Here is a 57,512-nt window from a genome sequence, read left to right on the forward strand (position 1 = left end):
GGCAGCGCGTCCGACAGGATCTGCTCCAGCTGCCCCTCCAGGACCTTCAGGCCGACGTCGGGGTTGCGCAGCGTGCGCTGCAGGTGCAGCAGGTCGCCGTAGCGCGCGGCGGGCACGCCGTAGACCGAGGCGGCGACCTTCGCGCGGAACGCCTGGTCGTCGAGGACGCAGTCGGCGCCGAGCAGTTCGCGCAGCTGCGCCGAACCCAGCGGCACCCGGTCCGCGCCGACCAGGTAGAGGTTGATGCCGACCCGGCGGCTGGTGATGAACCGCCACGAGTCGCTTATCGACTGCGAGGTCTTCGACGCCTTCACGCCGATGCCGCAGGTGAGGAACTCCTCGCCCCCGCCCGGAGTTTCGCGGCGCAGCTCGATCCAGGCGTAGCCGATCCGGTTCGGCCCGCCCGGGTACTCGTCGAGCATCAGGCGCCGGATGCTGACCGTGTCGAAGCCCTTCGAACCCAGCTGGCGGAGGTCGCCGTCCAGGCACAGCGGCAGCAGCAGCTCCAGGGTGCGGGACTTGCCGGAGCCGTTGGTGCCCTGGAAGATCGCCCGGCCGCCGCCCAGGTCGAAGGTCGTCTCGGCGTACTGCCAGATGTTGACGATCCCGCCGCGGTGCAGCCGCCAGCGGTTGGCAGTGGGCACCGATTCCGTGCTGTCCGCGCTCACCGTTGACCGTCCCCTTGCATCTCGTCGAACACCGTCATCTCGTCGAACAGCGACCAGCCCGGTGGCTCCGGGGCCGCCGGTTCCGGCTCCCGGCCCGGGGCCGGGGTGGCGTCCGGCTGCGGCAGCCAGCGGTGCGCCGCCGGGCTGAGCAGCCATCGGCCGTCGAGCTCCTGCAGCAGGCCGAGCCGGCGCAGCAGCGCGACCACCGAGTGCACCAGCGCCTGGTGGTCCTCGGTGGCCTGCCGGGACCAGGCGGCCGGGTAGGAGTCGACCAGTTCCTGGCAGACGTCGACGAAGTCCTGCCAGGTCACCGGGTGCTTGCCGGTCGCGTCCGGCTCCGCGCGGCCCAGCAGGTCCGGCAGCGCCAGCAGCGCGATGCGCGCGACCGTGCCGGGGCCGGGGAAGACCAGGTCGGTGAGGTAGTCCTCCGGGTCGCAGACCACCACGCCCTCCGCGCGGCACTCGCTGACCAGGCCGAAGAACCGCTCCAGCAGGCGGGATTCGCCGGTCGCGTGCTCGCGAAGCCAGGCGGAGTGCTCGGTCGGCAGGTCGGAGTAGAGCACGACCGGGTCCTCGACCAGCCGGCGCCGCACCGCGTGCTCCAGGTTCCGGGGCCCGGCGGTGGAGGCCAGCTCGACCAGTCGCCCGGGACTTTCCGCCTCGGCGAGCGGCCCGGAGATGAGCTGGCCGAGCAGGTCGGTGTCGATGGTGATCAGCGCCTCGGCGGTGGCCTCCGCGGCCACCGAGCCCTCGGTTTCGGTGATCACGCCGAGCGCCACCAGGTGCCGCAGCGCCGCGGTGAGGGCGCGCCGGTCCGCCGGGTCGTCGACCACCTGGATCTCGGCCTCGGCCGCGGCCGCGCGGACATCGCTGACCAGGCGCGACAGCAGCACCTGCCGACCGATGCCGGTCAGCGCCGCCAGCGTCAGCGCCACGTACGCGTAGCCGCGCGGCGACAACGAGGCCTCTCCGCGGGTCGCGTCCACACCCGGCCCGGACTTGTACAGCCGCGCGAAGCGCCGCTCCACCACCAGGCGATAACCCAGCAGCGACGAGAAGATCTCTTGGAGCACCACGCGCTGCCGGTAGATCATCGGCAGCAGGTCGCCGTCCGGTCCACCGGGGCGCAGCAGCGGTCGGCGCAGCAGCACGCGCGCGCAGCGGACCGCGTTCGCCGCGTCGATGTCCGGGAGTTCGTCGAAGGTCTTGATCATCGGGCGGCTCCGGGCAGTGGCTCCGAGGTGTCCGGGATGGCGCCGTCGCCGGAGACTTCGAGCACCGTGTCCCGGAGCGTCAAAGTGCCTGCGGCGCTGGAGATCCGAGTCTCCTGGCCCGTTTCGGGGCGGACCGTGACGCGCAGCCGGTGCACCGGGTCGAGCGCCGTGCCCGCGTCGTCGGAGCCGTCGCGCTGCGCCATCGCCAGCGTCAGCAGTTCGCACAGCACGCCGAGAGCATCGGCCGACAGCCGCTGTTCGTCCAGCCGAGAGCTCGCCGCGGCGAGCTCGGCGACCGCGGCGGAGCGCCGCTCGTCGGCCTGCCGGGCCTGCGCCAGCAGGGTTTCCTCGGTCATCGGGTCGTCGAGCACCCGCGAGGTCCGGCCGCGCGCCCCGCGATCTCCGCGGCTGCGCACGCTCACCGTCACGTCGAGCACCGGGCCGTCGCGCCACGACACCTTGTCGTTGTCGCTGTCGTAGTCCGGCGCGGGCAGCAGGTGCCGCGCCGAGTGCAGGCCGAACGCGGCCGAATACACCTGGTGGGCGGTGGTTTCGTCGGCACCGTCGAACCACTTCGCCAGCTTCAGCAGCTCGCCGCGCCGCCCCGGCACCAGCCCGCCGCCGGAGGTGGCGCGCTTGACGCTGGCCAGCAGCGAGCCGATCGCGCGGGCGGTGGCCTCGCGCAGCGCCGCGACCTGGCTCGGCCGGCCCGGCGAGTCGACGAACCAGTCGGTCAGCTCCTGCCAGTCCGCGGCGGTGCGGCCCCGCGCCCGCTCCACGTCGATGCCCAGCTGGTCGGCCGGGCCCAGCAGCCGGAGCAGCTCGCCGCGGACGCCGACCAGGCCGGCCAGCGAACCCGCGATCGTCCCGGTGTGCCGCAGCACGTCCTCGACGACCATCTGGATGTACTCGACCAGCAGGTTCCGAAACCCGGAGATCTCGTCGGGCGCCAACTGGTGGCGGGTGACGACCTGACCGAGGTAGGCGTAGAAGTCGCGCACCGTGGCGGCGAGCTCGGCGTGCTGCAGGAACACCGTGGTGACCTGCTCGGCGAGCCGTTCCCGTGCCTGCCGCGCGGGTTTGGCCCGCGGATCGCGGCTCTCGGCGGTCAGGGCCGCGGAAAGCGCCTCGCCGATCCCGGACAGGCCGCGGTCGATGGCGGGCAGCAGCTCGCGCGAGACCTCGCGGGCGCCCTCGGGAACCCGCAGCAGCGCGTCGACGTCCCGCTGCACCCGGACCGCGAGCTTGCTGACCTGGTAGCGCACGCTGCCGTGCTGGAACTCGGCGATGCTCGACGCGATCGTCTCGCGGCGGCCCACCACCAGGTTGCCCCACTTGACCAGCTGCTTGAGCCGGTCGATCACGGTGTCCACATCGGACTCACCGGCGGCCACCCGGCCCTCCCGCTCGGCGGCGGCCAGCGCCGCGCCCACCTCGCCGGCGGACAGGTCGGCCAGCAGCGTCGAGGTGAACAGCCGCATGATTGCCAGGTAGGTGCGGTGCTCGGGCGCCTGCAGGTAGGCGAAGAGCTGCAGGCGCTGCCCGCCGTCGCGGGTCTGCTCGGGAGCCTGCGTGGCCGGCGCGTCCGTCGCGGTGGTTCCCGCGACGCCCGCGCGCAGCACATCGGCTTCGTGGTCCGGGGCCGTCACGGTCCGCCACGATATCCCGTCCGGCCGACACGGCTGGTCACCTGGCATGCGGTGACCGGCCCCACCAGCCCCAGCGGTAGCGTTCCGGGGAGCTTTGCGAGGTCGGGGGTGCCCGTGACCGGGCCACTCGCAATGCCGGGAACCCGCGGTGCGCGGGGGCTCGTGAGCGCCTTTGGCCGTCCTGGCGACCAGCCGCGCTCACGGCCGATCACCAGCGCGAACGCCGGGTTTCCGGGCTTGTTGGTGGGCATCGGATCGATTTGGAGGAACGGCACCGGTGAGCGCGGGACGTGCGGTCGGACTGCTACTCGGAGTGGCCGCGGACGCGGCGATCGGCGACCCGAAGCGCGGGCATCCGGTCGCGCTATTCGGCAAGGCCGCCCAGTCCGCCGAGCGGGCGCTGCACCGGGACCAGCGGCTGGCCGGCATCGCCTACACCGGCCTGCTGGTCGGCGGCACGGTCGGCGTCGGGGTCCTGGCGCAGCGGCTGTCCCGGCGCAGCCCCGTGCTGGAGGCCGCCGTCACCGGGCTGGCCACCTGGGTGGTGCTCGGTGGCTCGTCGCTGGCCGATGAGGGCACCGCGATGGCCCGGATGCTCGACGCGGGCGAGATCGACGCGGCCCGGGAGCGGCTGCGCAACCTGTGCGGGCGGGACTCGGCGGTGCTGGACGGGCAGGGCCTGGCCAGGGCCACGGTCGAGTCGGTCGCCGAGAACACCTCCGACGCGGTGGTGGCGCCGCTGGTGTGGGGAGCGATCGCCGGGGTGCCGGGGCTGATCGGCTACCGCGCGGCCAACACGCTCGACGCCATGGTCGGCCACCGCTCGCCGCGCTACCGCAACTTCGGCTGGGCGTCGGCGCGCCTGGACGACGTGCTGAACCTGGTGCCGTCGCGCCTCGCGGCCGTGCTGACCTCGGCGTGCGCGCCGGTGGTCGGCGGCTCGGCGGGCGGCGCGTGGCGGACCTGGCGGCAGGACGCCTCGGCGCACCCGAGCCCGAACGCGGGGCAGGTGGAGGCGGCGTTCGCCGGTGCCCTCCAGATCCGGCTCGGCGGCCGGACGGTGTACGGCCACGTGGTGGAGCAGCGCCCGGTGCTGGGGGAGGGCCGGACGGCGGACGCGGGCGACGTGACGCGCAGCGTCGAGCTCTCGCGGGTGATCGGGACGGTCACGGGAGTCTTGACGGCGGCGTTCGCCCTGACCCGGGGCATCCGCCGGGACCGCCGCAACCGCTGACGTTCCGCCTGGCCACGGGGCCGTGAGTCTTTTGTGTTGCTATAGGGATCCAAAGGACTCACGGCCCCGGACCTGCGGGAACAGGAAGAACCTGACGCTGGACAAGCGCTCGATGAGCGTGGATCGGTCCCCGATTTCAGGCAAAATCGGAAGTCGCTTCTCGCGTCGAGATCTGCCTGATTTTAGGCAAAATTGGGCGCTCTCGGCGGCGCGCTCGTGTCAGGCTTGGTTGGTCTGGTGGGCCGCGTCGTCGGCCGGGGTCGCCGGGGCCTCGGATTCGGCCTTGCGGCGGGCCTCTTCTTCGCGTTCCCGGCGCTCTTCCTCGGCGATCGCCTCGGCCACCGACATCTTCCGGCGGCGGCCGCCCTTCGCGCTGGGCTCCGGCCCGCCGGCGGACGTCTCCTCGGCCGGTGCGTTCCGCCAGGGCGGGCGGGCGTCGGAGCGCAGTTCCGAGTACATCAGGTAGCCGATGGCGATGATCGCCATGATGCCGAAGGCGATCCACTGCAGGGCGTAGGAGAAGTACGGCCCCGATTCCAGGCGCGGCAGCGGCATGGCGCCAAGCACGCCCGGCTGGCCCTCGTTGAGCACCACGTAGCCCGGCCGCAGGGCGAGGCCGGTGCCGTTCGAGATGGTCTCCGCGTTCACCGCGTAGGCCCAGCGGTGCCCGTCGTGCTCGAACAGCGGGCGCTGCTTGCTGTCCTGCTCGTCGGTCCGGACGCGAGCGGTGACCGAGATGTCGCCGGTCGGCGCGGCCGCGTAGTCCGGTGCCCGGGTGCCGTCGACCGGGCGGATGAAGCCCCGGTCGACCAGCACCGTCGTGCCGTCGTCGAGCCGGAACGGGGTCAGCACTTCGAACGCGGGCTCGCCGAGCACCGTGCGCTGCCAGGCCAGCGTTTCGCCCTCCGGCACGTACTGCCCGCGCAGCACGACCTGCGACCACTCGGTCCGCTGGTCCGGCGCCTGCCCGGCGGGCAGCACCTCCGCGAGCGGTTTCGGCGGCGCGTGGAACGACTCGGCGATGGCGTTGTTGCGCGTCTGCGCTTCGTCGCTGCGGCTGAACTGCCAGGGGGCGAGGAGCGTGAAGCACAGCGACGCGAACACCACGACCAGCGCGATCAGGCCGAGCCAACCGGGTCGTAGCAAGAACTTCAGGCGCACTCCTACACGGTAACCGAATCACCCTGACCTGCGGTTTTGGGTTGTGGGAGCGGGATCGTGGCAGGTCAGCGCCCGTTTTGCCCGGGACGCGCGAACGACCGGGTGCCGCCCGGCGCCAGGTTCTGTCGGTGTGACGAAGTCGTCGGTACGACGGGGTATCCGCCGCGCGGACCTCGCGATTGCCGGTCATCGCGGCGGCGATCGATCTCGCCGCTGACCGCCTACCTGGCGCGGAGGGCGGAGCGGGCGGCGGCGACGGCCTGGCCCGCGTAGCTGCCGCCGAAGAGCACCGCGTGCACCAGCAGCGGGAACAGCTGGTGCAGTCCGATCCGGTGCTCCCAGCCCTCGGCCAGCGGGCTGACCTCCTGGTACGCCGCCACGACGCGGTCCAGGTGGGGGCAGCCGAACAGGCGCAGCATGGCGAGGTCGGTCTCGCGGTGCCCGCCGTGCGCGGCCGGATCGATCAGCCACGCCCGCTGCGCACCCCAGTGCACATTGCCGCTCCACAGGTCGCCGTGCAGCCGCGTCGGCGACTCGGCGGGCCCGGCGAGTTCGTCGACCTGAGCGCACACCAGCGAGATCACCGCGCTGCCCTCGGCGCTGAGCGTCCCCGCGTCGACGGCGCGGCGCAGGTACGGCTCGATCCGGTGCCGGGCGTAGAACGCGGGCCACTGCTCGTCCGGTTCGTTGCGCATCCGGGCGAGGCCGATCCACGCGTCCGCCGGGCCACCCGGCGGCGCTGCGCCGAAGGCGGGCGCACCGGCCGCGTGCAGCGCGGCGAGTTCGCGGCCGAGGCGCTCGGCGGCGAGCGCATTCGGCGCCGCCGCCGGGATGTGCTCGGTGACCAGCCAGTTCTCGTCGTGGCCGTGCACCTCGGGGACGGCGATGACGTCTGGCTCCGCGAGCCAGGCCAGCGATGCCGCTTCGGCCGCGATGGCGCCTGGCATCGATGCGGTCTTGGCGAAGACCGTCGTGCCGTCCTCGAGGTGGACCGCGAACGCCGCTGCGGTGTCGCCGCCGCTGAGCCGGCGCACCTCGGCCGGCATCCGCCCGGTGATCTTCGCTACCGCCGCCCGGGCTTGGTCGCGCATCGCCGTCACAGCCGTTCGCGGACCCAGGCCAGCAGGCCCGGCGTCGAGGCCTCGATCATCGCCAGCACGTCGTCGAACCCGTTCGGCCCGCCGTAGTACGGGTCCGGGACCTCGGCGGCGTCGGACGAGTCCGGGTCGAAGGAGCGCAGCAGCCGCACCTCGGTCGAACCGTCGACGAGGCGGCGCACCGCCCGCAGGTGTCCGGCGTCCATCGCGACGAGCAGGTCGGCGTCCAGGTGGTGGTCGTCGACCTGGGCCGCGACGTGCTCGGTGGGGTAGCCGTGGTCGGCGAGCACCTTCGCGGTGCGCGGATCGGCGGGCTCGCCGACGTGCCACGGCCCGGTCCCGGCACTGGTGACCTCGACCTGCCCGTCCAGCCCGGCCCGCCGCAGCTGCTCGCGGAACACCAGGGCGGCCATCGGGGAACGGCAGATGTTGCCGGTACAGATGAAGGAGATGTGCACGTTTCCCGAGGGTACGGATCGCCCGCCGCCCGGTTCCGGCCGTGGGAGCGGGTGGCCTCGGCCACCGGGACGAGCGGGCCGTTCACCTCGGACGTGGCTCGCGCAGCGTTGCCTGATCCGGCAGGCCGCGCCTCGGGTGGGACGGTCGGATCACGAGGGGATCACCGCTGCCTTCGCGGCTCACGGGCCGGATGCGGTCCTGGTTAGACTGCCCGGGATGAACAGCGGGGACGACCGGGATTCGTTGCGCCACCACGGCGACGTCGACGCCGAGCACGGCCTGCTCGACTTCGCGGTGAACGTCCGCCTCGACCGCCCCCCGGCGTGGCTCCGCCACCGCCTCGCGGCGGCGCTGGACCGCCTCGGCCGCTACCCGTCGGCCGCCGACGACCTGGCCGCTCGGTCGGCTGCCGCCGCCCGCCACGGCCGCACCGCCGACGAGGTCCTGCCGCTGGCCGGGGCCGCGGAGGGCTTCGCGCTCCTGCCGTCGCTGCGCCCCCGCCTCGCCGCGCTGGTGCACCCTTCGTTCACCGAGCCCGAGCTGGCGCTGCGCACCGCCGGTGTCGAGGTGGCGCGGGTGCAGCTGGATCCGGCGGACGGCTACCGCCTGGACGCGGCCGCGGTGCCGGAGCAGGCGGATCTCGTGGTGCTGGGCAATCCGACCAACCCGACGTCGGTGCTGCATCCGGCGGCGGAGATCCGGCGGCTGCTGCGGCCGGGCCGGGTGGTGCTCGTCGACGAGGCGTTCGCCGACACCGTGCCGGGCGAGCCGGAGTCGCTCGCGGGCTGCCGGGAGCCGGGGCTGCTGGTGTTCCGCAGCCTGACGAAGATGTGGGGGTTGCCGGGGCTGCGCGCGGGGTATGCGCTGGGCGACCCGGAGCTGCTGCGGCGGCTGTCCCGCTATCGTCCACATTGGCCCGTCAACGCGCTGGTGCTGGAGGCGATGATCGCCTGCTGCGAGCCGGCGGCGCTGGCCGAATCGGGGCAGGCGGCGGCCGAGTTCGAGGAGCACCGCGCCGGGCTGGTCGCCGAGCTCGACGGCATCCCGGGGCTGCGGATCGCGCTGCCCGCCCGCGCCCCGTTCCTGCTGCTGCAGGTGGCCGGCGGGGTGGAGGTGCGGGAAGCGTTGCGGCAGCACGGAATCGCGGTCCGCCGGGGTGACACGTTCCCCGGTCTCGGACCCGATCACCTGCGGGTCGCGGTTCGCGACCCGGCGCAGAACGCTTTGCTGGTGAAGGCATTACGCGACATCTTGGGACGGGGGTGAGCCGGTGGTGGTGCGGCTTCGAGAGGTGATCGGCGCGCTGGAGGAGGCGTATCCGACCGGGCTGGCGGAGAGCTGGGACGCGGTCGGCCTGGCGTGCGGCGACCCGGACGCGGTCGTGCAGCGGGTGCTGTTCTGCGTGGACCCGGTCGAGGCCACTGTGGACGAGGCGGTGGATTTCGGCGCGCAGCTGGTGGTTTCGCACCACCCGCTGCTGCTGCGTGGCGTGCACGGGGTACCCGCGGACGACCCCAAGGGGCGGATCGTGCACCGGCTGATCCGCTCCGGCATCGGCCTGTACTGCGCGCACACCAACGCCGACAGCGCGGTGCAGGGCGTGTCGGACGCGCTGGCCGCGGCGATCGGCCTGACCGTGCGCCGGCCGCTGGTGCCGCACGCGGAGGGCGCCGAGACCGGGCTCGGGCGCATCGGCGAGCTGCCCGAGGCCGAGCCGTTCCGCGACTTCGTGAACCGCGTCGCGCAGAACCTGCCCACCACGGCCTGGGGCGTGCGCGGTGCGGGCGACCCGGAGCGGCCGATCCGCACCGTCGCGGTGTGCGGCGGCGCTGGCGATTCCTACCTGGCGACCGCGGCCGCGGCGGGCGTCGACGCCTACGTGACCGCCGACCTGCGACACCACCCGGCCGGCGAGCACCTGGCCCGGGCCGACGTGCCCGGTGCGGAGGTGCCCGCCCTGGTGGACGTGGCGCACTGGGCGAGCGAGTGGCCGTGGTGCCAACAGGCCGCGGACATCGTCGCCGCCGCGCTGCCGGATACAGTCGAAGTCCTCGTTTCCACCCGCCGCACCGACCCGTGGACCGTCCACGCCGGCGCGGCATCCGACCCAGGGAGGGCGCTCGCGTGAAAGCCGACCCCGCCGTTCAGCGACGGCTGCTCGATCTTGCGGAGGCGGACGCGGAACTCAACCGCGTCGAGCACCGCAGGCGCACGCTGCCGGAGCTGGAGCAGATCGGCCAGGCCGAGGGCGAGGTGCGCGCCAAGCGCGATGAGCTGGTGGTCGCCCAGACCGCGTTCAGCGACCTGGACCGCGAGGTCAAGCGGCTGGAGAACGAGGTCGACCAGGTGCGCGCCCGGGAGCGGCGGGACCGCGACCTGATGGCGGCCGGGGCGTCCGCCAAGCAGCTCGAAGACCTGGAGCACGAGCTGCAGACGCTCGCCCGCCGCCAGGGCATCCTCGAGGACGAGCAGCTCGAGGTCATGGAGCAGCGCGAGGCCCTCGAAACGAACGTGACGAAGTCGCGCGAGGCCGTCGCCGTCGCCGAGGAGCGGCTCGCGGACATCCAGTCGCGCCGCGACGAGGCGCTCGCCGACCTGGAGGTGGCGGAGACGCGCCGCAAGACTGAGCGGGACCTGATCACCAAGGCGATGCCGGCCGACCTCCTCGCGCTCTACGAGCGCATCCGCGCGCAGCGCGGCGTCGCGGCCGGGCTGCTGCAGGGCGCCCGGTGCGGCGCGTGCCGGATCGAGCTCGACCGCTCCGCGCTGACCGAGGTGCGCGAGGCCGCGGCCGACGACGTGGTCCGCTGCGAGGAGTGCGGCGCGATCCTGGTGCGGACCGGGGAGAACCGGTGAGCTCGCGGGTCGTCGTCGAGGCCGACGGCGGATCGCGCGGCAACCCGGGCCCGGCCGGATGCGGCGCGGTGGTTCGCGACGCCGAGTCCGGCGAGGTGCTCGCCGAGCGCTCCATCGGGCTGGGCGTGGCGACCAACAACGTCGCCGAGTACCAGGGCGTGATCGCGGGCCTGCGGGCCGCCGCCGAGCTCGGTGCCGCCGACCTCGAGGTGCGGATGGACTCCAAGCTGGTCATCGAGCAGCTGGCAGGGCGCTGGAAGGTCAAGCACGCCAACCTGCAGCCGCTGGCCGCCGAGGCTCGGCAGCTGATCGCCGGGTTCGGCCGCGTGGACCTGCAGTGGGTGCCGCGCGCCCAGAACGCGCACGCCGACCGGCTGGCCAACGAGGCGATGGACCGGCAGGCCGGCGGTACCGAGCGGTCGAGCGGCACGTCGACGTCGGGTGAGGCGAGCACGAGCTCCGCGCGCATCCGGCCGTCCGGATGGCTCGGCGCCGACGGCACGCCGACGAAGATGCTGCTGCTGCGCCACGGGCAGACACCGATGTCGGTGGACCGGCGCTACTCCGGCCGGGGTGACGTCGCGCTGACCCCGCTGGGGGAGCGGCAGGTGCGCGCGGCGGGCAAGCGCCTGGCCGCGATGGACGGCGTGGTCACGCCCGACGGCATCGCGCCGGTGATCGCCTCGCCGCTGACCAGGACCCGGCAGTCCGCGCAGGCCGTGGTCGACGCGACCGGCGGCGAACTGCACTTCCACGACGGCCTGCTGGAAACCGACTTCGGCGACTGGGAGGGCCTCAGCTTCGCGGAGGCCTCCGAGCAGTTCCCGCAGCTGCACCGGAAGTGGCTCGGCGACCCGAGCATCGTGCCGCCGGGCGGCGAGAGCCTCGACGCGGTCTTCGAGCGGGTCACGGCGGCGCGCGACGACCTCCTGGCCCGGTACGCGGGGCAGACGATCATCGTGGTCAGCCACGTGACGCCGATCAAGGCGCTGCTGCGCCTCGCGCTGGACGTCGGCCCGTCGATGTTCTACCGGCTGCACCTCGACCTGGCGTCGCTGTCGATCGTGGAGTTCTACCCGGACGGCAACGCGTCGGTCCGCCTGGTCAACGACATCTCCCACTGGTCGTAAGACCTCCCGACCGCCGCGCCCCGTGGGTGCCGGTGTTCGTCCCGCAATTTCAATGGAAATCAGAGGTTCGATTTCCATTGAAATTGCGGCGTTCCGGCACCGGCACCGGTGTGGAAGGCGGCCCTCCCGTGTGCATTTTGTGTCGCTGTAGCAACCAAAAGTGCGCACGGGCACTTGACCGGCTCCAGCGTCGCCTCGTGGTGCGGCGCCGAAGGGGTTGCGCTGGGCGGGCGTGCGCTCGCCGCGTGATCACCCGGCGCAGCTGAGTCGTCCCGCAGCGTCCCTGGTTCAGACCATTGACATGTGTGAGGTGGGTTACTAGCGTGCCCTGAAACCGTATAGGAAGTTAACGGATAGGGGTTTCGGTGGCGCGGGAAGCAGGGGCGGCGCGGGACGGGAGCCCGCGGCTGCTGCGGGCGATCAACGATCGGGCCGCGATCGAGGCGATGCTGCGGCGGGGCGCGCTGACCCGGGCCGAGCTCGAAGCCATCATCGGCCTGTCCAAGCCCGCGACCGTCGCGCTGCTCGCCCGGCTGGAGAAGGCCGGCATGGTGCGTCGCGGCAAGCTGCGCGGCGGGAATCGAGGGCCCGCCGCCCAGATGTGGTCGGTGAACGGTGCCCTCGCGCACGTCGCGGGCGTGAGCCTGACCCCTGATGAGGTCGACATCGTGATCGCCGACATCACCGGCGAGATCCGCGTGGAGCACCGCAGCGCGCTGCCGTCCGGCAACGACGCGCCACTGGCGTTCGCCACCGCGATGACCGAGGCCGCCGCCCGCGCCGAGCTGCGCCCCGACCAGCTCGCCAAGGTCGTGATCGGCTCGCCGGGCGCGGTCGACCCGGCCACCGGGCACCTCGGCTTCGCCCCGCACCTGCCCGGCTGGGAGGGCTTCGACCTGCCCGGCCGGCTGCGCGCCGAACTGGGCACCGACGTGATCGTCGACAACGACGTCAACCTGGTCGCGCTCGTCGAGATGACCGCCGGGAGGGCCCAGCAGGTCCGGGACTTCGTGCTGGTCTGGCTCAGCGACGGGCTTGGCGCCGCCGTGGTGATCGACCGCGTGCTGCACCGCGGGGTCACCGGCGGCGCGGGCGAGATCGACTGGATGCGCGCGCCCGACCGGGCCCGGCTGGACACCGGCGTGGACCGCACCGGCTCGCGGCTGGGCGGCCTGCTGAGCTACCGGTCGATCAACAAGCTCGCCCGCGCGCACGGCCTGAAGGCCCGCAACGGCGCGGCGGCCGTGCAAGCAGCGCACGCCGCAGGCGCCGTCGGGCAGGCGTTCCTCGCCGACCTGGCGCGCCGCGTCGCCACCGGCGTCGCCGGTGTCGTCAGCGTCCTCGACCCCGAACTCGTGCTGCTGACCGCCGAGATCGCGCAGGTCGGAGGCCGGCAGTTCGCCGACCTGGTCGCCGCCGAGCTGCACCGCCTCGTCGTGCCGCGCACCCCCGTGGAACCGGCGGAGTGCACCGAGCGCGCGGTGCGTGCGGGCGCCCTGCAAGTAGCCATCGGCCTCGCCCGGGAGCAGGTCTTCGGCCTGCCCGCCACGGCGGTGGGAATCCGATCCGACCCGGAAGTCCAGTTGGAGGAGGCGCGATGAGACGGTCAACGGTCGTGAGCGGCCGTTCCGGTAAGAACCGGAATTATCGCTCACGAGCATTAGCGGCGGCGGGAACGGCGGTGGCGGCGCTGGTCGCCGCGTCCTGCACGGCGGGCTCCACATCGGACGGTCCGCAGCCCGCGCCGGGACCGGACCAGCAGGTCACCATCACGGTGTCCAGCCAGTTCACCGATCGCGAGCTCGACGTGCTCAACCGGGTGCTCGACGGGTTCCACGCCAAGCACCCGAACATCACCATCAACAGCCAGGGAAACCAGGACGACGACAAGATCACCCAGGCCATCCGCGGCGGCAACCCGCCGGACGTGGCGATCTCGGCGGAGACGATCAACCTCGGCCAGTTCTGCTCCAGCGGCGCCTGGCAGGACCTCGGCCCCTACCTGCAGCGCGACCAGGTCGACCTGAACCAGATCCCGAAGGTCGTCCAGGAGTACACGCAGTTCCAGGGCAAGCGCTGCGCGATGCCGCTGCTGGCCGACGTCTACGGCATGTACTACAACGCCGACCTCTTCGCCAAGGCGGGCATCACCGCGCCGCCGAAGACCACGTCCGAGCTGACCGACCTCGCCAAGCGGCTCACCGAGTTCAACCCGGACGGCTCGATCAAGGTCGCCGGCTTCCTGCCGGTGCTGACCTCGCAGGCCAACCACCCGTGGAACTGGGCGCCGCACTTCGGCGCGACGTGGATGGACGCGCAGGGCAAGTCGGTGCTGGGCCAGGACCCGGCCTGGCAGGAGATGTACCGCTGGCAGAAGGAACTCGTCGACTTCTACGGCTGGGACAAGCTGGTGCAGTTCACCGCCGGTCTCGGCCAGCAGTACTCCGCGGACAACGCCTTCCAGCAGGGCAAGATCGCGATGATGATCGACGGCGAGTACCGCACCGGGTTCATCGAGGACGGCGCGCCGAACCTGCGCTTCGGCACCGCGCCGTTCCCCGTCTCGGACAGCAAGCCCGAGCTCTACGGCACCGGCTTCGTGACCGGCACGATCATCGGCATCCCGCGCGGCGCGGAGAACGCCGGCGCGGCCTGGGAACTCGTCCGCTACCTGACCACCGACACGACGGCGCTGGTGGACCTGGCCAACGGCCTGAAGAACGTGCCGACCACCACCGCGGCGCTGCACGATCCCCGGTTGGAGAGCAGCGAGCAGTACAAGACCTTCCTGGACCTGTTCGACAACCCGCAGCTGGTGGCCAGCCCGCCCAGCCCGAACGGCAGCGCCTACATGAAGTCCACGGAGGACTTCTCGGTGAAGTGGCAGAGCGGCCAGGTCACCGATCTCGGCGGGGCGTTGCGGGAACTGGACGCCCAGATCGACGCGGCCAAGGCGCTGGGCGGCGGCTGACGGCATGGTGGCGACGTTGGAACGGACGCGGCCGGGGCGGGCTACCCCGGCCCGCGCCCGCACGGCGCGCAACCGCCTGCGGGTGCTGGGCTTCATGGCTCCGTGGATCATCGGGTTCAGCTGCTTCTTCGCGTATCCGCTGCTGGCCACGGTGTTCTTCTCGTTCACCGGCTACGACCTGCTGACCCCGCCGGAATGGGTCGGGCTGCGCAACTACGCGTACCTGCTCTTCGGTGACCCGGTGGTGCGCATCGCCGCGGTGAACACGATCTGGCTGGTCGTGGTCCTCACGGTGCTGCGCGTGGTGTTCGCGCTCGGCGTCGCCGCCGTGCTCGCCCGGGTGCGCAGCGGCGTCGGGCTGCTGCGCACCCTCTGCTACCTGCCCGCGCTCGCGCCGCCGGTGGCGGCCACGCTGGCCTTCACCTTCCTGTTCAACCCCGGCACCGGGCCGGTGAACGGGTTGCTGGGGCTGCTGGGCATCGATGGACCGCTGTGGTTCAACGACCCGGCGTGGGCCAAGCCCGCCCTGACGCTGCTCACGCTGTGGGGCAGCGGCGAGCTGATGATCATCATGCTGGCCGCGCTGCTGGACGTGCCGCAGGAGCTGCACGAGGCGGCAGCGCTGGACGGCGCGGGCCCGGCCCGCCGGTTCTGGCACATCACGCTGCCGTCGATCGCGCCGGTGCTGCTGTTCGGAGTGGTCAACTCGATCATCTTCGCGCTGCAGTACTTCACCCAGGCAGTGGTCGCCGGTTCGGTGGCCTCCGGGCAGGCGGAGGTGGTGGGCAGCAGCAAGGTCCTGGGCTACCCGGACAACGCGACGCTGACCTTCCCGGCCTGGCTCTACCAGCAGGGATTCCACTACTACAACATGGGTTACGCGGCGGCGATGGCGGTCGTGCTGTTCGTGTTCTCCCTCGGTTTCACCGCGTTGCTCATCCGCCGGATGCGAGGCGGCACCAACGCCGAGGAGGTGAGCTGAATGGTTTTGTCGAAGCGGCGAAGCCGCTTGGCCCGCCTTCGCAACTTGCACCGCCGCGGGTTCTCAGGGGTCTCCTCGGGAGGACAGCCCCAGCGCTGTGTATCGGCATACATGAGTCGGGGATCCCGGACCGAGGGGGCGTCTGAGGTTCCGCTACCCGCACCGCCACGCAAATCGAGCACAAGGAAGGAGGTGGGCTGATGTCGCACGGGCGGTTGTACTGGATTGCGGTGCACAGCATTGGGATCGCGCTCGGGCTGATGTTCTTGCTGCCGCTGGTCTTCGTGTTCCTCACCGCGGCGATGTCCGATCAGCAGGCGCTCACCGCCGACCTGTGGCCGCGGGAGTGGCACTGGGAGAACTTCGGCGAGGTCTTCACCAAGGCACCGATGCTGCAGTACCTGGCCAACAGCCTGCTCTACTCGGTGCTGGCCACGGCTTTCATGCTGATCTCGAGCATCCCGGTGGCCTACGCGCTGGCGAAGCTGCGCTGGCGGGGCCGCAACGCCGCGTTCGTGCTGGTGATCGCGGCCATGATGCTGCCGCCGCAGGTCACCGCGGTGCCGCTGTACATCGTGTGGACCCGCTTCGAGCTCACCGGCACGATCTGGCCGCTGATCATCCCGTACCTGTTCGGCGACGCGTTCAGCATCTTCCTGCTGCGCCAGTTCTTCCTGACCATCCCGCAGTCCTATGTGGACGCCGCGAAGGTGGACGGCTGTTCCGAGTTCACCGCGATGCTGCGGGTCGTGCTGCCGATGGCGCGGCCCGGCATCGCCGCGGCGGCGCTGTTCTGCTTCCTCTACACCTGGAACGACTTCTTCGGCCCGCTGCTCTACGCCGGCGAGAGTCAGCAGTCCTGGACGCTGTCGGTCGGGCTGGCGTCGTTCCGCGGCATGCACCGGGTGGAGTGGAATCTGACGATGGCCGCGACCGTGCTGGTGATGCTGCCGGTCATCGTGCTCTTCCTGTTCGCGCAACGAGCCTTCGTCCGCGGCATCACCTTCACCGGAGTCAAGGGGTAGCCCACGATGAAACTGACCGTGGTGGGCGGCGGTTCCACCTACACGCCCGAACTCATCGACGGTCTCGCGGTCCGGCGGGAGCCGGCCATCGACGAGATCGTGCTGGTCGATCCGGACGCGGAGCGGCTGGAGGTCGTCGCCGCGTTCTGCCGCCGGCTGCTGCAGGAGGCGGGCCACCCGGCGCGGCTGCGCACCACGCCGGACGTCGTGGAAGCCGCCAGCGGGGCGTCGGCCGTGCTGCTGCAGCTGCGCGTCGGCGGCCAGGAGGCGCGCTTCGGCGACGAGACGTTCCCGCTGGACTGCGGCTGCATCGGGCAGGAGACCACCGGGGCCGGCGGCCTCGCGAAGGCGCTGCGGACCGTCCCGGTCGTGCTGGACATCGCCGAGCACGTGCGGGCCGTCGCACCGGACGCCTGGATCGTCAACTTCACCAACCCGGTCGGCATCGTCACCCGCGCGCTGCTGGCGGAGGGGCATCGCGCGGTCGGGCTGTGCAACGTCGCGATCACCTTCAGCCGCTGGATCGCGCAGCTGCTCGACGTCACGCCCGGTGCCGTCCGGCTGGAGCACACCGGCCTGAACCACCTCACCTGGGTGCGCGGGGTCCGCGTCGACGGCCGCGACGTCCTGCCGGAGCTGCTGGCCGAGCACGCCGACGCGCTGGCCGAGCACATCGGCCTGCCGCCCGGCCTGATGCGGCGGCTCGGCATGGTGCCGTCCTACTACCTGAAGTACTTCTACGCCCACGACGAAGTGCTGGCGCAGCAACGCAAATCCGCGCCCCGCGCGGCCGTGGTCGCCGACGTCGAACGCGACCTCCTCAAGCGGTACGCGGACCCGTCGGTGACGCGGAAGCCGGACGAGCTGACGAAGCGCGGCGGGGCCTACTACTCGGAGGCCGCGGTGCAGCTGGTGCACGCCCTGACCGCGGGCGGCCCGGCGGAACACGTGGTGAACGTGCGAAACGACGGCGCGCTTCCGTTCCTGCCGGACGACATGGTCGTCGAAACAAACTCCACTGTGGACGCCACGGGGGCCAGGCCGCTGCCCGTGCGGCCGGTGGAGCCCGCGCTGGCGGGCCTGATCGGCCACGTCGCCGGGTACGAGCAGCTGGCCCTGGACGCCGCGTTGCGCGGCGGCCGCGACCGGGTCGCCGACGCGCTGCTCGCGCACCCGCTGGTCGGTCAGCACGCCATCGCCGACGAGCTGGCGGACGAACTCGTCCGGCGCAACGCCCCGTTCCTGCCGTGGGCCCGATGAGGCCCGCGGTGCTGGCCATCGACGGCGGCAACAGCAAGACCGACGTGCTGCTCGTCGCCGCCGACGGTTCGGTGCTGGCCGCCGTGCGCGGGCCCGGCGCATCGCCTCAGCACGTCGGGGTGCGGCGATGCCTGGACAGCCTCGCGAGCCTGGCGCGGCGGGCCGCCGCCCTGGCCGGGTTGCCGACCGCGGAGCCCTTTGCGGTGCACACCGCGGCGTGCCTGGCCGGGGCCGATCTCCCCCGGGAAGAGGCCGAACTCCGCCGGGCGATCGAAGAACGCGGCTGGTCCGACTCGGCGACGGTGGACAACGACACCTTCGCGCTGCTGCGTGCCGGCACCGACGACGGCGTCGGCGTCGCGGTGGTCTGCGGCGCCGGGATCAACGCCGTCGGGGTCGCGCCCGACGGCCGGACCTCCCGGTTCCCGGCGATCGGCCGGATCTCCGGCGACTGGGGCGGCGGTGCGTTCCTCGGGCAGGAGGCGCTGTGGTGGGCGGTGCGCGCCGAAGACGGTCGCGGCGCACCGACCGAGCTGCTGCCCGCGGTGCTGGCCCACTTCGGAGCGCGCACCGCGGCGGAGGTCGTCGAGGCGCTGCACTTCGACGAACTGCCCGCGACCGCGCTGCACGGGCTGTGCCCGGTGCTGTTCGAGGTCGCCGAAGGCGGCGACGCGATCGCCTGCGAGCTGGTCGACCGGCTCGCCGAGGAGATCGGGCTGCTCGCCACCGTGACGCTGCGCCGCCTCGGGCTGCTCGACGGGCCCGCGGCGGTGGTCCTCGGCGGCGGGGTGCTCGCCGGGGCCGGGCGGCGGCTGCTGCCGGACATCACGCGGCGCTGCGCGAAGGTTTCGCCGGAGGTGGAGGTCCGCGTCGTCGAGGCGCCGCCGGTGATCGGCGCGGGATTGCTCGGCCTAGACCGGATCGGCGCCGACCCGGCCGCCCTGCGCAGGCTGGCCCGGGCCGAGCCCCGGCCCGTCGGCCAGGACGCCTGAGCACCGGTGGGTCCGCAGTTTCAATGAGCCCTTTTCATCCTGGCCGGCCCGCAGCCGCGGCCCGCAAAGCTGCACGTCGATGGGGTGCCGCATGCGCCGCAGGCGCATAGCCCACCTACGGCACCTGCACCGCCGCGGGTTCTCAGCGTTCGCCTGGCGAGGACGGCCCTGACGCCGTGTATTGGCATACATAAGTCAGGGCACCCACAGCCAGGCGGGCGCTGAGGTTCCGCTACCCGCACCGCCACGCAGAACGAGGTTGGAAAAACCTCAATTGAAACTGCGGACCCACCGGATGCCGCGGCAGAAGAGCCCTCGGACGGGCTGTGGCGGATGAGCCGGCCTGTAAGCCGGATTCTGTTCTCGGGAGCCTTGCGGCCGGCCCGGTCGGTGACCATCCATCTGGGCCTGCCGTCGCCGGCAGGCTCGGTGCGGCCTACCCGCGAACATCGGGCGAGCAGCCCTCGAACGTCCGCGCAGACGCCGCGAAGGCGTCCTCTTGACCTTGCTCCGGGTGGGGTTTACCGAGCCACCCCGGTCACCCGGGGTGCTGGTGGTCTCTTACACCACCGTTTCACCCTTACCCGGCGAAAACGCCGGGCGGTCTGTTCTCTGTGGCACTGTCCCGCGGGTCGCCCCGGGTTGCCGTTAGCAACCACCCTGCTCTGTGGAGTCCGGACTTTCCTCGACGAGATCGCTCCCGCCGCGGTCACCCGGCCGACTCATCCGCGCGTACGAGTCTAGAGGGTCCGGAGGGCTTTCCGCGCAGGTGGTCGACGCGGGGCCGGACGCCGCCGCACAAGATCGACCCGGCAATCGGCGGATCCCCCGGGAGGGCTAATCTCTGCGTGCACGCGATGGGCGTTTTGCGAAGTTCCCCAGCGTGTGCGTTCAGTTGCGGAGGGTGACGGCGTTGGGTTCTTGAGGTCGGGGCGATCGGTGCCGGTCGGGCATCGGTTCCTCGGGAGTCCGCAGTCGCCGCGCCGCGCTTCGCGCCGTCAGCCGGCGCCCTCCTTTCTTCTCGCGCGTCGAAATCGGAACGCGCTGATCCACCGTTCGGAGCGAGCATGACGAGATTCGTGGCGCCCAGCGCCGACGAACACGACGAGAAACCGGCCGAGTCACCCGCCGCAGCCGGGACGGCCACCCGACCGACCGGCCGGCCCTTGCGGGACGCCGCGTGGCTCATCGGTGGGCTGTCGTTGCTCGTCACCGTGCTGTTCCTGGTGGTCAACCTGGCCTACAACCAGTGGCACTTCATCCCGCCCATCGACGACGCGTACATCCACCTGCAGTACGCGCGGCAGATCGGCACCGGGCACTTCCTGCAGTACAACACCGGCGACCCGATCAGCACCGGCGCGAGCAGCCTGCTCTACGTGCTGATCCTCGGCGGTGCCTACGCGCTGGGCTTGCCGGGCGAGGCGTTCCTGCCGTTCGCGATGCTGTTCGGCGCGCTGTGCATGGCGCTGACCGCCGCGCTCACCTACCGGCTCGGCACTCGGCTGGCCGGCCGCCAGGTCGGCATCTGGGCCGGGCTGCTCGTCGCGCTGAGCGGCCCGCTCGCCTGGGGCGCCACCAGCGGCATGGAGATCGCGTTCGTCGCCCTCCTGCTCGTCGCGCTGCTGCTGGTGTTCACCGCCGAGCGCGCGACGAACCGATTCCTGTGGACGCCGCTGGTCGCGGTGGTGGCCGCGCTGACCCGGACCGAGGCGCTGCTGTTCGCCGGCGTGCTCGGCCTGGCGATGATCTGGCACGTGATCGCGCACGCCCGCGGCACCCGCGCCGCCTGGCCGCGCGTGATCGGGCGGATCGCCTGGATCGGCCTGCCGGTCTACGCCGCCGCCGGGCTCTACGCGTTCTACTGGGCGGTGACGGGTTCGACGGAGCAGAACGGCGTGCTCGCCAAGTCGCTGCTGCACATGCCCGCGGTGTACCCGCTGGAAGTCGCGGACAAGGTGCTCAGCAACTTCCGCACCTTCCTGACCGCCTTCTCGGGACTGTCCACTCAGGACTACGTCTTCCCGGGTGCGCTGCTGCTCGCGGTGATCGGCGTGATCGGCCTGTTCCGGCGGTCCCCGCAGTGGCGCGGCCTGGCGCTGGCCGCCGGGATCGGCGTAGTGCTGGTGCTGGCCTCGGTGTCGACGCTGGAATTCGCCGACGTCCACCACATGCGCTACGTGCAGCCGCTGATGCCGATCCTGCTGCTGTTCGCCGTCGTCGGCATCCACACCGCGGCCCAGCTGTTCACCGGCGGCGCGCGGCGCTCCGTGCTGGCCGGCGGTGTCGTGCTGGCGCTGCTGTTCACGGTCTCCCAGCTGCCCGCGTGGAGCCTCCGGCAGGCCCAGCAGGCGGCCGGCATCCGGGACCAGCAGGTGAGCATCGCCCACTGGATCAAGGGGCACCTGCCGCGCGGGGCGAACGTCGCGGTCAACGACGTCGGCGCCATCACCTACCTCTCGGACCGCTACGTGGTCGACCTGATCGGGCTGGCCACCACCGGGTTCGCCACCCCGAACCTGCACGGCGCCGGCAGCCTCTACGAGGAACTGCGGTACCTGCCGGAGGACCGGCGGCCGGACTACTTCGCCATCTTCGACGCGTGGGGCGTGCACGGCCTCGGCGACGCCGGCCTGTTTGGCCGCGAGCTGATCACCTTCGAGCTGAAGTCGCCGACGTTCTCGCACACCACGCTCGGCGGGATGTCGGCCTGCCAGGCCGCACGGACCTGCACCAAGGTGACCATCTACCAGGCCGACTGGAACGCGCTGGGCTCCGGCGACCAGCCGCTGCTGTCCGCCGACGGGCAGATCCGCGACCGGCTCAACGTCGCCGACCTGCGCGACGAGGAGCGGCACGACTACCAGGTCGTCCCGGCGCACCAGGGATTCCAGCCGCTCACCCACGTCAAGACGGTCACCGGGCCCGACGGCGGCGACGTCGTCGACAGCGGTCGGCACGTCGTCGGCGGCGAGACCTTCACCTTCCACGACCTGATCCCCGGCCGCGCGGTGACGATCACCGGCCGCGTCGACGCGACCGAGCCGCTCGGGGCCGAACCGACCGGTTCCCGCGCCGTCCAGGTTTCGGTGAACGGGGAGGTCGCGGGCGTCTGGAACTTCGACGCCGACCCGCGCGGCTGGGTCGAGAGCACCTTCGCGATCCCGGCCGAGCTCGTCACCGACTCGACGCTGACCGTCGAACTGGGCCCGTTGCAGGATTTCCTCGGCCCGTACCCGGATTACCAGTCCTACGCCTACTGGGTGAGCCAGTAGCGGACTCGCGGATGCCAACGCCCCGGCCGTCGTGGCCGGGGCGTTTCGGCATTCCGGCCGGTAGAGCGTCCACTGTGCACAATCCCGCCGGTCGCAGCGGCCGCCCTGCCCGCCGGGCGCTGTACCCGAACCGCTACCCTGAGTTGGCGCGTCAAGATCACCTTGTTTCGATCCGGCTCAGCGGCTTCACATTCGCGTGATCCGGTTGGGTGCATCATGACGCGATGTGCGGAAATCCACTGGCTCACCGGAGTCATGCACGGTGTGTTACGAAGGGGCTCGCAAGCGGGTGAACAGCCACACGAATCCAGACCAGAACCGGCCTGGTGGGCGTCTTTTTCCCGGTGATCTGCCGAAAGCGGCCTGCCCGAACGGCCTATTCGCGGCGTGACGACGAGGACTCCGCGACACCGTTTCCGCCACACCGGAACTCGCAACCACTACTTCTGGTGACCATGTCATGTTCTACTCGTACCTGCGTGCCGGGCCGGGCCCGGCGGGCTGAGGTACCGACCCGACGACACTCCGCGCTATCAGGGGTAAAGAGATGACCGCCATGCCGCTGGAAACACTGGCGCAACTGGACGTACTGGCACAGCAGACGCAGGTGGGCACCGGAGGCATTCAGAGCTGGATCCTCGAGAACCTGCTGCCGCTCCTGCTGCTCACCGTCGCGGTCCTGCTGCTTTGGCTGGGCGGCGGCAAGGGCGACAACGCGGGCGTCATGCGCCGCGTCGGCGGGGTGATCGTCGCGCTCGCGATCATCGGCCTGGCGGTGAACGGGGCGGGCGTGAACATCGGCACGTTCATCGCGGGCCTGTTCAGCACCACCGGCGGGTGATCCGGCGTGCGAATACGGACCGACGACGAGATCTACCGGGTCGACGCGGTCTGGCTCGGCCCGCCCAAGGCGACCTTCCCGTGGCGCGCCCGCTACGTCGCCTGGGGCGTGGGCCTCGTGGTGTTCCTGCTCGTGCTCGCCGTGGAACGCCGGATGAACATCGGCTTCGACTTCTTCTCCACCGCGTGGGCCGTGATCATCACGATCGTCGTGACCCGGATCATCTGCTCCCGGATCGGGCACGAACGGCCGCTGGGCGCGGTGCTGGTGATGTGGCTGCGCGAACTCACCGCACCCCGGGAGAAGACGTCCGGCACGGGCGGAGCCGCCAGCGCCGCCCGGGTCAAGGTGCGGACGCAGCGGCCTCGGCCCAAGAAGTCCAAGCGGGGACGCCCGGTGCCGCCGCAGCAGCGGCCCGCCCGGCCCAGGCAGCAGCCGGCCGCCCGCAGCACGGTTCCCAGCAGGCGCACGCGTAGCAAGGAGGTTCGCGGTGTTCGGTCGCCGGCCAGGCCGTGAGCGCAACACGCACCAGGTTCCGGGTCCCCGCGGCTCGAACGGCAAGGTCCGCAGCGCGAAGGGCAAGCCGGGCAAACGCGGCCGCGGGCCCGGCGACGAGCAGTCGATCCCGAACTACACGCCGTCGATCGCCGCGCGGTCCATCGACGGCCACCTGCTGCGCACCGGTCAGGACGTGTTCGCCTGGTACCGGCTCTCCCCGCAGCGCTGGTCCTTCCGCTCCGACTCGCAGCGCCAGGACCTGATCGCGGCGATCGCCGGCCAGTACGCCGAGCTGCAGGGCCGCTGGATGCACCTGCGCGTGACCAACCGGCCGTACCCGATCCGGATGTGGGCCGAGGCGCACGTGCACAACTCGCGCTACCCGCTGCCGGACACGCCCGGCGCGCTGTCCTTCGACGACTACATGGTCGGCGAGCAGCAGCAGCTGATGGGCCGCTCGATGGCGGAGAAAGAGGTCTACCTGGGCGTCCAGGTGCAGACCCGCAACGTGGTGGACCGCGCCGTGGAGCGCGCCGCGCCGCTGCTGCGACGGGTGTTCCCGGAGGCGGTGGACGCCGAACTCGTCGCGCTGGACAGCGAGGTCGAGCACCTCGACCAAGTGATCGGCTCGGCCGGGCTGGACGGGCGCCCGGTGACCGCCGAGGAGATCTCCTGGCTGATGCACCGCTCGTGCTCGCTGGGACTGCCCGCGCCCCGCAACCTGCCCGCGGTGCCCGGCGCGCCGTGGGAACCCGAAGACCTCGCGTCCTTCACCGACGCCTCCGACATGCACCAGGACCCGTACGCGCCGACGGTGACCGTGCGCGGCCGCACCGGCTCGAACGCGGGTGTCACCCGCCACCTCGCGGTGCTCACCGTCGGGCAGACGCACGGCCTGCAGATCCCGGAGATCGACGACCCGTGGGTGCAGCACTCCGACCGGCTGCCCGCGCCGGTCGAGTGGTCCGCGCGGATCTACGTGCGCCGCCCCGAGGACGTCGGGGGCGAGCTGCAGCGGCAGATGAACAAGGTGCGCTCCCAGGTCCGGCACTACACCGAGGAGCACGGCCTGGAGCCGCCGACCTCGTTGGCCCGGCAGGCGGGCCGGGTGCTCGAGGTCGACGACGAGATGACCTCCGGATTCACCGCGCTGGCCACCCGCGTCAAGTCCTGGTGGCGGCTGGCGGTGTCCGGGCCCACCGAGCGGGACGCACTGCGGCTGGCGCAGCAGATCCTCGACCTCTACAAGCCCAAGATCGCCATCGAGCACCCCGAAGCGCAGTACGCGATGGCCCGCGAGTTCATCCCGGGCGAGCCGCTGGCCAACAGCGCCTACCTGCGCCGCGGCTCGGTGGTCTGGGCGGCGTCCGCGGTGCCGCAGGCGACGGCGGAGGTCGGCGACCGGCGCGGCGCGCTGCTCGGCGAGACCTGCACCGCGACCCGGCGTCCGGTCGCCTGGGACCCGTGGATGGCGCAGGAGATCCGCGACGCCTCCGGCCTGACCGCGATGGTCGCCGGGCTCGGTGGCGGGAAGTCCTTCCTGGGCGGCGGAATCGTCTACAAGACGCTGCGCTCGGGCGCGCACTGGACGCTGCTGGACCCGTCCGGCCCGCTCGCGGAGCTGTGCACGCTGCCCGAGCTGCGGCCCTACGCCCGGCCGATCAACCTGCTCAACGCCCAGCCCGGCATCCTCAACCCGTACCGGGTGGTGGCCGAACCGGACCTGGAGCACTTCGTCGACGAGGAGGACCCGGAGCGCAGCTGGCGTCGCGAACGCGCGCTGGCCGCGGCCACCCGGCGCCGCCTGGTGCTCGACGTGCTGACCGGCCTGCTGCCGTACGAGGTGGCAAGGCTGCCGCAGACCCGGATCGTGCTGCTGCGCGCGGTCCGCGCCGTCGGCGGGCGGCCGGACGCCCACCCGGGCATGGTCTTCGAGGCGCTGCGCCGCGACGCGAGCGAGCACCACGAGCACGCGGTGGTGGTGGCCGACTTCCTCGACGAGATCCGGGAACGGATGTCGCTGCTGATCCCCGAGGTCAACGCGGACCCGTACTCGGAGCGGCGCGAGGACCGGCTCACGGTGCTCACCATGGCAGGCCTGACGCTGCCGAAGGACGGCGTCGGCCGGGAGCACTGGACCGACGCGGAGGCGCTCGGCGTCGAGATGCTCAACCTGGCCGCCTGGCTGACGCAGCGGTCGATCTACGAGCGGCCCAAGAACGAGCGCAAGGGCGTGTGGATCGACGAGGCGTTCTTCCTCTCCGAGGTGCCGACCGGCCGCGTGCTGATGAACCGGTTCGCCCGCGACTCCCGTAAGTGGAACGTCCGAGTCCTGCTGTCCAGCCAGATCCCGGCCGACTTCCTGCGCATCCAGGGCTTCGTGTCCCTGCTGGACTCGGTGTTCATCGGCCGGTTGGACGACGAGCAGGCGCAGGCCGACGCGCTGCGGCTGCTCAAGGTGCCGGTCGGCGCCGGGTATGAGCAGGTGGTGGCGGCGCTCGGCCGCCGGCCGGGCCCGGCCCGCAACGCCACCGAGCGCGACCGCTCGCCGCGCCAGTTCATCTTCGGCGACGGCGCCGGCGGCGTGGAGAAGATCCGCATCGACTTCTCCGGCCCTCACCTGGAGCACCTGCGCGACGCGCTGGACACCACACCGGCTGCCGAGGACTACGCCGAGCACCGATCCCTGGCGCCCGCCGCCGACGGGGCGAACTCCGACTCCGGCGTCCCCGCGCTGGGGTCGGGCGACGAGTACCCGGACGACTACGAATCGTTCGACGAGTTCGAGCTCGAAACGGTCGGCATCGGCTACGCCGAGGACGGCAGCGAGCGCTCGACCGGCCGGCCGGGCGAGCGGGGTGGGGAAGACGCGCGGTGAACGGCCAGATCAGCGGCGCTGCGCTCGCGACCGCGCTGTTCGCGCTGGTGGTCGCGGCGCTGTTCCGCCGCCACCGGAAGCGGCGTGAGCGGCTCGCCGCGGGAGCTCCGAAGCGCCGCGCGTTCGCGCTCGTCGCCGGCCTGATCGCCATCCAGGCGCTGATCGGGGCCCCGGCCTGGGGTCAGGGCCTGGACTGCAAGGAAGCGCCGAACCCGGAGCGCCCCGGCTCGGGCATGGTCGGCGCGCTGGACCCCGCGCCGATGGGCGTCGGGAACCCGGGCAGCGCCTACGACGAGGTCGGCTACGCGGGGCTGGTCTGGCACACCTACGACCTGGGCTGCGGCCCGCAGGGCGTGACCAACCCGAACGCGCTGGTCGACACGTGGCTCGGCAACGAGATGTTCAACATCGCCAAGAACCTCGTCGGCGCGACCAACGGCCTGCACTACGCGCTGCTCAACGGCGACCTGATGGACCCGCTGGACGACGTCATCGCCACCGGCACCGTCGCGCTCTACGACAGCGTGTTCACCCCGTGGTTCGGGCTGGTCGCGCTGGTGCTGGCGATAGTGCTGTTCCGCTACATCTGGTCGGGTGACCTGGCCTCCATCGGCAAGCGCGGCATGTGGGCGCTGGCCGGGCTGTGGTTCGCCTCCGCGACCTACCTGACGCCGCTGGTCTACACGCATGCACTGGACGACGTGGTGATCACCGGGACATCGGCGGTGCAGGCCGGGTTCCTGCGGGAGGTCGGCGTCGACGAGAGCAACGCCCTGCCCACGCTGCTGCACGACCAGGTCATCTACCGCAACTGGCTGCGCGGGGAGTTCGGCTCTCCCGATTCGCCGCAGGCAAAGGAGCTCGGCCGGGAACTGCTGCGCGCCCAGTCGTGGACCAAGCAGGAGGTCAACGCCGGGGCCGACGCCGGTTCGCCGGAACCGAAGAAGCAGGCGTTCGAGGACGTCGCCGGGAAGATGGGCAGCTCCTACGGCTACTTCCAGGGCGTCGACGGCAGCCGCGTCGGCGCCGGGGTGCTGGCGCTGGTGCAGGGCTTCTCCTACGCGGCGTTCCAGCTGCTGGCCAAGGCGACCATCCTGCTCGCCCAAGTGCTGCTGCGGGTGCTGATCCTGGCCGGGCCACTGATCGGCCTGGTGGCGCTGATCTACCACCAAGTGCTGCGCACGATCGGCCGGGTGGCCGGCGCGGCGGTGCTCAACGTGGTCATGATCTCGGCGCTGGCCGGCCTGCACACCCTCATCCTGACCTGGGTCTTCGACCCGCTGCGCGGTTTCTCCGCGCTCACCCAGATCCTGCTGGCCGCGCTGGTGACGATCGTGTTCCTGCTGGTCGCCAAGCCCGTTCGGCGGATCGGCCAGATGGTCCAGCTGTCGGTGGGCACCGTCAGCCGCGCCGTTCCGCGCGCCCCGCAGGGCTTGTTCTCGCGGTTCCGCGGGCGCCCCAAGCAGGACGAAGAGGGCGGCAACTTCTGGGACCAGGTCCGCGACATGGATCCCGACGAGGAGTCCGGGACGCCGCAGCGCGGCCGCTGGCGGAGCCGGCCGGAGGCGCAGCACATGTCGGTCGCGACCGCGCAGCGGTTGGACCGCGACGCGCCGCCGGCGGTCGCGTCGGGCGCGAGCGCCGCTCTGCCCATCGGAGGCGCGGTGCGCCGACCGGGTGGTGCGGCGGCGCTGCCGGAGGCGCGGAGCACGAGCCGAGTCGTCGATACCAACCCGGTGGCGGATGCCAAATGGGATGGGATCGACGAAGATCCGGTGCTGATCCCGTCGCGCACGGCGGGCTCCCCGGTGCCCGGCCCAGCGGCGGAGCCGCCGGGACCGCGCAGAGCGGAGATGGAGGTCGTGGCCGGCCGTCCGGTCTACGTGGTCTACCGGCCGTCCCGAGGCCTGGAGGTCGCAGATGGCTGAGGATTTGTCGACGGGCTCGTTTTGCGTGGCGGTGCGGGTGGCGGCCCCCCTGCGGGAATCACGGTCGTCTTCTCGCTGTGGGATCCCCGACATCATGAATGCCAATTCACCACGTCGGGGACTGGCCTCGCCAAGAACCCCTGCGGGGTGGGAACCGCCTGAGAACCCGCGGCGGTGCGAGTGGCGTAGGCGGGCCAAGCGGCTTCGCCGCTTCGAAGGTGGCACCTGGCGCAAGAGGGGGAGCTGATGCCGATCCGGACGCACCGTGGGCGGGCCGCGGTGTACCGCAGGTTGTGGGGCTGGCCGCTGCGCTCTCCGAAGCACTTGGTGGGCGCGGTCATCGTGCTCGCCGTGGTGGCCACGGGCATCGGCTACCTGCTGCCCGAGCCGCCGCCGAGCTCGAACATGGCCGCTTCCCGCACCACGGCCCCCCAGCACTCCGCGGTGGTGCCGCCGCCGACCCGGACGAAGGCGCCGCCGACGATCTCGGTGCCGCAGGCCGCCCCGGTGCCGGTCGCCCCGGATCCCGCCGGGCTGGCCATCGTCGCGCAGTGGGGCAAGGCGTGGGTGGACCACCCCGTCGGCGCCGACCGCCAGCAGTGGCTGGCCAAGCTCCGCCCGTACACCACCGACGAGTTCCTCACCGAGATGTCGTCGGTGGACCCGAGCAACGCGGGCAACGTGATCACCGGCGCGGCCAGCGCGGTCAGCTCCACCTCGGGCTCGATGGTGGTGCGGCTGCCGACCGACATCGGTGCGCTGGCGGTGACCGTGAACAAGACCCCGGCCGGTTGGCGAGTCGCCCAGTACGACAAGGAAGGCTGACATGCGGAAGCTCGTGGTTGCGGTCGTCGTGCTCGCGGGTTTCGCAGGTCTGATCGGCATCGGCGCGGTGACCGCGCTACTAGTCGGCAGCGGCGGTCGCGGCGCAGGCTGGTCGAATTGCAGCGCCGACCTGGGGCCGTGGGGCGACGGCCAGGGACGCGGGGAGCGGGACGCCTCGACGCTCTCCGACGAGTCGGTCGGCATCGCCCAGCGCATCATCGAGATCGGCAAGCAGCGCGGCCTGCCGCCGCGGGCCTGGCAGATCGCCATCCAGGCGGGCAAGACCGAGTCGAACCTGGCGAACCTGTTCCACGGCGACCGGGACTCGCTGGGCATCTTCCAGATGCGGCCGTCCATGGGCTGGGGCACGGTGCAGCAGGTCACCGACGTGGACTACCAGATCAACAAGTTCTACGACGTGCTGCTCGCGGTGCCCGGCTGGGAGGAGATGCGGCCCGGCGAGGCCGCCCAGCGGGTGGAGCGCTCGGCGTTCCCGCTGCGCTACCACAAGTGGGAGCCGATGGCGGCGCACCTGGTGAGCGTGGAGGGCGATGTCGAGGGCATCAGCGCCTGCGAGGACCTGCCCAGCGCGGGCGTGCTCGCCGATCAGGCCATCAAGTACGCCCAGACCCAGCTCGGCAAGCCGTACGTGTGGGGCGCGGCGGGGCCGAACTCCTTCGACTGCTCGGGCCTGACGCAGCAGGCGTGGAAGGCGGCCGGGGTGGAGATCCCGAAGTACTCGCAGACGCAGTACTTCCAGGGCGGCGTGCACGTCCCGCTGTCCCAGGCGCAGCCCGGTGACCTGGTGTTCTGGGGCTACGGCCGGGACCCGAAGGGCATCCACCACGTGGCGCTGTACCTGGGCGACAACGAGGTCCTGCACGCGCCGCAGCCCGGCGAATCAGTCGAGGTGACGAAGCTGTGGGACGGCGGTCAGCTGCTGCCCACGGTGGTGCGCCCGGCAACCGATCCACCGCCGGCGGCCCAGACCGCGCCGCCGTCGACCGCGCCGGTTCCGCCTGCCGACGCGCCTGCACCGCCTGGCGACACGCCGTCGACGGGCGTCCAAGCTCCTGCCGCCGGGGGTGCGCGGTAGGTAAGAATGGCGGCGGCCTGCTGACCTTCGGAAAGGGTTGACCATGTTCACACCAGACCCGATTCCGCGGCCGTCCGGTCCGCCCGCGTCGAGCACTCCGCTCGGGGACTACCTGGCCCGGCCCCTGCCCGGCGTGGACGCCGGGTACGCGGTGCTGCCGCGATCGCTGGCCGAGGCGATGCCCCTGCCGTGGCAGCACCAGATGAGCAACCTGCTGGCGGAGTTCCACCAGGCGTTCGGGCACCTGCAGTGGCCGGTGTACCGGGTGGTCCCGTCCCGCTACGAGCGGCTGGTGGATCTCGACGACGACCAGCTCGCCGAGGTCGGGTGCACCGTCGAGGTCGACGACAACGGCGAGCTGGAGTACCGGGTGCGGGACGGGCGCCGCATCGACAACCCGGAGACGCACCAGGTGCTGGTGTCCTGCCTGGACCCGATCCCGAGGCAGACACCCGGCGGCTCGCAGCCGACCCCGGCGGCGCCGCCACCGCCGGCCTGGTGAGGTTGGGACATCCCGGTCGTGTCGCCGCCTGGCGCGTGACAGGTGCGCGCCGTCGTGCGAGGCTCGATGCATGGGGCGCGGAAGTTGGTACTTCTGTTTGACGCATCGGCAGGTCGAGCCGAAGGCGGGTTGCCGGGCTGCGGAGCGCCTGGGGCCGTACCCGGACCGGGACACAGCGGCTCGCGCGCTCGAGATAGCCGAGGAGCGTACCAAGGCGGCCGACGAGGCCGACCAGCGCTGGAACAGCGAGGACTGAGCTCGTGGCGGCGGCGGGGACCTCACCGGGTGGCACCGGAGTTGCCGCCGCCTTACCGACCGGCCGAAGCAGGCCGGAGCTGGGCTTGGATTTCTCGGCGATCCGCGCCGAGCTGGCGTTGCCCGTCGACTACCCGACCGCCGCGCTGGCCGAGGTCGAGCAGACCGTCGCGCAGCAGGTGCCGACCGGCGCGCGGGTGGACGCCACGGACCTGCCGCTGGTGACCGTCGATCCGCCCGGTGCGAAGGACCTCGACCAGGCGGTGCTGGTCCAGCGGCGGCGCGGCGGCTACCGGATCCACTATGCGATCGCCGACGTTGCCGCGTTCGTGGCGCCCGGCGGCGCGCTGGACGTGGAGGCTCGGCGGCGCGGGCAGACGCTCTACCTGCCGGACGGCAACATTCCGCTGCACCCGACGCGGCTGTCCGAAGACGCCGCGAGCCTGCTGCCGGATCAGGTGCGAGCGGCGGTGCTGTGGACGATCGACCTGGATTCCGACGGTCTGCCGGTGCGCGTGGACGTCCGGCGGGCGCTGGTGCGGTCGGTCGCGCAGCTGGATTACGACGGGGTGCAGCGCTCGCTGCGGCTCGGCGTCCCGCATCCGTCCATCGAGCTGCTGCCGGAGGTCGGGCGGCTGCGCCGGGAGCAGGCGGTGCTGCGCGGCGCGATCGAACTCGGCCTGCCCGAGCAGCAGGTGGAATCCGATGGGGGCGGTGGGTGGCGGCTGGTGTTGCGGCCGCGGCTGGTGGTCGAGGCGTGGAACGCCGAGATCTCGCTGCTCACCGGCATGTGCGCGGCGGAGATGATGCTGTCGGCCGGGATCGGCGTGCTGCGCACGGTGCCCGATCCGGAGCCGGAGACGGTGGCCGGGCTGCGCCGGTCGGCGACCCGGCTCGGCGTGCACTGGCCGGTGGACACGCCGCCCGCGGCCGCGCTCGCCGGGCTCGACCCGATCCGCCCGGAGGCGCTGGCCGTGCACGTGGCGGCGACCCGCCTGCTTCGCGGCGCCGGCTACACCGCCTTCGGTGACGGGGCGCCGGCCAAGGCCAACCACGCGGGCATCGGAGCCTCGTACGCGCACGTCACGGCCCCGCTGCGGCGACTGGTAGATCGCTACAGCGCCGAGGTCTGCCTGGCGGTGGCATCGGACCGGGAAGTACCGGAGTGGGTGCACGAGGCGCTGACCGGGCTGCCTTCGGCGATGGGCAGCTCCGACCGGGTGGCCGGGCAGGTGGAGCGGGCCTGCATCGCGCAGGCGCAGGCCTGGTCGCTGGCGTCGCGGGTCGGCGAGGAGTTCGCCGCGACGGTGCTGCGGGTGCCCAACGGCACGGCCGGCGAGGTGTTCGTGGCCGATCCGCCGGTCATCGCGCGGTGCAGCGGTACCGGCCTCGGCGAGGGCCAGCAGGTCCGGGTGCGGCTCGTGGAGGCCGATCCGGTGCGCCGCGACGTCGCGTTCGAAGTGGCCTGACCCACACCCCGTGGCGAATTGCTCTCCTCGGGTCGATCGTGGATTGCACACGGTCGATGGCGACGAAAGGGGCCGAGGGTGGCTGAGGTGCGGGAGATGACGGTCGGAGTGCTGGGTGGCACCGGTGCGCAGGGCCGAGGGCTGGCGATCCGGTGGGCGAAGGCGGGCCTGAAGGTCGTGATCGGCTCGCGCAACGCCGAGCGCGCCCAGCAGGCGGCGGCCGAGATCGTCGAGATCGCGGGAGGTGACGTCTCCGGCCAGGACAACGCGGGTTGCGCGGCGGCATCGGACATCGTGCTGGCCGCGCTGCCGTGGGAGGGCCACGCGGAGACGCTGAAGTCGTTGCAGGCGGAGCTCGCCGGCAAGATCGTGATCGACTGCGTCAACCCGCTCGGCTTCGACAAGAAGGGGCCGTACGCGCTGCCGGTGCCGGAGGGCAGCGCGGCGCAGCAGGCCGAGCAGCTGCTGCCGGAGTCCCGGGTGACGGCGGCGTTCCACCACGTCTCCGCGGTGACCCTGGCCGATCTCGCGGTCACCCACGTGGACCTGGACGTCCTGGTGCTCGGCGACGACCGCGAGGCCACCGACGTGGTCCGCGAGCTGGCCGACGTGATCCCGGGCGTGCGCGGCATCTACGGCGGGCGCCTGCGCAACGCCCACCAGGTGGAGGCGCTCACGGCGAACCTGATCGCGATCAACCGCCGCTACAAGGCGCACGCGGGCCTCCGCATCACCGACGTCTGATCGGGCGACGCGCCCACCGCGCGTCACCACCATCGGCCTCGATCACCCGGAGCCGGCGCGATTCCTCGGGGAGTCGCACGGGCTCCGGGTGATCGGCGTCTTGCGGCGCGAAATTGTCCCCTGCCGCCGGGCGCGGCACCCTGAGCGGCGGAGGTGGTTCGTGGTGCTGCCGGACGAGGCGAGCAGTTGGAACGACGACGAGCGGGAGCGGGCGGATGCCCTGCTCGACGGGCACACCATCGTGGTCAACGTGCGCAAGGACGGCCCGCACAAGCACCTGGTGCCCTGGCTGGAGGAGCAGGGTCTGCTGACCTACGTGGGGCACGCCGGACCGCGGCACCACTGGCCGGAGTCGGAGTTCGCCAGCCCGTTCCTCAAGGAGGCGAAGATCGATCGCGAGGCGATGGTCCGGCACTACGAGCAGTGGCTGGACGAGCAACCCAACCTGCTCGCGGAGCTCCGCGAGGGCGTGCTGAACGGCCGCGCGCTGGGCTGCTGGTGCGCGCCCAAGCCGTGCCACGCCGACGTGCTCGCCAAGCGCGCGGGCTGACCGCGCGGCACCGCGCGCAGCGGCCTCGGTAGGGCGGCGATTTCGCGCGAAATCGCCGCTGGGCACGCGTGGCAGGTGCTGATTTCGCGCGAAATCGCCGCTGGGCGCACGGCCTCGAATCCAGCGCCGTCGATGAGGCTGATCACATCTCGGCGCGTCGCCCGCCGTCCACCGTCCAGGCCGCGCCGGTGACGTAGGAAGCCTTGGGGGACAACAGGAATGCGGCGACCGCGGCCAGTTCCGCCGGGTCGCCGGACCGGCGCAGCGCCGCCGCCTGCTCGGCCTGCTCCTGGGCCTTCGGGTTCTGCGCGGCCAGCTCGCGGGCTCGTTCGGTCTCGAATCGGCCGGGCAGCAGCGCGTTGACCCGGACCCCGCGCGGCCCTACCTCGTTGGCGAGGTCCTTCACGAAGCCCTGCGTCGCGGGCCGGGCGACGTTCGAGCTGGCCAGCCCGGTCAGCGGCTCCGCGCCGGAGGTGGAGGTCAGGACCACGATCGAACCGCCGTCGCCGAGTTCGGCGGCGACCTCGCGGGCGATCCGGATCGGGGCGATGGTGGCGATCTCCAGGCCGCGGCGCAGCGTGTCGTCGTCGAGCCCGCTGGGCAGCCCGGCGGGCGGGCCGCCGTGGCTGACGAACAGGCCGTCCAGCCGTCCGAACTGCTCCTGGGCGTAGTCGATCAGGTGGCGCGGAGCGGCGGGGTCGGTGAGGTCGGCGGCGAGCCCGCGAGCGCGGTCGCCGAGCGCCTCGACTGCGGCAGCGGTGTTGTCCTCGGACGAGGACGACACGACGACGTCGGCGCCCTCGTCGACGAGCGCGCGGGCGGTGGCGAAGCCGAGCCCCTTGCTGGCGCCGGTGACGAGGAAGCAGCGGCCGGAGAGATCGAGATCCATGCCCGGAACCCTAATCCGCGCCGGCGGAACCCGAAATCTTCCATCATCCGGAACCCCGCCGGGCATGTCCACTTGCTGGGAAACCCGGTTTCAACCCGAATCGTGGTCCTCGCCGGGCCTAAGGTGGGTGCATGGCCGAAGCGCAGTTCGCGGCGGAAACCTCGACTCGGGGCGAGTGGGTGCGGCAGGCGAACCGGTTCACCGAGCGGATCACCGCGGACGGCTCGTCCCGGTGGCCGGTGGAGCCGGGCCGGTACCGGCTGGTGGTGAGCCTGGCGTGCCCGTGGGCGCACCGGTCGGTGATCGTGCGCCGCCTGCTCGGGCTGGAGGACGTGCTGTCGCTGGGGATCGTCGACCCGATCCGCGACGAGCGCGGCTGGCGCTTCACCCTCGATCCGGGGGAGAAGGACCCGGCGACCGGGATCGCCTTCCTCTCCGAGGCGTACCTGACGGCCGATCCCGAGTTCGCCGGCCGCTGCACGGTCCCTGCGGTCCTGGACGTCGCGGAGCGCGAGGTGGTCACCAACGACTACCCGCAGCTGACGCTCGACCTGTCCACGGAATGGACCGCGCACCACCGAGAAGGCGCGCCGCAGCTGTACCCGGAGCACCTGCGCGCGGAGATCGACGAGGTCAACGCGGTGGTCTACGCCGACGTGAACAACGGCGTCTACCGCTGCGGCTTCGCCACCTCGCAGCAGGCTTACGAGCAGGCCTTCGAGCGGCTTTTCGCGCGCCTGGACTGGCTTTCCGAGCGCCTGGCGGATCGCCGCTACCTGGTCGGCGACGCGATCAGCGAGGCCGACGTCCGGCTGTTCACCACGCTGGTGCGCTTCGACGCCGTCTACCACGGGCATTTCAAGTGCAACCGCCAGAAGCTCGCCGAGATGCCGGTCCTGTGGGCGTACGCCCGGGATCTGTTCCAGACGCCGGGCTTCGGCGACACGGTCGACTTCGACCACATCAAGCGCCACTACTACGCGACGCACCACCAGATCAACCCGACCGGCATCGTCCCGGCGGGCCCGGACCTGTCCGGCTGGGACACGCCGCACGGCCGGGAAGCCTTGGGCGGCAAGCCCTTCGGCACCGGCACTCCGCCCGCCTAGAGCCGCAGGCGTGCAGGGGGCTGTGCGCACAGCCCCCCGCACGCGCGGGTCAGAGCAAGGGCCGGAGGTGCGCGTGGGCCCAGGCGGCGAGAGCGGTCGGCGTCGTGGTGAGGATGCTGCGCTCGTCCTCGGGGACGAAGTTCTCGCGCAGCCCGGTCGACATGCCGACGATGCCCTCGACCTGTCCGTTGCTCAAACCGGCCGATCGCAGCGAGGCGCGGAACTCGTCATCGGAGATCCGCTCGGCGCGCACCTCGCGCCCCACTGCGTTGCTCAGGATTTCGGCCACCCGCCGGAAGGTCAGGTTTTCGGGGCCGTGCACGGCCTGCACGTGGCGTCCCGACCAACCGTCCGAGAGGAGTCGCGCGGCCACGACTTCGCCGATGTCGCGGGGATCGACCCAGGACATCGAGAAGTCCAGGGGCCACGGGGTGCGGAGCACGCCCTCGCGCAGGCCATCGAGCTCCATGAGCAGGTTGGTGAAGAAGTACCCGCAGCGCAGGTGCAGCACGTCGGCGCCGGTGGCATCCAGCTGTTCCTCGGTCCGGGCCAGGCCATCGATCTCTCCGGCTCCGTGGCGCTTCTCCGCGCCGACGCTGCTGAGGAACACGGTGCGAGCGATGCCGTTCTCCCGCACCGCGCGCGCCGCGTTGGAGCCCATGCGGGCGTAGCCGGCGGCCGGGTCGTCGTCCGGCGTGGGCGGGTCCACCCAGAAGAGGCGGTCAGCGCCCTCCGTCGCGCGGAGGACGAAGTCGGCATCCCCCTGGTCGCCCTGCACGACGTCGACCCGGTCACGCGTCGCCGCGTCGAGCTTGGCGGGTTCGCGCATCAGCAACGTGGGGCGCACGCCCGCCTGCAGGAGCAGTCGCACGACTCGGGATCCCACGTGTCCGGTGGGTGTGGTGACGACGATCTTCTCGGGTTCATGTGCCATACCCGGGACGCTACGGTCGGTTGTGGTCGAATCCTGGCCACAATTCCGGTTAGGTTCGAGTGCGATGACGGATCCGAGCACACGGCTGTTGGAGTTGCTCTCGCTGCTGCAAAGCGGCCGGAGCTGGCCCGGGGCTGAGCTGGCCGCGAGGCTGGGCGCATCACCGCGCACCCTGCGGCGCGACCTCGACCGCCTGCGCGAGCTCGGCTACCCGGTCTCCTCGACGCGCGGACCGGGCGGGAACTACCAGCTCGTCGCAGGTCGGGCCATGCCGCCGCTGCTGCTCACCGACGACGAGGCGGTAGCCACCGTCGTCGGCTTGCGGATTGCCGCGCTCACCCAGATGGGCGGGGCCGGGGATGCTGCCGAAGGTGCCCTGCGCAAGCTCGAACGCGTCGTGCCGACCCGGCTGCGCGCCCGGATACAGGCGCTCACCTCGGCAACCGAGACGACCTCCCGCGCTACCCAGGCACTGGATCTGCGAACCGTGCAGCTGCTCGCGACCGCAGCGCACATGCACCAGGACGTGCGCTTCGAATACACCAGCCGCAGCGGGAAGCACACCGAACCCCGCGTGGAGCCCTACCGCCAGGTGCTGTTCGACCGCCGCTGGTACCTGCTGGGCTGGGATCGCGACCGCACCGACTGGCGCACCTACCGCATCGACCGGATCGGCGAGCTCAGCGTTCCGGGCACCACCTTCGCGCCCCGCGAGCTGCCCGCCGACGATCCGGTGAGCTTCGTCCAGGACAGCGCCCGGTTCCCCCGCGGCCGGCGCGGCGTGGTGCGCTTCGCGGCGCCGGTCTCGGTGGTCTCCGATCGGCTGATCGCCGAAGCCGGGTCGCTCGAAGCCATCGACGCCACCAGCTGCCGCTACGTCACCAGCGTCGAGTCGTGGGAGTGGTTGTCGGTCACCCTCGCCACGGTCGGCGTGCCCTACACCATCGAGTCCCCGCCCGAGCTCAACGGCTACTCGCGGGAGCTGGCGGATCGCATCGCCCGGGCCGCCGGCGGCTGATCCGGGGTGCGCGACCGACGCCGCGCACCCCGGCGCCACCTCAGTGGAAGGAGTGCTCCGCGGCCGGGAAGGCGTGGCCGCGGACTTCGTCCGCGAAGCGGCTGGCAGCGTCGGCCAGGATGCCGCCCACGTCGGCGTAGCGCTTCACGAACTTCGCCGTGCGGCCGGTGTTCATGCCCGACATGTCCGTCCAGACCAGCACCTGGGCGTCGCAGTCGGGCCCGGCCCCGATGCCGACCGTCGGGATGCGCAGCTCCCCGGTCACCCGCTTCGCCGCGTCCGCCGACACCATCTCCAGCACCACGGAGAACGCGCCGGCATCCTGCACCGCGAGCGCGTCCGCGAGCAGCTCGTCGGCCTTGTCGCCGCGGCCCTGCACCCGGTAGCCGCCGAGGCCGTGCTCGCTCTGCGGCGTGAAGCCGATGTGGGCCATCACCGGGATGCCCGCCGATACCAGCGCCTCGATCTGCGGGGCGTAGCGGCGGCCGCCTTCGAGCTTGACCGCGTGCGCGCGGCCTTCCTTCATGAACCGCGTCGCGGTGGCCAGCGCCTGCTCCGGCGACGCCTGGTAGGAGCCGAACGGCAGGTCTGCCACCACCAGGGCCCGCTCCGCCGACCGGGTCACGGCGCGGACCAGCGGCAGCAGCTCGTCCACGGTCACCGGTAGCGACGACTCGTAGCCGTAGACGTTGTTGGCGGCCGAGTCGCCGACCAGCAGCACCGGGATGCCGGCCTGGTCGAAGATCCGCGCGGTGTACATGTCGTAGGAGGTGAGCATCGGCCAGGGCTCGCCGCGCTCCTTCAGCTGCTGGAGGTGGTGGATGCGCACGCGCCGCTTGGCCGGCGTCGATCCGTACGGCGCCGCTGTCTCACCCTGGTTCTGGGCAGCAGTCATCGTTGACCGTCCTTTTCCTCGAGGCCCGCATCGCGGGTCCCCGGGTAGTTGCGGATGGTTGCGGGGGAAAGCGTCGCACGTGCTCAACCCCGCCGACACATCCCGAGGGCCAACATCACAGTTCAGCCGATCCAGGGCTCCGCGATGCGCGCGTAGGTGCCGTCGCGCAGCGCGAGGTTGAGCCACTGGTCCACGTACTGCTGGAACACGACGTCGCCCTTCGGCAGCAGGTACGCCTTCTCGCTGAAGGTGAACGGCTGGTCGGGGTGCACCGAGCACAGCTCCGGGTGCTGCCTGGCCTGCCACTTGGTCTCGGCGGCGTCGGTCATCATCAGGTCGGCCTTGCCGTCGAGGATCTGCTGGAAGATCGTGTTGTTGTCCGGGTGCTCGACGATGGTGGCCTGCTTGAGGTTCTGCTTGGCGAACTGCTCGTTGGTGCCGCCGGGGTTGACGACGGCGCGGACGCCGGGCTGGTCGATCTGCTGCAGCGTCTGGAACCGCGCGACGTTCTCGCAGCGGGTGATCGGCGTCTTGCCGTCGACCACGTAGGCGGTGCTGAAGAAGGCCTGCTTCGCGCGGTCCAAGGTGATCGACACACCGCCGACGGCGATGTCGCACTGCGCGTTGAAGTCGGCGACCAGCGTCTTCCAGGTGGTGGGCACGATCGTCGCCTTGATGCCGAGCCTGCCCGCGAGGTCGTGCGCCATGTCGATGTCGATGCCGCTCCAGGCGCCCGCGGCGTCCCGGTAGGTAAACGGCCGGTAGTCCCCGGTGCTGCACACCCGCAGCTCACCGCGCTGGACGACGTCGTCCAGCCGGCTCGCCGCGGGCTTCGCCGGCTCGACCGGCGTCGCGGAGCACGCCGTGCTCAGGGCGACGACGGCCGCCGCGGCCAACCCGGAACCGAACTTCTTCCACTGCATGACGCCCGCCTTTCGATCTTCGCGGAACATGCATAACCGCTCGGACCCGGGAAGGCCAGAGCGATGAGTTCCGCGGCACCGCGAGGTCTGCACCTCCAGGAGCGGTTCGCGAGAGGAGCACACGATGGACGAGCAGTTCACCGCGACGCTGCAGAAGAGCCCGAACCGGGGCGGCTGGACCTACGTGGTCTGGCCGCGGTCGGCCGAGTACTTCGGCACCCGCGGCCTCGTGAAGGTCCGGGGCACGATCGACGGCCGGCCGTTCCGGAGCTCGTTCATGGCGCTGGGCGACGGCACGCACAAGCTTCCGGTGAAGGCCGACGTCCGCAAGGCGATCGGCAAGGAGGCCGGCGCCGAGGTGACCGTCCGCCTGCTGGAGCGGATCTTCGACTGAGGCCGGTCGACAAACCGCATCCCGGCTCGCGCGTCACACGGACGTGACCGCAATGGAGCAGAGGGAACCGGTGGAGATCAAGTCGGCCTGGGCGTGGGCGGGGTTCGCGGCGCTCGGGGCGTTGCCGGCGGCGATCGTGACGACCTGGTACGGCCTCCACGCCGTCGGCAGCTTGTGGAAGAAGTGCGACCTCGTGGACGCCAGCGGTGGGGTGGTGATCACCTTCGTGGTGCTGCCGGTGGCGCTACTGCTGCACGTGGCGCTGGGACTGGTGATCCCGGTCGGCGTGGTGATCGGGTTGGCGGCGACGGTGCTCGCACCGGTCGTGGTCATGGGCGTTGCGAAGGCCCAGATCCCGCCCGGCTACCCGACGACCTGCAGCGAACTCGGCAACGGCTGATGGTCCCACTTCCGGCAATAACGGGAAAAACAACGATGCAACCAAACGACCTTCCGGGCGTCTAATGACCGGGAGCGCGTGGGAGCGCGGGAGGGAGGCAACTGGGGGTGCCTCCCTCCCGCCGGCCGAGCTCCTCGAGGGGATACTGCCCCGATGACTGCCTTCTACCACGTGTGCTTCGTCGTGCCCGACGTCGAGAAGGCGATGCGCGACTTCGAGTCGTCCGCGGGCGTCGAGTGGAACGAACCGCAGGCCGCCCGGCTCGGGGACTGGGACTACCGGATCGTCTTCACCAAGGGCGGGGCGCCGTTCATCGAGCTGATCGAGGGCCCGCCGGGCAGCCCGTGGGACGCGTCCGCGGACGCCAGGTTCGACCACCTCGGCTACTGGACGAGTTCGCTGGAGACCGGCGCGCGCCGGCTCGCCGGCCAGGGTCTGCCGGAGGAGTTCTCGGGTTGCCCGTACGGCAGGGCCTTCGCGTACCACCGGATGGACTCGATCGGGGCTCGCATCGAACTCGTAGACGCATCCCGCCAGCCGCAGTTCCTGGAAACCTGGAACCCGGCCGGCGCCCCGATGCCCGCCATCGACGAGCATCCCTGACGAGGTGAAGGCGCCCTTTGCGCCGGGCGCCTGAAGCAACGCGGGCGGCTGTGCTCTGGCCAGCGTGCCGGGACGGTTTCCGGCCCATTGCGAACCGCCCGATGCCTGAGGCGGCTCCGCAGCGGAACAGCACTGCCGGACTGCTGCGGGACATCGGCGAAGGCTTTCGGTTCGTGTTCTCCCACCGATCCTTCGTGCTGTCGCCTGCGACGGATCCAGTGTGGTGCTGTTCCAGTTCGGCCTGATGAGTGCCCGTGAGTGCTTTTGGTTGCTATGGCAGCACAAAGTACTCACGGCTCCCGGCCAGGCCGAACAATGATCCCGGGTGTTCGCCCGGTGTTCGGCGGTCGGTGGGCAGCGGATCTCGGCATGGTCATCTTCCCGTTCCAGGCTGGGTCGCCACCCATCCCGAGGAGCCCGTCATGCGAATCGCCCGTGCAGGCGTGATCGCCGCTTCGCTGGCCGCCTGCGCCGGTCTGCTGGTGTCAGCCGCGAACGCCGCTGGCCCGTCGGGGCGCGAAGACCTGCGGATGAACCAGATCCAGGTCATCGGCACGCACAACAGCTACCACCGCGAGCTCTCCCGCGCCGAACAGCTCCACCAGTCCGCATCCGACAACCTCTGGTACTCCCACGCATCGCTGCCGGTGCAGTTCGAGCGCCAGTCGGTGCGGCACATCGAGCTCGACCTGACGCCCGACAGCGACCGGGGCGGCCTCTACACCGCCCCGATCATCCGCCGCGACGCCGGGCTGGGGCCGCTCACCGACCCCGATCTGGCCGGGCCGGGGATCAAGGTCATGCACTGGGCCGACCACGACTACGCCACGTCCTGCTCGACGCTGGTCAACTGCCTGCGCCAGGCCCGCGGCTGGTCCGAGGCGCATCCCGGGCACGCCCCGATCCCGGTCCTGCTGGAGCTCAAGCAGACCGACCCGGCGATGGAGCAGCTCGGCGGCCCGGATTCCCCGCCGTGGGACGCCAAGCGGTTCGCCGACCTGGACGCGGAGATCCGCTCGGTGATCCCGGCCGACCAGATGATCACCCCGGACGACGTCCGCAAGCCGGGCCTCACGCTGGAGCAGTCGGTGCTGCGCTTCGGCTGGCCGAAGCTCGCCGAGGCCCGCGGCAAGTTCGTCTTCCTGATGGACAACAGCGATCCCCGGCAGCAGGCGCCGTACCTGGAGAACCGGCCCAACCTCGAAGGCCGCGTGCTGTTCACCAATTCCGCGCCAGGCCGGCCAGACGCGGCATTCATCTCGCAGAACGACCCCACCGGCGCGAACGGCGCGCGGATCCGGGACCTGGTGAAGCGCGGGTACCTGGTGCGCACCCGCTCGGACGTGCCGCTGGCCGAAGCCACCACCGGCGATACCGCCCGCCTGGAAGCGGCGCTGGCCAGCGGAGCGCAGATCGTCAGCACGGACTTCCCGGCACCGGGCCTGGCCGCCCGCTACGGCTCCGACTACGTCGCCGAACTCGGCACCCCGGCGCGCTGCAACCCGGTGAACGCGCCCCGATCCTGCCGCTCCGACCAGCTGGAACGGTGACCGAGCGAACGGCCCGTTCACGCCGCCAACCGCGACGAACGGTCCGTTCGCTCCGGGCTCTGATGTGTTCGGGTTGGGGTGAGCGGACTGTTCGCGCCGTCTATCGAGGTGAACGGTCCGTTCGCGCCGGGCTCCGATGTGTTCGGGTTGAGGCGAACGGACCGTCCACGCCGTCTATGGAGGCAAACGGTCCGTTCGCTCCATCCCCGCCATCGCCCGGTAAGCGGGGCGGAGGAGCTCGACGGCGGGCTCGTCCCCGATCTGCACCGGCAGCGGGTCGAGCTCGTCGAGCAGCGCGTCCGGTGCGGTCGGCTCCGTGCCGGGAGTTGCGGGCGCCGCCGGAGATTCCGGCGCGCTCCAGAAGGTTTCCGGGCGTTCCGACAGCGGCGCCGCCTCGTCGGGCTCCTCCGCCGCCGGACCGGACACGCTGCCGCGCAGCGCCCGCAGCCGGTCCAGCAGCTCCTCGCGCCCCCGGCCGCGCCAGGCGAGGATCTGGAACGGGTCCTCGTCGAACGACTCGGCCACCAGGTAGCAGGCCGCCGCCAGGTGCTTGCACGGGATTTCCCAGTCCGGGCAGGAACAATCCATCGTCAGTTCCCGCATCGTCGTCGGGAACAGCTGCAGCCCGAGCTCGTCGAAGACCTGCTCGACGTCCGTCGGCATCTCCCCGGCCAGCAGCTTCGCCGCGTACAGCGCCTGCCCGGCCAGCGCCCGCTCGATCCGCTCCCACTCGTCCGCGGTGAACGCCTTGATCGCGATCCGCGCCCGGTAGGGCTCCGGGCGGGAACCCTGCACCAGCGCGACTACCAAGCTGGTCGACAGCGTCAGGTTCAGCACCTGCCCGGCGCGCGCGTACCGCTTGCCGCGCTGCAGCCGGCCGCCCATGCCGAAGGACTCCAGCACCTCGATGAACCGCCGCGACCACCAGGTCTGCGCGATCTCGCCGCGCTTGCTGCGCGCTTTGATGCCGCCCTCGACGCGGATCGGCTTCGCGGCGGGCGGGAACCGGCGCCACTCATTCACCGACGGCCTCCGCCTCCAGCGCGACCAGGTCGCGCAGCTCGCGGGTGGACAGCTCGGTCAGCCAGTTCTCGCCGGAGCCGACGACCAGCTGCGCCAACGCCTTCTTGTCCTCGATCATCCGGTCGATCTTCTCCTCCAGGGTGCCGATGCAGGTCAGCTTGCGGACCTGCACGTCCCGGCGCTGGCCGATGCGGAACGCCCGGTCGGTGGCCTGGTCCTCGACGGCCGGGTTCCACCACCGGTCCAGGTGGATGACGTGGTTGGCGGCGGTGAGCGTCAGCCCGGTGCCGCCGGCCTTCAGCGACAGCAGGAAGATCGACGGCCCGTCGGATTCCTGGAACCGCCGGACCATCTCGTCGCGGGCCTTCTTCGGCGTGCCGCCGTGCAGGAACAGCACCTCGGTGTCGAACCGCGCCGACAGGTGCGGCACCAGCATCCCGCCGAACCCGGCGAACTGCGTGAAGCACAGCGCCTTGTCGCCGTCGGCCAGCACGGATTCGAGGATTTCCTCCAGCCGCAACAACTTCCCCGACCGGCCGGGCAGCGGTGAGCCGTCGCCGAGCAGCTGCGCCGGGTGGTTGCACACCTGCTTGAGCTTGGACATCGTCGCCAGCACCAGCCCGCGGCGCTCCATGCCATCGCTGTCGTCGATGCGTGCCAGCATGTCGTCGACCACCGCCTGGTACAGCGACGCCTGCTCGGCGGTGAGGTTGCACAGCTGCTTCATCTCGATCTTGTCCGGCAGGTCGCCGATGATCGCCGGGTCGGTCTTCAGCCGCCGCAGCACGAATGGCCCGGTGATACGCCGCAACCGGGCCGCGGCGTCGGTGTCGCCGTCGCGTTCCACCGGCACCGCGAACCGGGCCCGGAACGTGCTCAGCGAGCCCAGCACGCCGGGGTTCGCGAAGTCCATGATGGACCAGAGCTCGGCGAGCCGGTTCTCCACCGGCGTGCCGGTCAGCGCGATCCGCTGCCGGGCCGACAGGCCACGCACCGCCTTGGCCTGCCGGGAGGCGCTGTTCTTGATGTTCTGCGCCTCGTCGAGCACCACCCGCTCCCAGCGGATCTCCCGCAGCACGGCCGAATCCCGCGCGGCCAGCGGATACGTCGTGATGACGAGGTCCTGCCCACCGACTTCTTCCATCAGGTCCTCGCCACCGAGCCGCCCGCCGCCGTGGTGGACGTGCACCTTCAGCGCCGGCGCGAACCTGGCCGCCTCCCGCTGCCAGTTGCCGACCACCGACATGGGGCAGACCAGCAGCGTCGGGCCGCGCGAGCCCTCCGAGCGCGCCAGCGCTTCCAGCGCCAGCAGCTGCACGGTCTTGCCGAGGCCCATGTCGTCGGCGAGGCAGGCGCCCAGGCCCAGCCGGTCCAGGAACGCCAGCCAGGCCAGGCCGCGGCGCTGGTACGGGCGCAGCGTCGCGGTGAAACCCGCCGGCGGCTCAACGGGTTCCAGGTACTGCTCGGCCTGCCCGGACAGCAGGTCCCCGAGCCACCCGTGCCCGCTCACCTCGACCACCGGCATCGGCAGGTCGCCGTCCTCGGAATGCATCCCGGCCTGCAGCAGCACCTCGCCGGCGGTCATCTGACCGGTGCCGGAGCGCTGCAGGAACGCCAGCCCGGCGGCCAGCCGCTTGCGGTCGACCTGGACCCACCTGCCGCGCACCCGCACCAGCGGGACCTTCGCGGCGGCCAGCTCCGCCAGCTCGGACTCGGTCAGCCGCTCGTTGCCCAGCGCGAGGTCCCAGCGGTAGTCGACGACGGCGTCCATGCCGAGCCCGGATTCCTTCGACACGGTCCCGGCGGTGCCGGAACTGGTCGCGGTCAGCTTCAGCCCGAGCTGCTGCGTGCGGCCCCACCAGGACGGCAGCAGCACGCCGAAGCCGGCCTGGTCCAGCAGCGCCGCGCTGGTGAGGAACTCGTACGCCCCGGCGGCGTCCAGGAACAATTCGGTGGGGTGCGGGACGACCAGCGCCGCGTCGAGCCCGGGGAAGACCCGGCTCGCCTTGCCGAGGTCGGCGAGCAGCAACTCCTGCGGCTGCGCGACCCACCGCTGCAGGACCCGGCTTTCCTCCCGCCACACCTCGTTCGCGGACACCAGGACGCTCGGGTCGTCGACGGCCTGGAGCAGGAACTCCAGCCGCCACTGGTCGTCGTCCTCCGGGGCGTGCAACCGGAAGCAGGTCCGCACCGGGCTTTCCCGAGCACCGCTGGCGCGCCAGGTCTCCAGCCGGCGGGCGAGCTTCCGCACCTGCGCGGGATCGCCGTCGAACCGCGGCTCGTGGGCCAGCGCGTTCAGCCACGCCGCGGCGACGGTCCGGCCGCCGGGCATCCCGACGTCGGCGACCCGGGCGCGGGCGATGCCGTCGACCAGCGAATCGAGAGCCGTGCGCAGGACGTCCGCAGGTGGGTCGCCGCGTTCGCAGCGGAAGGCCTGCGGCATGGAATCCCGCAGCGCCACGAAACGCGCCGAATCCGTGCCGGACAACGCAGCGTGCCAGCGCGCTGCGGGCCGCTCGGCCTCGAAGACCAGCGCGGGCAGCACCCGTCCCTGCAACACCACCTGCTCGGCGAATCCGGCGACGCTGTGGAGGAAATGCGCGGAGGCGCCCAACCGGGAGCCGGGCACGCCTTCATCGAGCAGTGCGAGCACGGCCGCGGGGCTGCACGACACGGCAGGAACCAGCCATTCCCGCAGCCGCAGCTTGCCGCGCGGTGTCGGTCCGGCCGTCAGCGGATCCCGCACCAGCTCGGGAGATGCGACCGGCGCGGAGGCGTAGGAGGGCAGCTGGAGGCGGACGGAGTCGACCTTGAGCTGATCGCCGGGCAGCGCGTCCCGAAGCGCCTCGCCGGGCACGGCGAAGGGATGTGCCACGGTGCCGCTAGGCGCGCGCCCGGCCACCCGCGCCGGAAGCCCGGAATCCTCCGCCCACAGCACCAGACGTCCGTCCACAGTGCACAATCCGTGCACGGCCCACACGGCCGAACCTCCTTCGGTGGTCGTGAGACGTCACCCGACCATGCCTGCAGTTTCAATTGAAACTGCGGACACCGGGGACTGTCACGGCGCGATCTCCCGCCAGCGGTTGGTCAGCGGCAGCCGCCGGTCCCGGCCGAACGCCTTGAACGTGATCTTGGTGCCCGGCGGGTACTGCCGGCGCTTGTACTCCGCCCGGTCCACCATCTGCAGCACCCGCTCGACCAGCTCGGCGTCGAACCCGTCCGCGATCAGGTCCGCGTAACCGCGGTCGCCCTCCACGTAGCCGTCCAGCACCACGTCCAGCACGTCGTACTCCGGCAGCGAATCCTGGTCCACCTGGTCCGGCCGCAGCTCCGCCGACGGCGCCTTGGTGATCGAGTTCTCCGGGATCGGCGGCACCTCGCCGCGCTTCTCCGCATCGGCGTTGCGCCACTTCGCCAGCTTCCACACCAGCGTCTTCGGCACATCCTTGATCGGCGCGAACGCGCCCACCGCGTCCCCGTAGATCGTCGAGTAACCCACCGCCAGCTCGGTCTTGTTACCGGTGGCCAGCACCAGGTGCCCGCGCTGGTTCGACAGCGCCATCAGCAGCACGCCCCGGGCGCGCGCCTGCACGTTCTCCTCGGCGAGCCCGGTCAGCTCCAGCTGCCGCACGTACACGTCGACCATGTCCGCGATCGGATGCACCTCGAAGTGGCAGCCGATCCGCTTCGCCAGCTCGGCGGCGTCCGACCGCGAGTGCTCCGACGAGTAGTTCGACGGCATCGACACCCCGTGCACGGCGTCCGCGCCGAGCGCATCGGCGGCCAGCGCGGCGACCACCGCGGAGTCGATCCCGCCGGAGAAGCCGAAGGTCACCGACCGGAACCCGTTCTTGTGCACGTAGTCGCGCAGCCCGGTGACCAGCGCCGACCACACCTCGGCCACGTCGTCGAGCGGCTCGGCGGGCGGCAGCGCGGGCACCGGCTCGTAATGCGGCAGCGGCTCCGGCTGCAGCACGATCCGCTGGACGTCGAAGGCGGGCATCCGCATCGGGCCCGGCTCGGCGGGCACGGTGGTCGAGGTGTGCCCGCCCGCGGTCAGCTCCAGGTCCAGCAGCGTCAGGTGCTCGGCGAACTGCGGCGCCCGGGCGAGGATCTCGCCGTCCGGCGTGGCGACCATGGAATCGCCGTCGAACACCAGCTCGTCCTGCGCGCCGACCAGGTTCACGTACGCCATCGGCGCGCCGGCCTCGGCGGCCCGCCGGATGACCAGCGGGGTGCGCACGTCGTCCTTGGCGCGCTCGTACGGCGAACCGTTGATGCACACCACGAGGTCCACGCCGACCTTGCCCAGCGCGGCTACCGGTCCGCCGTTCTGCCAGATGTCCTCGCAGATGACCACGCCGACGTCCAGGCCGTGCAGCCGCACGATCGGCAGGTCGAAGCCGGGCGCGAAGTAGCGGGCCTCGTCGAACACGCCGTAGTTCGGCAGGTGGTGCTTGTGGTAGGTCGTGACGACCTCGCCGCCGTAGAGCAGCGACGCCGAGTTGCGCGGCCCTTCGTCGTCGCGACCGAGGTGCCCGACGACGACCAGCGCGTCACCGCAGCCGGCGTCCTGCAAGCGCCGGGCCAGCACCTCGAGCTCGGAGAGGTTCGCGGCGGCGAACGACTTGCGCAGCGCGAGATCCTCGACCGGATAGCCGGAGAGCACCATCTCGGGGAAGGCCACGAGGTGGGCGCCGTCCTGCACGGCGCGGCGGGTCCAGTCCAAGACCATCGAACTGTTGCCGGCGATGTCGCCGACGCATGCGTTGACCTGTGCGAGTGCGATGCGCAGCTGGGGCATGCACCCATCTTCGCGCACGCCGCACGCCTGCGTCGTGCTGCCCGGTGTGAGCCGCGCCGCGCGATGCGTGTCACGATTCGTGAGTGAACCGCCTACTGACCGTGCTGTCCGTGGTGGCCCTGCTGGGCGCGGCCGCGTGCAGCCCGCCCGCGCGAGATACAGCACCGCTGCAGCCGCACACCGAGCACAAGGGCCCGGCCGGACCGGTGCCGGCGGGCTTGGAGCGGTACTACGGGCAGACATTGTCATGGGGGCCCTGCGCCCCGTACGCGACGTCCGACAGCGACCGGACCGCCTTCGACGACACCGGCCTGGAGTGCGCGCGGCTGGAAGTCCCGATGGACTACGCCGAACCCCAGGGGCAGGCGATCACGCTCGGCATCCTGCGCAAGCCGGGCACCGACCAGGAGCACCGGGTCGGTTCGCTGCTGCTGAACCCGGGCGGCCCGGGTGCATCCGGGATGAGCGCGGCCGCGAGCGTCGCCTCGTCGGTCGAGCAGACCGACCTGGGCGAGCGGTTCGACCTGATCGGGTTCGACCCGCGCGGCATCGGCGCCTCCGAGCCGGCGGTGAGCTGCCTGACCGGCCCGGAGCGCGACGCCGAGCGGCTCGACTCCGACGCGGACACCTCGCCCGCCGGGATCGCCGAGACCGAGCACGAGGAGCGCGACTACGCGGGCAAGTGCGCGGAACGCACCGGCGCCGAGATGCTGGCCAACGTCGGCAGCCGCGAGGTCGCCAAGGACATGGACGTGCTGCGTTCGGTGCTCGGCGACCAGAAGCTGACCTACCTCGGCTACTCCTACGGCACCCGGATCGGCGCGGAGTACGCGGAGACCTTCCCCGGCAACGTGCGGGCGATGGTGCTCGACGGCGCGCTCGACCCCGGGCAGTCCACGATCGACCAGCTGGTCGCCCAGGGCGCCGGTTTCCAGCGCGCCTTCAACGACTTCGCCGCGTGGTGCGCCAAGCGCCAGCGGTGCTCCCTGGGCTCCGACCCGGCGCAGGCCGTCGCGGTGTTCCAGCAGCTCACCCGCCCGCTGGTGGACCACCCGGCCCCGGCCGGTGATGGCCGCGAGCTGTCCTACAAGGACGCCACCATGGCGGCGATCCAGGCGCTGTACGCGCCGAGCCTCTGGGACCAGCTGGACAACGGGCTCAACGAGCTCCGGCAGGGCAGCGGCCGGCGGCTGCTGGCCCTCGCGGACAACTACTTCAGCCGCGAGAGCAACGGGCAGTACACGAACACCACCGACGCGTTCGACGCCGTGCACTGCGTCGACGACCAGCGCGTCGAGGACCCGGCGATCCTCCGCGAGGCGGACCGCCGCTACCGCGAGGTGGCGCCGTTCCTGGACAACGGGAACCCGCCCAGCGGGGCGCGCGACAAGTGCGCGTTCTGGCCCGTCCCGGTCACCGGCGAGGCCACGGAGCCGGAGGTGGGGGCGTTGCCGCCGACGCTGGTCATCTCCACCACCGGCGACCCCGCCACGCCCTACCAGGCCGGCGTGAAGCTCGCGGAAGCCCTGCACGGCCGCCTGCTGACCTTCGAGGGCACCCAGCACACGGTCTTCATGCAGGGCGTCACCTGCGTGGACGACGCGACCACGAAGTACCTGGTCGACCTGACCCTCCCGGCCGAAGGGACGCGCTGCACCTCGAACGGATGACCTCGTTCCGACCGAAGGGCGCCTCCGACCTGGCAATTGGGTCAGTGGCGCCCTTCGCGCATCACTCGTCAGGGTCAATCGAAAGAACTCTGGTGAAGTAGATCACATGCGGCTTATGGTCTGGGACATGGACAAAGCGGACGATGCGGGCCGACCGGCCGACGCGCAGAGCGTGACATCGGTGCTGCTGTCCGGCAGCACGTACCGGGGTCTGGGCGAACAGGTGCTCTCTCCGGCGGAGGAGCGGTTCGAACGGGCTCGCCGCACCACCGGGCTGCTCCTCGCCCCGGTGCTGACCATCGCGTTCCTCCTGATACCCACCCAACTCGAACCGGCCCAGCACAAGCTCGCCGCGGTGCTACTCGGCGTCATCGTGCTGTGGGTGTGCGAACCCGTGCCGATCCCGGTCGGTGGCCTCATCGGCGTCGCAGCCGTCGTCATCCTCGGCGTCATGCCACCCGACGACGTGCTCGCGCCGTTCGGGTCGTCGACGGTGTTCACCTTCATCGGAGCGTTCATCCTCGCCCAGGCGATGCTCCGGCACGGCGTGGCCAGGCGCTTCGCCTTCAGCATCCTGTCCCTGCCGGGAGTCGGCCGCAGCACCTCGCGGGTGATCATCGCCTTCGGGGTGATCACCTGCCTGCTCTCGTCGGTCGTGTCCAACACGGCCACGGTCGCGATGCTGCTGCCCACCGCGGTCGGCATCCTGGCGGTGATCGCGGAGCTCGTGCGCCAGAAACTGCCGGAGGGTGCCAACTTCGACCCGCTCCGGCTGCGGGTCGGCGTGGCGCTGATGCTGATGCTCGCCTACGGCGCCAGCGTCGGGGGCCTGCTCACACCGATCGGCTCACCACCGAACCTGATCGGCCGCGGCCTGATCGAGGAGGCCACCGGGGAACGCATCTCCTTCCTGCAGTGGATGGCCATGGCCGCGCCGGTGTGCGTGCCGATGTTCCTGGTCCTGGCGGGCACCCTGCTGCTGCTCAACCGGCCGGAGATCAACAAGCTGTCCGGCGTCGAGGACTACGTCTCCGGCGAACGGGCCAAGCTCGGCCCGCTGTCCAGGGCCGAGAAGAACACGCTGATCGCCTTCGGCATCACCGTCGCGCTGTGGGTGACCCCCGGCGTGGTCGCGCTGATCGCGGGCAACGACTCGGCGGCGTACGACGCGGTCAGCGAACGCCTCGACGAGGGCATCGTCGCGGTCCTCGGCGCCGCACTGCTGTTCGTGCTGCCGACCGACTGGTCCAAGCGGCGGTTCACGCTGACCTGGACCGAGGCCAGCCGGATCGACTGGGGAACCGTGGTGCTGTTCGGCACCGGCATCATCTTCGGCTCCCTGCTGTCGGAGACCGGGCTCGCCAAGACCATCGGCGAGGGCGCCGCGAGCAACCTCGGCTTCACCAGCGGCGTCGCCATCACGGTGTTCGCGATCGTGCTGGCGGTGCTGGTGTCGGAGACGACGTCGAACACCGCCTCGGCGGCGGTGGTCGTCCCGATCGTCATCCCGGTGGCGCTGGCTGCCGGGGCGAATCCGTTCGTGCCCGCTCTGGCTGCCACCTTCGCGGCCTCGTTCGGGTTCATGCTGCCGGTGTCCACGCCGCAGAACGCGATCGTCTACGGGTCGGGGGCGGTCCCGATCACCAAGATGATCCGCTCCGGCGCGGTCTTCGACGTCGCCGGGGCGATCCTCATCGGGCTGATCCTGCCCCTCCTGGTCGCCGCGGTCGGCTTCGGCTAGGCCGGCTGCCGCTCGGCGAGCGGCCCGCTCGGGCCGCTCGCCGAGGCCATCTTTCCCGGGGTTCATGGACCAGTTACGCACTTGGCCGGTGCAGCTCTTAGGCTGCGTGCATGAACCGCCAGCAGGAGTTCGTGCTCCGCACCTTGGAGGAACGTGACATCCGCTTCGTGCGGCTGTGGTTCACCGACGTCCTGGGCATGCTCAAATCGGTGGCGATCTCGCCCGCCGAGCTAGAGGGTGCCTTCGCCGAGGGCATCGGGTTCGACGGCTCGGCCATCGAGGGCTTCGCCCGGGTCTACGAATCGGACATGGTCGCCAAGCCGGACCCCACCACCTTCCAGGTGCTGCCGTGGGAGACCCCGGACGGCGAGCACTACTCGGCGCGAATGTTCTGCGACATCCACATGCCCGACGGCTCGCCCTGCTGGGCCGACCCTCGGCACGTGCTGCGCCGCACCCTGGCCAAGGCCACCGAGTCCGGCTTCACCTGCTACGTGCACCCGGAGATCGAGTTCTTCCTGCTGAAGAACCTGCCGGACGACGGCACCGAACCGGTGCCCGCCGACTCCGGCGGCTACTTCGACCAGTCCAGCCACGACGCCGCCCCGCACTTCCGGCGCAACGCCATCGAGACCCTGGAGGCGATGGGGATCTCGGTGGAGTTCAGCCACCACGAGGGCGCGCCCGGCCAGCAGGAGATCGACCTGCGCTACGCCGACGCGCTGACCATGGCCGACAACGTGATGACGTTCCGGTACGTGGTCAAGGAGGTCGCGATCACCCAGGGCGTGCGCGCCTCGTTCATGCCGAAGCCGTTCAGCGGGCAGCCCGGCTCGGGCATGCACACCCACTTCAGCCTGTTCGAGGGCGACCAGAACGCCTTCTACCACCCGGAGAACCCGTTCGAGCTGTCCGACATCGGCCGGGCGTTCGTGGCCGGGATCCTGCACCACGCCCGCGAGATCAGCGCCGTGACCAACCAGTGGGTGAACTCCTACAAGCGCCTGGTCGTCGGCGGCGAGGCGCCGACCGCGGTCTGCTGGGGCCACGCGAACCGGTCCGCGCTGGTCCGGGTGCCGATGTACTCGCCGGGCAAGGCGTCCTCGCGCCGCGTCGAGGTCCGCAACCTCGACTCGGCCTGCAACCCGTACCTGGCCTACGCGGTGATCCTCGCGGCCGGGCTGCGCGGCGTGCAGAAGGGCTACGAGCTGCCGCCCGCCACGGAGGACGACGTGTGGGGCCTGACCGAACGGGAGCGGAAGGCGGCCGGCTACGCGAACCTGCCGCAGAACCTCACCGAGGCGCTGACCGAGATGGAGTCCTCCGAGCTGGTCGCGGAAACCCTCGGCGAGCACGTGTTCGACTTCTTCCTGCGCAACAAGCGCGAGGAGTGGAACGCCTACCGCAGCCACGTCACGCCGTACGAGCTCCGCACCCTGATGCCGATGCTCTGAGCGGGGCAGGAGTTCGGCCCGCTCATGGGGTCGTGAGTACTTTGGATCGCTATGGCGACTCAACGTACTCACGACCACTGACCTGCGAAGACTCTCGGCGACTGGGTGCCGGGCGGCACCCGGCGCCGTTCGGCGTGGGCGTGCCCGCCGGAGACCGCGCGTCCCGGTCTGCGAACTCATGGGGTTGGCCGTGTCGCTGCGGCGCGAGGAGCGATAGGTTGCGCCCGTGACTGATTCGCAGGCGCAGCCCGACCCAGTGACTGCGGGGAGCCCCGACGGCAATTCCGCCGTGGAAGCCACCCTGCAATCCGGTGTGCTGGAGCAACCGGCCGAGCTGTTCGGCGAGCCGGAGTGGCCCGCCGAAACGCCGGAGGACCGCGGTGCCCGCACCGTGCTCGGCTGCACCGTCGCGTGCCGCGACCAGCTCCCGGCCGCGCGGGTGCTCCGCGAGACGTTCCGCCGCCACCACCCGAACGCGCAGTTCGCGCTGCTGGTGGTCGACCTGCCGGGCGCGGACCGGCCGGAGCCGGACGGCCTTACCTTCGCCGACATCGGTCTCGACGCGACGGAGTACGCCCGGCTGGCGATGGGCTGCACTGCGGAGCAGCTGCGCAACGTGCTGCGCCCGATGTTCCTGCAGCACCTGCTGAAGTCCGGCGCGACGGTGCTGTACTTCGAACCGTCCGTCCAGCTCTTCGGCCGCTTCGACGATCTCGTCGCGGGCCTGACCCACGAGCGGCCGGTCGCCCTGGTGCCGCGGGTGCTGCGCCCGCTGGCGGTGGACGGCCTGCGCCCCACCCCCGCCGACCTCGCCGAATCGGGCACCTTCGATCCCAGCGCCTTCGCCGTCCGCCCGGGCGCGGAGCAGCTCCTCGCGACGTGGGTGGAGCAGCTGCGGGACGATCCCAGCGCGGCGGCGCCGATGCTGGACGGCGCGCCCGCGCTGGTCGACCACCAGGTGATCCGCGATCCCGGCGTCGGCCTGTCCGTGTGGAACGCGGCCCAGCGCGAGCTGGTGGTGGCGGGCGACGGCCGGCACACCGTGGACGGCACCGCGCTGCGGAGCGTCCACTTCGACGGCTTCCAACCGCAGCGGCCCTGGCTGCTGTCCACGGCCTACGCCGACCGCCCGCGGATCCTGCTCTCCGAGAACCCGGTGCTCGCCGGGCTCTGCGCGGGCTACCGGAACGCGCTGGTCGGGGCCGGGTACACCCGCGAGCAGCCGCACCCGTTCGACGCCCTGCCCGACGGCGTCGTGCTGCCCGCGACGCTGCGCCGCGAGTACCTCGACGCCTGGCAGGCGGACGGCGAACCGCCGCCGAGCCCCTTCGAACCGGACGGCCCGCTGGCGGAGTTCCGGGAGTGGTCGTGCGCCCCGGCCGACGACCGGCAGCGCGCGGCCGGCGGCTCCCGCTGGACCGCGGCGGTGTGGGCGGACGATCCGATCCTGCGGCGCGACTACCCGGACCCCTTCGGCACCAACGCCGAGGCCTTCCACGAGTGGTGCGTCGGCGTCGGCGTGGCCAGCGGCCGGGTCCCGGCCGAGGCGGTGCACCGCAGGATCGACAACCGGGCGGCCCTGGTCGACCAGCTCGGCGTCGCGGTGCTCGGCGACGGGCAACTCGCGGAGCTGATGCGCACCGCGGTCCGCGCATCCGGGCTGCCGTCGGCCGACACGGCCTACTACCCGGTCGTCCTACGCTGCGAACCGGGTCTGCCGGTGCCCGCGGGCAGGTACGTGATCGACGTCCACAACGGAGCCGTCGACACCGCAGATGTGGCGGAAACCTGGGTGCTGTCGGAGAGCGGCCGCGCCGCGGCCCGCCGCAACGGCACGAAGACCAGGGTCGTCGCACTACCGGCGCCGGAACGCGATCGGATCGATTTACCGACGAGGAAGGGCGCCCGCGCCAAGTTCGGGCTGTCCGACGAGTTCGTGTTCGGGGCTTTCGTGGACCACGCGGCCGAGCGGGCGGACAACGCGCTCGGCGTGGTCAGCGCGTTCCTGGCGGCGTTCCCGGAGCGCGACGAGGTGCGCCTGCTCATCGGCGTCGTCGGAGCGGTCGACCACCCGGAAGCGGCCGAGCGCCTGCGCCTGGCGACCGCGACGGATTCCCGGGTTCTGCTGGTGGAAGAGGACCTCGACCTCCACCCGCTGCTGTCCGCGTCGGACTGCTTCGTGTCGTTGCACCGCGGCGAGGCGGGCGACGACCACGTGCTGAGGCTGCTGGAGGTCGCCGCGCACGGAGTGCCGGTGATCGCGGGGGAGCACGGCGCGGTGGCCGAGCTCTTCGGCGTCGAAGCCGCGCGCCTGGTGCCTTGCGCGGGGCCCGGAGAACCGGACATCGAAGCCGCCGCGGAGCTCCTGCGCGCCGCCGCCGACGACCCGGAGACCACCGCGGCATTCGGCGCGGCGGCAAAGGAAAACCTGCTCGCGGTCCACACCGTTGCTCGCGCCGGCGCACGCCTGCGCGAGCGCGTCGAGCAGGCGTACCGGAACTGGCGCACGAAGTGGTCGCGGGACAGCCACGGCCAGTTCGACGACCCGCTGCGCCCGCTGCTGGTGGCGCGGCACGCGCTGCACCGGGCACCGGACGTGGGCGTCAGCAGCCGGAACTCGATGGCCCCGGCGCTGCGCAAGGCCGTGCTCAAGGCGCTGAGCCACTACGACGAGCACATCCGCGACGTCATGCGCTCGCTCGTCGACGGAGTCGAGCAGACCGCCTCCGAGCTGCTCCGCCGGCAGTATGAGGCGGACGGCGAAGGCGACATGGAGGCGGTGCGAGCGGAACTTGCCCAGCTCATCAGGCGCCAGGACCAGCACGGCGCCCAGCTGCTCGGCACCGACGACGGCATGGTCCGAGCTCGGGCCGACCTGGCCGAGCAGCACCGCAGGCTGCGGAAGCTCGAAGCGGGCGAGGGCGGTGATCAGCGCGTGGACGCCCTGGCGGAACGCCTGGACAGCCTGACCGGGGCGGTCGAGCGGATCCTCGATCGGATGGATTCGCTGGAACAGCGCCAAACGGGCGACCAAGACGTGGAGGCGAGCCTCCGCATCGCCTCGCACGATGCGGCGAGCGCCTTGCAACGCACCGACGTCCTGCAACGCATCCTGCTCAGGGAGCACGAACGCAACATCGGAGGCGGCGACGGCACCACGACGCCCGTCCTCTGCGACGCGGGACTGCTGAGGCTGCCGGCCGACGACAGCTTCATGCTTCCGTGGCTGTCGTCGCACTCGACCTGGGACGGCGATGTATCCGCGCTGATCGATTCCCTGCTCGAACCCGACGGCGTCTTCATGGACGTCGGCGCGTACGTGGGCTACCAGACCGTGCGAGTGCTGAGCAGGCTCGGCAACAGCGGTGCGGTCGTCGCGGTCGAGCCGTGCCCGCGAAGCGGCGCACTGCTCAAGCACAACGTCGAAGTCAACGTGCCTGCGGCATGGGGGCACCGGCTGGTGCTGGTGGAAGGCGCGGCATGGGACGGCTCGTGCCAGCTGGCGGCGGAATCGTCGCTCGCAGGCGGCCTGTCGGTCAGCCCACCGGAAGGCGACAAGCCACCGTCCGTGCGCGGCGTCCGGCTCGACCGGGAGCTGGAGAACCACGAGGCGCTGCAGAACCTGAAGCTCTCGGTCGTGCACGTCGACGTGGGCGGGCGGGTGCACCGGGTGCTCGGCGGCCTGGTCCGCCTGCTGCGCCGCGACCGTCCTTCGATCGTGTGCTCCTTCACCCCGGACGCGATCCGCCAGCTGGGTGACGATCCCGGAGCGGCGCTGCGGGAGTTCGGAACCTGGGGCTACGACCTGGTCCCGGTGGGCCGCAATCGGCCGGTATCTGCCCCTGACCTGCTGGAAGCGATCAGCTCGGCGGGTTCGGCGAGCACCGTGAAGCTCTGGCTGCGCCCGAAGCAGAAGTGAACCCGAGATCGTCCGAACGAGCGACGTCAAGAGTCTGACCAGGCGGTTTGACTTTCACGCAGGGTGTGCGTAACTTTCTCTTCGCCGCACGGACGGCCGGACGGAACAGGACGCAAGAGCCTGGCGAGGACGGCCGCGGGAGCGCCCTGGAGATCGGGAACGAACTCCGCGGAGCGCACACCGGCCGGGGCGCGCGGTTTGACACCGCGAAGCGCACCGGGTAACGTAAGGCGGTCGCCAAGTAGACGCCAAGACTACGAGGCACGTTGACAACTCAAGCAACGAGCTCGATCTTCGGAGCGATCAGCGCGGGGTTGACCCCCCTGAAAACGCCGAAATGAGGGCCTGCTAGAGTTACCGACACAAGAAAGCGAAAGAAAATGCTCCCCGGAGCTTTGATCCCTGGTTCAGGGGTTGGGTGATGGTGTGGGTGTGTTCTTTGAGAACTCAACAGCGGACTGTTTTGGTTAGTGTTCTTTTATGCCCCCGACCATTTCGGTGGTTGGTGGTTTCTTTGAGTATGACGCTCGCCCTGTGGGGTTTGAGTGTCTGCTGGGATTGTTCAACAGCATTGTTGGAGAGTTTGATCCTGGCTCAGGACGAACGCTGGCGGCGTGCTTAACA

At 71.6% G+C, this 57,512-nt stretch carries 46 protein-coding genes and 1 other RNA gene (1 of these 47 cut by a window edge); 33 read left to right on the plus strand and 14 right to left on the minus strand.

Going from position 1 to position 57,512, the window contains the following annotated elements:
* The 3 genes in view from E1288_RS22375 to E1288_RS22385 are tightly spaced (at most 20 nt apart) and all read right to left on the minus strand, a layout consistent with a single transcriptional unit that may run on beyond the window.
* On the minus strand, nucleotides 1-644 hold the 5' end (the start) of the coding sequence (locus E1288_RS22375) for a TIGR02680 family protein (protein ID WP_132488194.1). 3,436 nt of this gene lie to the left of the window's left edge; only the first 644 of its 4,080 coding nucleotides appear in the window; its start codon is at nucleotides 642-644; the stop codon falls past the left edge of the window.
* A 20-nt stretch (nucleotides 645-664) separates the two neighbouring features.
* Nucleotides 665-1,882 (minus strand): TIGR02678 family protein, encoded by a 1,218-nt coding sequence (locus E1288_RS22380; RefSeq protein ID WP_132488096.1) that lies wholly within the window; start codon nucleotides 1,880-1,882, stop codon nucleotides 665-667.
* On the minus strand, nucleotides 1,879-3,531 hold the full coding sequence (locus tag E1288_RS22385; RefSeq protein WP_132488098.1) for a TIGR02677 family protein: 1,653 nt from the start codon (nucleotides 3,529-3,531) through the stop codon (nucleotides 1,879-1,881). Before E1288_RS22385 ends, E1288_RS22380 begins: the two co-directional genes overlap by 4 nt.
* A gap of 277 nt (nucleotides 3,532-3,808) precedes the next feature.
* Between E1288_RS22385 and E1288_RS22390 the strand changes: the two genes are divergently transcribed.
* Nucleotides 3,809-4,765 (plus strand): cobalamin biosynthesis protein, encoded by a 957-nt coding sequence (locus E1288_RS22390; RefSeq protein ID WP_132488100.1) that lies wholly within the window; start codon nucleotides 3,809-3,811, stop codon nucleotides 4,763-4,765.
* A 219-nt stretch (nucleotides 4,766-4,984) separates the two neighbouring features.
* Here E1288_RS22390 and E1288_RS22395 read toward each other — a convergent pair whose 3' ends face one another.
* The 3 genes from E1288_RS22395 to E1288_RS22405 form a co-directional block, all read right to left on the minus strand.
* On the minus strand, nucleotides 4,985-5,926 hold the full coding sequence (locus E1288_RS22395; RefSeq protein WP_132488102.1) for an SURF1 family cytochrome oxidase biogenesis protein: 942 nt from the start codon (nucleotides 5,924-5,926) through the stop codon (nucleotides 4,985-4,987).
* A 221-nt stretch (nucleotides 5,927-6,147) separates the two neighbouring features.
* Entirely contained in the window at nucleotides 6,148-7,017 is an 870-nt protein-coding gene (locus tag E1288_RS22400) for a fructosamine kinase family protein (protein WP_132488104.1), read from the minus strand.
* 5 nt (nucleotides 7,018-7,022) lie between these two features.
* Entirely contained in the window at nucleotides 7,023-7,481 is a 459-nt protein-coding gene (locus E1288_RS22405) for a low molecular weight protein-tyrosine-phosphatase (RefSeq protein ID WP_132488106.1), read from the minus strand.
* 217 nt (nucleotides 7,482-7,698) lie between these two features.
* Between E1288_RS22405 and cobC the strand changes: the two genes are divergently transcribed.
* The 10 genes from cobC (at nucleotide 7,699) to E1288_RS22455 (ending at nucleotide 18,698) form a co-directional block, all read left to right on the plus strand.
* Complete coding sequence (gene cobC / locus E1288_RS22410) at nucleotides 7,699-8,748, plus strand: Rv2231c family pyridoxal phosphate-dependent protein CobC (protein ID WP_132488108.1); 1,050 nt, start codon at nucleotides 7,699-7,701, stop codon at nucleotides 8,746-8,748.
* Nucleotides 8,749-8,755: 7 nt separating this feature from the next.
* Nucleotides 8,756-9,610 (plus strand): Nif3-like dinuclear metal center hexameric protein, encoded by an 855-nt coding sequence (locus tag E1288_RS22415; protein WP_132488196.1) that lies wholly within the window; start codon nucleotides 8,756-8,758, stop codon nucleotides 9,608-9,610.
* Nucleotides 9,607-10,338 carry a zinc ribbon domain-containing protein gene (locus E1288_RS22420; RefSeq protein WP_132488110.1) on the plus strand — a complete coding sequence of 244 codons (732 nt, stop codon included), beginning with the start codon at nucleotides 9,607-9,609 and terminating at the stop codon, nucleotides 10,336-10,338. The genes E1288_RS22415 and E1288_RS22420 overlap by 4 nt, the downstream gene beginning before the upstream one ends.
* Complete coding sequence (locus E1288_RS22425) at nucleotides 10,335-11,468, plus strand: bifunctional RNase H/acid phosphatase (protein WP_132488112.1); 1,134 nt, start codon at nucleotides 10,335-10,337, stop codon at nucleotides 11,466-11,468. Before E1288_RS22420 ends, E1288_RS22425 begins: the two co-directional genes overlap by 4 nt.
* A 365-nt stretch (nucleotides 11,469-11,833) precedes the next feature.
* Nucleotides 11,834-13,069 carry an ROK family transcriptional regulator gene (locus E1288_RS22430; RefSeq protein WP_268951859.1) on the plus strand — a complete coding sequence of 412 codons (1,236 nt, stop codon included), beginning with the start codon at nucleotides 11,834-11,836 and terminating at the stop codon, nucleotides 13,067-13,069.
* Nucleotides 13,066-14,439 (plus strand): ABC transporter substrate-binding protein, encoded by a 1,374-nt coding sequence (locus E1288_RS22435; protein WP_132488114.1) that lies wholly within the window; start codon nucleotides 13,066-13,068, stop codon nucleotides 14,437-14,439. Before E1288_RS22430 ends, E1288_RS22435 begins: the two co-directional genes overlap by 4 nt.
* 4 nt (nucleotides 14,440-14,443) lie before the next feature.
* A complete protein-coding gene (locus tag E1288_RS22440; RefSeq protein ID WP_207954492.1) occupies nucleotides 14,444-15,421 on the plus strand; it encodes a carbohydrate ABC transporter permease in 978 nt (325 codons plus the stop codon).
* 200 nt (nucleotides 15,422-15,621) lie between these two features.
* On the plus strand, nucleotides 15,622-16,446 hold the full coding sequence (locus tag E1288_RS22445; RefSeq protein WP_132488116.1) for a carbohydrate ABC transporter permease: 825 nt from the start codon (nucleotides 15,622-15,624) through the stop codon (nucleotides 16,444-16,446).
* A gap of 6 nt (nucleotides 16,447-16,452) precedes the next feature.
* Nucleotides 16,453-17,706, plus strand: coding sequence for a 6-phospho-beta-glucosidase (locus E1288_RS22450; RefSeq protein WP_132488118.1), 1,254 nt, complete (start codon nucleotides 16,453-16,455; stop codon nucleotides 17,704-17,706).
* Nucleotides 17,703-18,698, plus strand: a complete 996-nt coding sequence (locus tag E1288_RS22455) for an N-acetylglucosamine kinase (protein ID WP_132488120.1) — start codon at nucleotides 17,703-17,705, stop codon at nucleotides 18,696-18,698. The genes E1288_RS22450 and E1288_RS22455 overlap by 4 nt, the downstream gene beginning before the upstream one ends.
* Nucleotides 18,699-19,028: 330 nt before the next feature.
* Here E1288_RS22455 and rnpB read toward each other — a convergent pair.
* Nucleotides 19,029-19,423, minus strand: an RNA gene (gene rnpB / locus E1288_RS22460) — RNase P RNA component class A.
* Between the two features lie 342 nt (nucleotides 19,424-19,765).
* Between rnpB and E1288_RS22465 the strand changes: the two genes are divergently transcribed.
* The 12 genes from E1288_RS22465 (at nucleotide 19,766) to E1288_RS22520 (ending at nucleotide 33,559) form a co-directional block, all read left to right on the plus strand.
* The gene (locus E1288_RS22465) at nucleotides 19,766-21,973 is read left to right on the plus strand and encodes an ArnT family glycosyltransferase (RefSeq protein ID WP_132488122.1); all 2,208 of its coding nucleotides are present in this window, start codon (nucleotides 19,766-19,768) and stop codon (nucleotides 21,971-21,973) included.
* A gap of 547 nt (nucleotides 21,974-22,520) precedes the next feature.
* Nucleotides 22,521-22,814: a hypothetical protein gene (locus tag E1288_RS22470; protein WP_132488124.1), complete on the plus strand. Its 294-nt coding sequence runs from the start codon at nucleotides 22,521-22,523 to the stop codon at nucleotides 22,812-22,814.
* A 6-nt stretch (nucleotides 22,815-22,820) separates the two neighbouring features.
* Nucleotides 22,821-23,330 carry a hypothetical protein gene (locus E1288_RS22475; protein WP_132488126.1) on the plus strand — a complete coding sequence of 170 codons (510 nt, stop codon included), beginning with the start codon at nucleotides 22,821-22,823 and terminating at the stop codon, nucleotides 23,328-23,330.
* Nucleotides 23,305-26,190, plus strand: a complete 2,886-nt coding sequence (locus tag E1288_RS22480; protein WP_132488128.1) for an ATP-binding protein — start codon at nucleotides 23,305-23,307, stop codon at nucleotides 26,188-26,190. The genes E1288_RS22475 and E1288_RS22480 overlap by 26 nt, the downstream gene beginning before the upstream one ends.
* Nucleotides 26,187-28,118, plus strand: coding sequence for a hypothetical protein (locus E1288_RS22485; RefSeq protein WP_235883728.1), 1,932 nt, complete (start codon nucleotides 26,187-26,189; stop codon nucleotides 28,116-28,118). Before E1288_RS22480 ends, E1288_RS22485 begins: the two co-directional genes overlap by 4 nt.
* Nucleotides 28,119-28,364: 246 nt before the next feature.
* On the plus strand, nucleotides 28,365-28,943 hold the full coding sequence (locus E1288_RS22490) for a hypothetical protein (RefSeq protein WP_132488130.1): 579 nt from the start codon (nucleotides 28,365-28,367) through the stop codon (nucleotides 28,941-28,943).
* 1 nt (nucleotide 28,944) lies between these two features.
* A complete protein-coding gene (locus E1288_RS22495; protein WP_132488132.1) occupies nucleotides 28,945-30,039 on the plus strand; it encodes a C40 family peptidase in 1,095 nt (364 codons plus the stop codon).
* A 43-nt stretch (nucleotides 30,040-30,082) separates the two neighbouring features.
* Nucleotides 30,083-30,541: a hypothetical protein gene (locus E1288_RS22500; protein ID WP_132488134.1), complete on the plus strand. Its 459-nt coding sequence runs from the start codon at nucleotides 30,083-30,085 to the stop codon at nucleotides 30,539-30,541.
* A gap of 97 nt (nucleotides 30,542-30,638) precedes the next feature.
* On the plus strand, nucleotides 30,639-30,797 hold the full coding sequence (locus E1288_RS22505) for a hypothetical protein (RefSeq protein WP_328592473.1): 159 nt from the start codon (nucleotides 30,639-30,641) through the stop codon (nucleotides 30,795-30,797).
* Between the two features lie 4 nt (nucleotides 30,798-30,801).
* A complete protein-coding gene (locus E1288_RS22510; protein ID WP_132488138.1) occupies nucleotides 30,802-32,265 on the plus strand; it encodes an RNB domain-containing ribonuclease in 1,464 nt (487 codons plus the stop codon).
* Between the two features lie 78 nt (nucleotides 32,266-32,343).
* Complete coding sequence (gene npdG, locus E1288_RS22515; protein ID WP_132488140.1) at nucleotides 32,344-33,009, plus strand: NADPH-dependent F420 reductase; 666 nt, start codon at nucleotides 32,344-32,346, stop codon at nucleotides 33,007-33,009.
* A 163-nt stretch (nucleotides 33,010-33,172) separates the two neighbouring features.
* On the plus strand, nucleotides 33,173-33,559 hold the full coding sequence (locus E1288_RS22520; RefSeq protein WP_132488204.1) for a DUF4326 domain-containing protein: 387 nt from the start codon (nucleotides 33,173-33,175) through the stop codon (nucleotides 33,557-33,559).
* Nucleotides 33,560-33,701: 142 nt separating this feature from the next.
* Here the strand turns inward: E1288_RS22520 and E1288_RS22525 are convergent, their stop codons facing one another.
* The gene (locus E1288_RS22525) at nucleotides 33,702-34,448 is read right to left on the minus strand and encodes an SDR family NAD(P)-dependent oxidoreductase (RefSeq protein WP_132488142.1); all 747 of its coding nucleotides are present in this window, start codon (nucleotides 34,446-34,448) and stop codon (nucleotides 33,702-33,704) included.
* 131 nt (nucleotides 34,449-34,579) lie between these two features.
* Here E1288_RS22525 and E1288_RS22530 point away from each other — a divergent pair, with 131 nt between their 5' ends.
* Nucleotides 34,580-35,557 carry a glutathione S-transferase family protein gene (locus tag E1288_RS22530; protein WP_132488144.1) on the plus strand — a complete coding sequence of 326 codons (978 nt, stop codon included), beginning with the start codon at nucleotides 34,580-34,582 and terminating at the stop codon, nucleotides 35,555-35,557.
* A gap of 49 nt (nucleotides 35,558-35,606) precedes the next feature.
* Here E1288_RS22530 and E1288_RS22535 read toward each other — a convergent pair whose 3' ends face one another.
* Complete coding sequence (locus E1288_RS22535) at nucleotides 35,607-36,491, minus strand: NmrA family NAD(P)-binding protein (RefSeq protein ID WP_132488146.1); 885 nt, start codon at nucleotides 36,489-36,491, stop codon at nucleotides 35,607-35,609.
* 64 nt (nucleotides 36,492-36,555) lie between these two features.
* Here E1288_RS22535 and E1288_RS22540 point away from each other — a divergent pair, with 64 nt between their 5' ends.
* Nucleotides 36,556-37,509 (plus strand): helix-turn-helix transcriptional regulator, encoded by a 954-nt coding sequence (locus tag E1288_RS22540; protein ID WP_132488147.1) that lies wholly within the window; start codon nucleotides 36,556-36,558, stop codon nucleotides 37,507-37,509.
* 40 nt (nucleotides 37,510-37,549) lie between these two features.
* Here the strand turns inward: E1288_RS22540 and panB are convergent, their stop codons facing one another.
* Together panB and E1288_RS22550 are read right to left on the minus strand one after the other, a co-directional pair.
* On the minus strand, nucleotides 37,550-38,404 hold the full coding sequence (gene panB, locus E1288_RS22545) for a 3-methyl-2-oxobutanoate hydroxymethyltransferase (protein WP_132488149.1): 855 nt from the start codon (nucleotides 38,402-38,404) through the stop codon (nucleotides 37,550-37,552).
* Nucleotides 38,405-38,526: 122 nt separating this feature from the next.
* On the minus strand, nucleotides 38,527-39,327 hold the full coding sequence (locus tag E1288_RS22550) for a transporter substrate-binding domain-containing protein (protein ID WP_132488151.1): 801 nt from the start codon (nucleotides 39,325-39,327) through the stop codon (nucleotides 38,527-38,529).
* Nucleotides 39,328-39,451: 124 nt separating this feature from the next.
* Between E1288_RS22550 and E1288_RS22555 the strand changes: the two genes are divergently transcribed.
* The 4 genes from E1288_RS22555 to E1288_RS22570 all read left to right on the plus strand — a co-directional run bounded on the left by E1288_RS22555 (nucleotide 39,452) and on the right by E1288_RS22570 (nucleotide 42,274).
* Nucleotides 39,452-39,721, plus strand: a complete 270-nt coding sequence (locus E1288_RS22555; RefSeq protein ID WP_132488153.1) for a DUF1905 domain-containing protein — start codon at nucleotides 39,452-39,454, stop codon at nucleotides 39,719-39,721.
* 52 nt (nucleotides 39,722-39,773) lie between these two features.
* Nucleotides 39,774-40,121: a hypothetical protein gene (locus E1288_RS22560; RefSeq protein ID WP_132488155.1), complete on the plus strand. Its 348-nt coding sequence runs from the start codon at nucleotides 39,774-39,776 to the stop codon at nucleotides 40,119-40,121.
* Between the two features lie 153 nt (nucleotides 40,122-40,274).
* Nucleotides 40,275-40,724, plus strand: coding sequence for a VOC family protein (locus tag E1288_RS22565; RefSeq protein WP_132488156.1), 450 nt, complete (start codon nucleotides 40,275-40,277; stop codon nucleotides 40,722-40,724).
* A gap of 422 nt (nucleotides 40,725-41,146) precedes the next feature.
* Complete coding sequence (locus E1288_RS22570; RefSeq protein ID WP_132488158.1) at nucleotides 41,147-42,274, plus strand: phosphatidylinositol-specific phospholipase C1-like protein; 1,128 nt, start codon at nucleotides 41,147-41,149, stop codon at nucleotides 42,272-42,274.
* Nucleotides 42,275-42,448: 174 nt separating this feature from the next.
* Here the strand turns inward: E1288_RS22570 and E1288_RS22575 are convergent, their stop codons facing one another.
* From E1288_RS22575 to E1288_RS22585, 3 genes are all read right to left on the minus strand, one after another.
* Complete coding sequence (locus E1288_RS22575) at nucleotides 42,449-43,297, minus strand: SWIM zinc finger family protein (protein WP_132488160.1); 849 nt, start codon at nucleotides 43,295-43,297, stop codon at nucleotides 42,449-42,451.
* Entirely contained in the window at nucleotides 43,290-46,277 is a 2,988-nt protein-coding gene (locus tag E1288_RS22580; RefSeq protein WP_132488162.1) for a DEAD/DEAH box helicase, read from the minus strand. Before E1288_RS22580 ends, E1288_RS22575 begins: the two co-directional genes overlap by 8 nt.
* An 81-nt stretch (nucleotides 46,278-46,358) precedes the next feature.
* A complete protein-coding gene (locus tag E1288_RS22585; RefSeq protein ID WP_132488164.1) occupies nucleotides 46,359-48,104 on the minus strand; it encodes an NAD+ synthase in 1,746 nt (581 codons plus the stop codon).
* Between the two features lie 83 nt (nucleotides 48,105-48,187).
* Between E1288_RS22585 and E1288_RS22590 the strand changes: the two genes are divergently transcribed.
* The 4 genes from E1288_RS22590 (at nucleotide 48,188) to E1288_RS22605 (ending at nucleotide 56,888) form a co-directional block, all read left to right on the plus strand.
* Entirely contained in the window at nucleotides 48,188-49,774 is a 1,587-nt protein-coding gene (locus tag E1288_RS22590) for an alpha/beta hydrolase (RefSeq protein ID WP_132488166.1), read from the plus strand.
* 127 nt (nucleotides 49,775-49,901) lie between these two features.
* Nucleotides 49,902-51,515 (plus strand): SLC13 family permease, encoded by a 1,614-nt coding sequence (locus E1288_RS22595; RefSeq protein WP_132488168.1) that lies wholly within the window; start codon nucleotides 49,902-49,904, stop codon nucleotides 51,513-51,515.
* A 110-nt stretch (nucleotides 51,516-51,625) separates the two neighbouring features.
* Nucleotides 51,626-52,969, plus strand: coding sequence for a glutamine synthetase family protein (locus E1288_RS22600; RefSeq protein WP_132488170.1), 1,344 nt, complete (start codon nucleotides 51,626-51,628; stop codon nucleotides 52,967-52,969).
* A 226-nt stretch (nucleotides 52,970-53,195) separates the two neighbouring features.
* On the plus strand, nucleotides 53,196-56,888 hold the full coding sequence (locus tag E1288_RS22605; protein ID WP_132488172.1) for an FkbM family methyltransferase: 3,693 nt from the start codon (nucleotides 53,196-53,198) through the stop codon (nucleotides 56,886-56,888).
* The last annotated feature ends 624 nt before the right edge of the window (nucleotides 56,889-57,512 follow it).

The organism is Saccharopolyspora elongata (genome assembly GCF_004348985.1).
Taxonomy (GTDB): Bacteria; Actinomycetota; Actinomycetes; order Mycobacteriales; family Pseudonocardiaceae; genus Saccharopolyspora; species Saccharopolyspora elongata.

Coding starts and splice junctions, on each gene's coding strand:
- E1288_RS22400 (WP_132488104.1), bottom strand. CDS start 7,017: ATGCGCGACCAAGCCCGGGCGGCGGTAGCGAAGATCACCGGGCGGATG.
- E1288_RS22455 (WP_132488120.1), top strand. CDS start 17,703: ATGAGGCCCGCGGTGCTGGCCATCGACGGCGGCAACAGCAAGACCGAC.
- E1288_RS22450 (WP_132488118.1), top strand. CDS start 16,453: ATGAAACTGACCGTGGTGGGCGGCGGTTCCACCTACACGCCCGAACTC.
- E1288_RS22495 (WP_132488132.1), top strand. CDS start 28,945: ATGCGGAAGCTCGTGGTTGCGGTCGTCGTGCTCGCGGGTTTCGCAGGT.
- E1288_RS22525 (WP_132488142.1), bottom strand. CDS start 34,448: ATGGATCTCGATCTCTCCGGCCGCTGCTTCCTCGTCACCGGCGCCAGC.
- E1288_RS22570 (WP_132488158.1), top strand. CDS start 41,147: ATGCGAATCGCCCGTGCAGGCGTGATCGCCGCTTCGCTGGCCGCCTGC.
- E1288_RS22540 (WP_132488147.1), top strand. CDS start 36,556: ATGACGGATCCGAGCACACGGCTGTTGGAGTTGCTCTCGCTGCTGCAA.
- E1288_RS22490 (WP_132488130.1), top strand. CDS start 28,365: ATGCCGATCCGGACGCACCGTGGGCGGGCCGCGGTGTACCGCAGGTTG.
- E1288_RS22470 (WP_132488124.1), top strand. CDS start 22,521: ATGACCGCCATGCCGCTGGAAACACTGGCGCAACTGGACGTACTGGCA.
- E1288_RS22445 (WP_132488116.1), top strand. CDS start 15,622: ATGTCGCACGGGCGGTTGTACTGGATTGCGGTGCACAGCATTGGGATC.
- E1288_RS22595 (WP_132488168.1), top strand. CDS start 49,902: ATGGACAAAGCGGACGATGCGGGCCGACCGGCCGACGCGCAGAGCGTG.
- E1288_RS22560 (WP_132488155.1), top strand. CDS start 39,774: ATGGAGCAGAGGGAACCGGTGGAGATCAAGTCGGCCTGGGCGTGGGCG.
- E1288_RS22550 (WP_132488151.1), bottom strand. CDS start 39,327: ATGCAGTGGAAGAAGTTCGGTTCCGGGTTGGCCGCGGCGGCCGTCGTC.
- E1288_RS22440 (WP_207954492.1), top strand. CDS start 14,444: ATGGTGGCGACGTTGGAACGGACGCGGCCGGGGCGGGCTACCCCGGCC.
- E1288_RS22465 (WP_132488122.1), top strand. CDS start 19,766: ATGACGAGATTCGTGGCGCCCAGCGCCGACGAACACGACGAGAAACCG.
- E1288_RS22500 (WP_132488134.1), top strand. CDS start 30,083: ATGTTCACACCAGACCCGATTCCGCGGCCGTCCGGTCCGCCCGCGTCG.
- E1288_RS22565 (WP_132488156.1), top strand. CDS start 40,275: ATGACTGCCTTCTACCACGTGTGCTTCGTCGTGCCCGACGTCGAGAAG.
- E1288_RS22535 (WP_132488146.1), bottom strand. CDS start 36,491: ATGGCACATGAACCCGAGAAGATCGTCGTCACCACACCCACCGGACAC.
- E1288_RS22380 (WP_132488096.1), bottom strand. CDS start 1,882: ATGATCAAGACCTTCGACGAACTCCCGGACATCGACGCGGCGAACGCG.
- E1288_RS22600 (WP_132488170.1), top strand. CDS start 51,626: ATGAACCGCCAGCAGGAGTTCGTGCTCCGCACCTTGGAGGAACGTGAC.
- E1288_RS22435 (WP_132488114.1), top strand. CDS start 13,066: ATGAGACGGTCAACGGTCGTGAGCGGCCGTTCCGGTAAGAACCGGAAT.
- E1288_RS22555 (WP_132488153.1), top strand. CDS start 39,452: ATGGACGAGCAGTTCACCGCGACGCTGCAGAAGAGCCCGAACCGGGGC.
- E1288_RS22530 (WP_132488144.1), top strand. CDS start 34,580: ATGGCCGAAGCGCAGTTCGCGGCGGAAACCTCGACTCGGGGCGAGTGG.
- panB (WP_132488149.1), bottom strand. CDS start 38,404: ATGACTGCTGCCCAGAACCAGGGTGAGACAGCGGCGCCGTACGGATCG.
- cobC (WP_132488108.1), top strand. CDS start 7,699: ATGAACAGCGGGGACGACCGGGATTCGTTGCGCCACCACGGCGACGTC.
- E1288_RS22585 (WP_132488164.1), bottom strand. CDS start 48,104: ATGCCCCAGCTGCGCATCGCACTCGCACAGGTCAACGCATGCGTCGGC.